The sequence below is a fragment of the Haloleucobacter ellipsoideus genome (assembly GCF_052491725.1).
In genome coordinates this window covers 541,851-584,190 of record NZ_JBQWAR010000020.1, presented here as the reverse complement: position 1 = coordinate 584,190, position 42,340 = coordinate 541,851, and the positions used below count along the sequence as shown (strand labels likewise).

At 62.5% G+C, this 42,340-nt stretch carries 42 protein-coding genes, 1 tRNA gene and 2 pseudogenes (1 of these 45 running past the window's edge); 26 read left to right on the top strand and 19 right to left on the bottom strand.

Annotation, left to right across the window (positions count from 1 at the left end):
• Window positions 1–175 (bottom strand): annotated as a pseudogene (locus tag ACT6QG_RS14530) (transposase); the annotation flags it as partial.
• A 228-nt stretch (window positions 176–403) separates the two neighbouring features.
• On the opposite strand from ACT6QG_RS14530, the gene ACT6QG_RS14525 reads away from it, so the two are divergent.
• From ACT6QG_RS14525 to ACT6QG_RS14505, 5 genes are all read left to right on the top strand, one after another.
• Window positions 404–928: a hypothetical protein gene (locus ACT6QG_RS14525; RefSeq protein WP_444978273.1), complete on the top strand. Its 525-nt coding sequence runs from the start codon at window positions 404–406 to the stop codon at window positions 926–928.
• Between the two features lie 110 nt (window positions 929–1,038).
• Window positions 1,039–2,391, top strand: coding sequence for a serine/threonine-protein kinase (locus ACT6QG_RS14520; RefSeq protein ID WP_444978272.1), 1,353 nt, complete (start codon window positions 1,039–1,041; stop codon window positions 2,389–2,391).
• 41 nt (window positions 2,392–2,432) lie between these two features.
• Window positions 2,433–3,104: a PP2C family protein-serine/threonine phosphatase gene (locus tag ACT6QG_RS14515; protein WP_444978271.1), complete on the top strand. Its 672-nt coding sequence runs from the start codon at window positions 2,433–2,435 to the stop codon at window positions 3,102–3,104.
• A gap of 237 nt (window positions 3,105–3,341) precedes the next feature.
• Entirely contained in the window at window positions 3,342–3,578 is a 237-nt protein-coding gene (locus ACT6QG_RS14510) for a type II toxin-antitoxin system CcdA family antitoxin (protein ID WP_444978270.1), read from the top strand.
• Window positions 3,578–3,877, top strand: coding sequence for a CcdB family protein (locus ACT6QG_RS14505; RefSeq protein ID WP_444978269.1), 300 nt, complete (start codon window positions 3,578–3,580; stop codon window positions 3,875–3,877). The genes ACT6QG_RS14510 and ACT6QG_RS14505 overlap by 1 nt, the downstream gene beginning before the upstream one ends.
• A gap of 74 nt (window positions 3,878–3,951) precedes the next feature.
• Here ACT6QG_RS14505 and ACT6QG_RS14500 read toward each other — a convergent pair whose 3' ends face one another.
• Window positions 3,952–4,479 (bottom strand): hypothetical protein, encoded by a 528-nt coding sequence (locus tag ACT6QG_RS14500; protein WP_444978268.1) that lies wholly within the window; start codon window positions 4,477–4,479, stop codon window positions 3,952–3,954.
• A gap of 262 nt (window positions 4,480–4,741) precedes the next feature.
• On the opposite strand from ACT6QG_RS14500, the gene ACT6QG_RS14495 reads away from it, so the two are divergent.
• The 10 genes and pseudogenes from ACT6QG_RS14495 to ACT6QG_RS14450 form a co-directional block, all read left to right on the top strand.
• Complete coding sequence (locus tag ACT6QG_RS14495) at window positions 4,742–4,966, top strand: hypothetical protein (RefSeq protein WP_444978267.1); 225 nt, start codon at window positions 4,742–4,744, stop codon at window positions 4,964–4,966.
• Between the two features lie 13 nt (window positions 4,967–4,979).
• Window positions 4,980–6,104 (top strand): type IV secretory system conjugative DNA transfer family protein, encoded by a 1,125-nt coding sequence (locus tag ACT6QG_RS14490; RefSeq protein ID WP_444978266.1) that lies wholly within the window; start codon window positions 4,980–4,982, stop codon window positions 6,102–6,104.
• A gap of 222 nt (window positions 6,105–6,326) precedes the next feature.
• A complete protein-coding gene (locus ACT6QG_RS14485) occupies window positions 6,327–8,453 on the top strand; it encodes a DotA/TraY family protein (RefSeq protein ID WP_444978265.1) in 2,127 nt (708 codons plus the stop codon).
• Window positions 8,450–8,737 carry a hypothetical protein gene (locus tag ACT6QG_RS14480; protein WP_444978264.1) on the top strand — a complete coding sequence of 96 codons (288 nt, stop codon included), beginning with the start codon at window positions 8,450–8,452 and terminating at the stop codon, window positions 8,735–8,737. Before ACT6QG_RS14485 ends, ACT6QG_RS14480 begins: the two co-directional genes overlap by 4 nt.
• A 133-nt stretch (window positions 8,738–8,870) precedes the next feature.
• On the top strand, window positions 8,871–9,107 hold the full coding sequence (locus tag ACT6QG_RS14475) for a hypothetical protein (protein ID WP_444978263.1): 237 nt from the start codon (window positions 8,871–8,873) through the stop codon (window positions 9,105–9,107).
• Between the two features lie 401 nt (window positions 9,108–9,508).
• The gene (locus ACT6QG_RS14470) at window positions 9,509–9,697 is read left to right on the top strand and encodes a helix-turn-helix transcriptional regulator (protein ID WP_444978262.1); all 189 of its coding nucleotides are present in this window, start codon (window positions 9,509–9,511) and stop codon (window positions 9,695–9,697) included.
• Complete coding sequence (locus ACT6QG_RS14465; RefSeq protein WP_444978261.1) at window positions 9,694–9,921, top strand: hypothetical protein; 228 nt, start codon at window positions 9,694–9,696, stop codon at window positions 9,919–9,921. Before ACT6QG_RS14470 ends, ACT6QG_RS14465 begins: the two co-directional genes overlap by 4 nt.
• Before the next feature lie 144 nt (window positions 9,922–10,065).
• Complete coding sequence (locus tag ACT6QG_RS14460; protein WP_444978260.1) at window positions 10,066–10,212, top strand: hypothetical protein; 147 nt, start codon at window positions 10,066–10,068, stop codon at window positions 10,210–10,212.
• Between the two features lie 141 nt (window positions 10,213–10,353).
• Window positions 10,354–11,049 carry a hypothetical protein gene (locus ACT6QG_RS14455; protein ID WP_444978259.1) on the top strand — a complete coding sequence of 232 codons (696 nt, stop codon included), beginning with the start codon at window positions 10,354–10,356 and terminating at the stop codon, window positions 11,047–11,049.
• Window positions 10,965–11,318 (top strand): annotated as a pseudogene (locus ACT6QG_RS14450) (tyrosine-type recombinase/integrase); the annotation flags it as partial. The gene ACT6QG_RS14455 and the pseudogene ACT6QG_RS14450, both read left to right, overlap by 85 nt.
• A gap of 194 nt (window positions 11,319–11,512) precedes the next feature.
• Here ACT6QG_RS14450 and ACT6QG_RS14445 read toward each other — a convergent pair.
• The 7 genes from ACT6QG_RS14445 to ACT6QG_RS14415 form a co-directional block, all read right to left on the bottom strand.
• Window positions 11,513–11,589: transfer RNA gene (locus ACT6QG_RS14445), tRNA-Arg, on the bottom strand.
• Window positions 11,590–11,748: 159 nt separating this feature from the next.
• Entirely contained in the window at window positions 11,749–12,891 is a 1,143-nt protein-coding gene (locus tag ACT6QG_RS14440) for a sensor histidine kinase (protein ID WP_444978258.1), read from the bottom strand.
• A 548-nt stretch (window positions 12,892–13,439) separates the two neighbouring features.
• Window positions 13,440–13,778 carry an HPr family phosphocarrier protein gene (locus ACT6QG_RS14435; protein ID WP_444978257.1) on the bottom strand — a complete coding sequence of 113 codons (339 nt, stop codon included), beginning with the start codon at window positions 13,776–13,778 and terminating at the stop codon, window positions 13,440–13,442.
• Window positions 13,747–14,148, bottom strand: a complete 402-nt coding sequence (locus tag ACT6QG_RS14430) for a PTS sugar transporter subunit IIA (RefSeq protein WP_444978256.1) — start codon at window positions 14,146–14,148, stop codon at window positions 13,747–13,749. Before ACT6QG_RS14430 ends, ACT6QG_RS14435 begins: the two co-directional genes overlap by 32 nt.
• A gap of 106 nt (window positions 14,149–14,254) precedes the next feature.
• Window positions 14,255–14,710 carry an HPr kinase/phosphorylase gene (locus ACT6QG_RS14425; protein WP_444978255.1) on the bottom strand — a complete coding sequence of 152 codons (456 nt, stop codon included), beginning with the start codon at window positions 14,708–14,710 and terminating at the stop codon, window positions 14,255–14,257.
• A gap of 9 nt (window positions 14,711–14,719) precedes the next feature.
• Window positions 14,720–16,510: a sensor histidine kinase gene (locus ACT6QG_RS14420; protein WP_444978254.1), complete on the bottom strand. Its 1,791-nt coding sequence runs from the start codon at window positions 16,508–16,510 to the stop codon at window positions 14,720–14,722.
• A 27-nt stretch (window positions 16,511–16,537) separates the two neighbouring features.
• Entirely contained in the window at window positions 16,538–17,239 is a 702-nt protein-coding gene (locus ACT6QG_RS14415) for a response regulator transcription factor (protein ID WP_444978253.1), read from the bottom strand.
• 308 nt (window positions 17,240–17,547) lie between these two features.
• Between ACT6QG_RS14415 and ACT6QG_RS14410 the strand changes: the two genes are divergently transcribed.
• From ACT6QG_RS14410 to ACT6QG_RS14365, 10 genes are all read left to right on the top strand, one after another.
• Window positions 17,548–18,261: a HugZ family pyridoxamine 5'-phosphate oxidase gene (locus ACT6QG_RS14410; protein WP_444978252.1), complete on the top strand. Its 714-nt coding sequence runs from the start codon at window positions 17,548–17,550 to the stop codon at window positions 18,259–18,261.
• Between the two features lie 287 nt (window positions 18,262–18,548).
• Complete coding sequence (locus ACT6QG_RS14405; RefSeq protein ID WP_444978251.1) at window positions 18,549–21,062, top strand: sensor domain-containing diguanylate cyclase; 2,514 nt, start codon at window positions 18,549–18,551, stop codon at window positions 21,060–21,062.
• A gap of 223 nt (window positions 21,063–21,285) precedes the next feature.
• A complete protein-coding gene (locus ACT6QG_RS14400) occupies window positions 21,286–21,786 on the top strand; it encodes an RNA polymerase sigma factor (RefSeq protein ID WP_444978250.1) in 501 nt (166 codons plus the stop codon).
• A 139-nt stretch (window positions 21,787–21,925) separates the two neighbouring features.
• The gene (locus ACT6QG_RS14395) at window positions 21,926–22,912 is read left to right on the top strand and encodes a FecR family protein (protein WP_444978249.1); all 987 of its coding nucleotides are present in this window, start codon (window positions 21,926–21,928) and stop codon (window positions 22,910–22,912) included.
• 143 nt (window positions 22,913–23,055) lie between these two features.
• The gene (locus tag ACT6QG_RS14390) at window positions 23,056–25,482 is read left to right on the top strand and encodes a TonB-dependent siderophore receptor (protein WP_444978248.1); all 2,427 of its coding nucleotides are present in this window, start codon (window positions 23,056–23,058) and stop codon (window positions 25,480–25,482) included.
• Entirely contained in the window at window positions 25,476–26,420 is a 945-nt protein-coding gene (locus tag ACT6QG_RS14385) for an ABC transporter substrate-binding protein (RefSeq protein WP_444978247.1), read from the top strand. The genes ACT6QG_RS14390 and ACT6QG_RS14385 overlap by 7 nt, the downstream gene beginning before the upstream one ends.
• Complete coding sequence (fhuB, locus tag ACT6QG_RS14380; RefSeq protein ID WP_444978246.1) at window positions 26,413–28,437, top strand: Fe(3+)-hydroxamate ABC transporter permease FhuB; 2,025 nt, start codon at window positions 26,413–26,415, stop codon at window positions 28,435–28,437. The genes ACT6QG_RS14385 and fhuB overlap by 8 nt, the downstream gene beginning before the upstream one ends.
• On the top strand, window positions 28,434–29,300 hold the full coding sequence (locus tag ACT6QG_RS14375; protein ID WP_444978245.1) for an alpha/beta hydrolase: 867 nt from the start codon (window positions 28,434–28,436) through the stop codon (window positions 29,298–29,300). The genes fhuB and ACT6QG_RS14375 overlap by 4 nt, the downstream gene beginning before the upstream one ends.
• A 1-nt stretch (window position 29,301) precedes the next feature.
• A complete protein-coding gene (locus ACT6QG_RS14370; RefSeq protein WP_444978244.1) occupies window positions 29,302–30,084 on the top strand; it encodes an ATP-binding cassette domain-containing protein in 783 nt (260 codons plus the stop codon).
• A 139-nt stretch (window positions 30,085–30,223) separates the two neighbouring features.
• The gene (locus ACT6QG_RS14365) at window positions 30,224–30,523 is read left to right on the top strand and encodes an antibiotic biosynthesis monooxygenase family protein (protein WP_444978243.1); all 300 of its coding nucleotides are present in this window, start codon (window positions 30,224–30,226) and stop codon (window positions 30,521–30,523) included.
• A gap of 56 nt (window positions 30,524–30,579) precedes the next feature.
• Here ACT6QG_RS14365 and ACT6QG_RS14360 read toward each other — a convergent pair whose 3' ends face one another.
• From ACT6QG_RS14360 to ligA, 10 genes are all read right to left on the bottom strand, one after another.
• Entirely contained in the window at window positions 30,580–30,753 is a 174-nt protein-coding gene (locus ACT6QG_RS14360; RefSeq protein WP_444978242.1) for a hypothetical protein, read from the bottom strand.
• Window positions 30,754–30,781: 28 nt separating this feature from the next.
• Window positions 30,782–31,285 carry an NADH-quinone oxidoreductase subunit B family protein gene (locus ACT6QG_RS14355; protein WP_444978241.1) on the bottom strand — a complete coding sequence of 168 codons (504 nt, stop codon included), beginning with the start codon at window positions 31,283–31,285 and terminating at the stop codon, window positions 30,782–30,784.
• A 9-nt stretch (window positions 31,286–31,294) separates the two neighbouring features.
• Complete coding sequence (locus tag ACT6QG_RS14350) at window positions 31,295–32,824, bottom strand: hydrogenase large subunit (protein ID WP_444978240.1); 1,530 nt, start codon at window positions 32,822–32,824, stop codon at window positions 31,295–31,297.
• 9 nt (window positions 32,825–32,833) lie between these two features.
• Window positions 32,834–34,303, bottom strand: coding sequence for a hydrogenase 4 subunit F (locus ACT6QG_RS14345; RefSeq protein ID WP_444978239.1), 1,470 nt, complete (start codon window positions 34,301–34,303; stop codon window positions 32,834–32,836).
• Entirely contained in the window at window positions 34,300–34,968 is a 669-nt protein-coding gene (locus ACT6QG_RS14340) for an NADH-quinone oxidoreductase subunit K (protein ID WP_444978306.1), read from the bottom strand. The genes ACT6QG_RS14345 and ACT6QG_RS14340 overlap by 4 nt, the downstream gene beginning before the upstream one ends.
• Window positions 34,969–34,993: 25 nt before the next feature.
• Window positions 34,994–35,947 (bottom strand): respiratory chain complex I subunit 1 family protein, encoded by a 954-nt coding sequence (locus ACT6QG_RS14335; RefSeq protein WP_444978238.1) that lies wholly within the window; start codon window positions 35,945–35,947, stop codon window positions 34,994–34,996.
• Window positions 35,938–37,926: a hydrogenase 4 subunit B gene (hyfB, locus tag ACT6QG_RS14330; protein WP_444978305.1), complete on the bottom strand. Its 1,989-nt coding sequence runs from the start codon at window positions 37,924–37,926 to the stop codon at window positions 35,938–35,940. Before hyfB ends, ACT6QG_RS14335 begins: the two co-directional genes overlap by 10 nt.
• 83 nt (window positions 37,927–38,009) lie before the next feature.
• Complete coding sequence (locus ACT6QG_RS14325) at window positions 38,010–38,291, bottom strand: helix-turn-helix domain-containing protein (RefSeq protein ID WP_444978237.1); 282 nt, start codon at window positions 38,289–38,291, stop codon at window positions 38,010–38,012.
• 131 nt (window positions 38,292–38,422) lie between these two features.
• Window positions 38,423–39,079 (bottom strand): uracil-DNA glycosylase family protein, encoded by a 657-nt coding sequence (locus tag ACT6QG_RS14320; RefSeq protein ID WP_444978236.1) that lies wholly within the window; start codon window positions 39,077–39,079, stop codon window positions 38,423–38,425.
• Between the two features lie 27 nt (window positions 39,080–39,106).
• Complete coding sequence (gene ligA, locus ACT6QG_RS14315; protein ID WP_444978235.1) at window positions 39,107–41,374, bottom strand: NAD-dependent DNA ligase LigA; 2,268 nt, start codon at window positions 41,372–41,374, stop codon at window positions 39,107–39,109.
• Between the two features lie 192 nt (window positions 41,375–41,566).
• Here ligA and ACT6QG_RS14310 point away from each other — a divergent pair, with 192 nt between their 5' ends.
• Window positions 41,567–42,340 carry the 5' portion of a c-type cytochrome gene (locus tag ACT6QG_RS14310; RefSeq protein WP_444978234.1) on the top strand. Its footprint extends 387 nt past the window's final position, so only the first 774 of its 1,161 coding nucleotides appear in the window; its start codon is at window positions 41,567–41,569; the stop codon falls past the right edge of the window.

Sequence of the window (42,340 nt, the reverse complement as noted above, 5' to 3'; positions counted from 1 at the left end):
TCGAACTGTCGATCATCAGATACTCATTGTCTCGGTCGCGCGCGAGCAAGGTAAAGATGCGTTCCCACACGCCCGCACGCGCCCAGCGGGTGAAGCGCTTGTGGACGGTCTTGTATTTGCCGTAGCGCTCGGGCAGGTCCGGCCATCGCGCACCCGAGCGCAAGACCCATAGGACAAAGAGTATAATCTAACTCTTTGATTTAAATGGCGCACCGGGGAAGATTCGAACTCCCGACCCCCAGATTCGTAGTCTGCGTGAGCCCTTTGATAAATCAGGGTTTTCCTGCAAAACACCCTTAGCACCCCTTGAGGAAAATCAAGGGGTTATGGCCCTTCTTCGGAAGATGTCTGGCTGGAGATCGCTGGCCTGGAGTGGTCCCCTCGCAGAGGCGGCCACTGGATCATGTCCGTGCCCGGCGGAAAGTTGCGCGTCAGAGCTGGTCACTGCGAAATCAAGACACTTCAGCAGGCACGCAGTGCATTGTCACATCTCATTCGCGCGGCCGAATCGGAGCCAGATCAGGCTCGGGTGGAAGTATCTCGTGTTGGGAAGGGTCCTACCGACAAAAGTCTCAAGGTGCGCGTGCGGGCGCGCTGGCCAGGGGCTCACCAGCTAGACGGGTTCGACAGTGGGCCGCAATGGCGGGATCATGTCCTCACGCTGCCACAATCCCTCATCGAGGAGGTTGGAGCCGGGAGGCTGACAGCGCCAGTCTGGATCATCTCGAAAAAACTGGAGGAAATCCATCGCTACAAGCCGTATCTCGAAGCCAACTGGCCATGCCAGGGCATCGAGGAAATGTTCGCACCCGTCCTTGAAAAGGCCGCCCATAGAGAGGTCGCGGCGAATGCGCTTCGCGAGCTGATCCGACTGGAGGATATTGGGAGCACACGCAACGGTACCGACATTAAGCGTGAAATGCGCTAGTTTCCTCCTCGCTTGGACTGGAGATTGCTATCATCTCTTTGGCTTGCAATCTGGCTGCCCGGTAAATGCTAGCGGGCAGTAGGGCTGTTGTTCGCAACCATGATGCTCTAATGGAGCCGGTTGCAGAGAAACTGCTGGGGTGGGAAATGAAATTTGTGAAGAGAATAGGCCAAGGTGGGTTTGGAAATGTCGACCTAGTTGAATTGGATAACGGGAATCAATGTGCTCGAAAAGAGTTTGCACAAAATCAGATCTTGACTCCTACGCTTCTAGATAACGTTGTTAAGAGATTTGAAAAAGAAATCAAGGTTCAATCTGCTATAAGTCATCCAAATATAGTACCTATAATTGACAGTGATTTGAGTGCTAATCCTCCTTATTATTTGATGCCGTTGGCTGAAAATAGTCTGGACGCCGATATATCTATTGATCCCACTCTCGGAGGAGCTTTTGTTTCAGCGATCAGCGACATCGTTTCGGCACTTGAAGAAATACACTCGATGGAGATTTACCACCGGGACCTGAAACCTCAGAATGTACTAAGGTACACGAAAGATGGGAATATCACATATTCCATCAGTGATTTCGGGCTTATTTCTATGAAAGAGTCTAATCTTTCCGAGCTTACGAAGTCGGGTATGGGGAAGGGCTCAGATTACTACACAGCGCCAGAAATCTCCAATGACCTAAGGAATGCATCCGCTCGATCGGATGTATATTCGTTAGGCTGTATTCTGCACGACATGGTAGGAAAAGAGCCTCGTGTGCCTTTCCGTGAAATCAAGGAAGATGGTGATTTTGGTCCGATTCTTTCTGCCTGCACAAAGGATGATCCCAGCAAACGCTTCGCATCAGCAAAGGCGGTTTTGGACGCTATCTTGACGGTAGAGTATGAGCCAGACGGAACGCTTAGTGATGCCTCGGAAGACTTCCTTACGATGCTCGGTGCATCCGATGCTCCAGATGGAGATGTCTGGAGTCGCCTGGCTGATTACTTGGAGGAAAAGGCAACGAAAGCTGATATAGCTGCCATCTGCGGCCAGCTTACAGCAGAAAAAATTGAACGAGCCTGCCAAGATGCCCCAGATTGCTCAAAACGACTTTCTTTAGTATTTTCTGAATGGGTTTCCGGGACAAATTTCAACTTTGATCTTGCGGATGCAATAGCAAATCGCGTGGAGGTTTTCTTCCAAAATTGTGACTTAGAAGCGAAAGTCGAGTGTTTGATGGCTTTGCTTGAATTGGGAACGAGCCACAATCGTTGGTATGTGGAGCGAAAGTTTGCTCGGCTTTGCGGCGCGGACATGGACGAAAATCTCGCTAAGCGCCTTGTCGTGAAATTCCATATTGACGGAAAGTCTGCTGTTTGCCGAAAGATATCCCATCTTGAAAAGTCTATCGATTTTAATCGCGCAAATCTCCACCCCAAATTGGTCGGCGCGTTAAGGGGTCTATGTGCATGAGAGTGAGGCATTCAGTTTTCACTGGCAGCGGTCCCAGGTCAGTGAACGAAGATACCGTTGACTGCTGGCTTTCGGAAGCCGGCACTACGATCGCATGCGTTGCGGACGGCTTGGGCGGAATGGGGGGGGGAGATATTGCCTCTAAGCTCGCAGTGTCGACCTTTCGCAAGTATCTTGAGAAGCGCGAGGCTACCGATGCGGCATTGGCTGCGGCGGCCAAAGAGGCTCACCTCGAAATTCACGCTGCGCAACAGTCAGGCGAGAAACAAAATAGAATGGCAACAACTTTGACAGCGATAGCAATCTCGAACGCTGGGATGGTTGGTGTTCATTGCGGTGATACAAGAGCGGTTATCGCTAGAGGGAATGGTATAAAAAAACTAACTAAGGATCATTCTGAGGGACAAAGGCTGTTTGAAGCAGGAAAACTCACTAAGGACGAGCTCGCCACATATCAGAGAAAACATATATTGGATAGCGCTTTAGGGGATAAGGGCGATCCACGAATTGAAACTTTCCAATTTGATGTTCAGTCCGGCGATCGCCTCTTTCTCACTTCAGATGGAGTTCACAATCTAATCTTGTTAAGAGAGCTACAGCGGATGGCAATATTGTCGCCAACTCCTGCGGAATTGGTCGACAAGGTTCGCGAAGAAGTCGAAGAGCGTGGCCCTATGGATAATTTCTCGATAGTAGCGCTTTATATCGACTAGTCAGAGTGACTTCGCCCCCTCACACATGCCGCAATCATTTCCTCTGGAAATGCCGAGTTGCACGAGGCATCTTTGGGGCGACTGATCCCATTCACGAAGTCAGCTACTGGTGGCAGCTCTCACCATATTCGCAGTTGATGGTCCGAAAGCACCTCCCTTCCGGTCCCATTCCAGCCATGCCCCAAGCCTCTTGCTGCTCAACCTCATGCGCATATATAATGCGCATGAGGTGATCAAATGCAACCGCAAGTACTGGCCAAAAAGCCAACCAATCTCACGCTGGATCCATCCTTGCTGAAGGAAGCCAGAGACCTTGGCGTCAACCTTTCTCAGGCCGCCGAAGCTGGTCTGCGCCGTGCCGTTGCGGATGCAAAGGCCGAAGCCTGGAAGAGGGAAAACGCTGAAGCTCTTGCCAGTTCGAATGCATGGGCAGACAAGCATGGCCTTCCTCTGGACCAGTACCGGCAATTCTGATGCCGCGCTTTGATGTTTATGCCAATCCCGGTGGGATGAGCTATGTACTCGATATTCAGGCTGATGTGCTGGATGCATTGAATACGCGGATTGTTGTCCCGCTGATGCCGGTCAACGCTGCACCTTCGCCAGCAAAGCGTCTCAACCCGGTCTTCAGGATCGAAGCTGAACCCCATGTCATGGTCACGCAATTCATGGCCGCGATCCCCCGTACCCACTTGCGCAGCCCGGTTACGAGCCTCGCTCAGCATGACACCGAGATCATGGCCGCCATTGACCTTGCTCTCGTGGGCTTCTGATCTGCACAGGTCGGCCGCGCCTCACCTCTCACAAACGACCGTTGATGAGAGATAATGGCTCATTGCCTGAGACCCTATGCCAGCGTTTCAACCAGAGACCAGACGGTGGCTGTGCAGGCTTGACTCCTACAGGCGACAGGCTGCTCCCGCGTGTTTGAGGAAACCGCCTCTGGTGCAAGTTGCTGGCTTGCCCGGCATTGCGAGCATCTAAAAAAGCAATCGAATGCCACCTTCTCGAAACCGGCAAGGCGCGGGTCCACGCCCTTGGTCGCCAGCACATAGGAGCGATCCACGCTGATGCCCTGGCTCTTGTGAACCGTCACCGCATAGCCGTGGCTGATGTCCTCATAGGTCTGCGCGTCCACCACAATGGTGCGCGCCGCCTCGCCGTCCAGCCGCACCTTCAGCCGGCCTTTTTCGGCTTCCAGCACGGTGCCAAGGGTGCCGTTCATCACGCCCAGAGCGCTGTCATTCTGGCGGAACAGGATCCGGTCACCGGCTGCAAAGGTTTTCACGCCTGCGGAGGTGCGGAAGCTGGCCTCGCCTTGCAGCTCGCCGCGCGCCTGGCGCAGGTTGCGCACCAGGGCATTGAGGCGCAGCACCTCGGCATTTGTCTGGGTGAGGATGATCTGCCCTTGCCCACGCCGGCAATGGCGGCGGTGACAATCTGTTCCCGCACGCCCCGGCCGGAGCTGTCGGCCATGTGCTGCGCGGTGGCAACCATGTGGTTCTCAACCGCGAGCATCTCACGGGTGGTATTTTGCGCACACTTTTACGGGCCGGCCTGCGGCCAGCTGATCGGGAGCTTTTCGCGGACATTCTGCCGCCCACAGCGCCGGCCCAGCCGAATGGGGAGGCGTTCTGATGGGCGATGCAGCGGAAAAGCGCCGGCTCGATACGCGCCGCAAAGCCGTAGCAGGGGCGCTGTTCCTGCGCCTGATTGAACAGGATTCCGGCCCCGATGGGGATGCGGCGCGCGCGCTCTTGCGCAAGCGACTGCCGGGCTATCTCACGCGCGAAATTGACCACACCCTTTTCGCGGATGTGCTGCGGCAGATTGAGGCGCGGGAGGCGCGGGAAACATGCTGAATGCACCGCCCACATGGGCACTCTGGTTGCTGACTGTGCCGGTTCTCCTGGGTGTCGTCGGCCTCATCCTCGCTGCGGTTTTCCCCTCGCGGCGCACCGTGCGAAGTTCGGCAGGGTCCATATTCTTGATCCGTTCGGAATAACGGGCCAGCCCACTGCGACCTACAATCCATTCGAAGGGCTGGCGGGCTCGCCGCAGTGGATCGAAGACGGGTTCGAACAAGCGGAAGCCGTTTGCCCGGTTGATGCGAGCGGCGGGGCAAGTGAGCACTTTTCCGCCAGCGCACGAACGCTGATCCGCGCGCTCATTTTGTACATTGTGGCCGAGCGTCCTGTGGCCGAGCAGAACCTTGTCACCCTGCGGCAGCTACTGTCGCAGAAGGAGGCGGATTTTCGCGCCACGCTCACACTCATGGCGGACCATGAGTGTGAGGCGATCCACGGGCCAGCCCGTCAACAGCTCGCCCGCGACGCGCGCGAAGCAGCGGGCATTTTGTCCACGGCCGCCACCAACACAGAATGGCTGGACTCACCGGCCGTCGCCGGTTCAGTGAAATCCTCTTCCTTCAGGTTTTCCGACCTGAAGGAAGAGGTGGCGACGGTCTTTATCGTGCTGCCGCCTGCCAAGATCGACACTTTTTCCCGCTGGCTTCGCGTGCTGGCGGTTTCCGTTCTGCGCGAATTCACCGAGGATCCGTTGCCCGGTGGCGGCTGTCTCTTCGTGGTGGACGAATGCGCCGCGCTGGGGCGGCTGAAGGCGCTGGAAACGGCGCTTTCCGTTGCGCTAGGTTATGGCCTGCGAAGCTGGTACTTTTTCCAGAGCGCCGCGCAGATCGAGGACATCTACAATCGCAAATCGCGCGAGTTTTTCGCCTCGACGGGCACGCAAATTTTCGCCGATGTCAGCGATGACACAACCGCGAAACTGGTCTCGGCGACGCTGGGTGATGAGACGGTTCTGATCGGTCAAAAGCCAAATATCCAGCGCGTTTCGCGCCCCCTTCTGGCTCCCGAACTGGTTCGCCAGGAACGCGACCTGATCGTGTTCCAGCGAGGCAAACCGCCGCTGCGCGCCCGCAAAATCCGCTGGTGGAAAGACAAAGACATGGCCGCGCTCGGCCGGAATGAAAGGTCGTGAATATGGCTGCGGCGCGCGCCACAATGCGCGGCTCTCGCGGCATGCGCCGCGTTCTCGATTTCGCGAAAGCCAATGGGTTTGAGGTGACGCGCACAGCGCGCGGACACCTCAAATTCAGCGGCCGCGGCGTGGTGGTGGTTGCCTCAGGCACACCCGGCGACTGGCGCAGTATCCCGAATGCAATTTCACGCTTGAAACGCGCACAACGCGAAAGGGCCAAGCATGGCCGGTGAAACCTTCTCTGACATTTTCACACCCGTCGAAACTGATTTCGGCCTGGGCCTGCTGCGCCGGGTCCTCGGCTGTACCGTCGATGCCATATGGCAGGGTGAAAGCTGCGCCAATGCAGATTTGATCGGCACGATTGCCGGAGTGTTCAACGTGGGCGTGGCTATCGTGGCGGCGGTTATCGTCACTTACTCGCTATACAAATGGGTATTCGACAGCGCCCGCACCGGCCAGGCCAGCGGTGAAGGCGTGTCTGGCTCATATTCTATCGTGAAGATCGGGGCCGGTGCAGTGCTCCTGCTGCCGGTGGCAGGCGGGTTCACCATAGCGCAGATCATCGTGGTGCAGCTTCTGATCTGGGGGAGCGGCTTTGGCGATACGCTTTGGCAGCGGGCCTCCGCTGCCATCCAGCAAGGAGCATACGCGCAAACCGCCGTCCCTGCCGTCGAAGTGGATCCAGAGCAGCGCGGGCAATTTGCCCTAGCGCTGTACGCGCGGACAGCCGGCTGGCTCTGCGCATATGGGCTGGCAGATCTTGGGAAAATGTTTGACGCCAGCGGTGGCACTGTCAGCTCTATTCCCCTCTCCGGGGATGGCGGCTGGTTCTCATCCGCACAGGTGCGGGGGCTCGGATTCAAAGGCGGAAGCTGGTTCAGCAATTCGGATGCCCTTTGCGGCTCCGTCTCCTATCGCCTAGCTGCGCCTGCCGAAGTGAGCGGGCCGGATGCGGCAATTTACACCAAGCTGGACAGCCTTGCGGAAGGCTCTGTCGGGAAGGGCATGGCGGCTGCATTTACGCAGATCGACACCCACGCCGCCGCTATTGCGCGCGGTATGCTGACCGATGAGCCGAACGTGGAGACGCTGAAACGGCAGATCGACGCCGGCGTAAAGGCCGCCGCCGAAGGCTTTGCGCAGGGCGTGGCTGGCGGGCTTCAAAGCGCGGATCTGAAGGCGGTGGCGGAAGATGTGCTGAAGGACTCGGCCGAGGCCGGCTGGGTTATGGCTCCTGCCTGGCAACGCGCAATGGTCAACACCAACAGCAAATTGCAGACGCTCGCACGCGGTGCCACCATTGAGTTTGCCTTCCCTGAAAGCCTGTCCAGCTATGTGCTGAACTCCACCAGCGGCATGGATGGGGCGATGCGGACCATCACGGCGAAATACACAGCCGAGGAAAACCGGCTGCGCAATATAGCCGGATATGTCATGGATTATAGCAAGACGAACCCGTCGGGTGCGGCCGGATCCACGCCCCAGGCGGATGCCTCGGCGGGCATGGTCGCGCGCTCCTTCCGCGCCATGCTCTCCCAAATCAAGATTGAGGGCTCCGATGGCCGGTTCGTCGATCCGTTCGCCTCGCTGGCGGCAACCGGCGCAGCGCTGGCCTATACGGCTGGCGGAACCGCGATCACTGGCGCATTGCTGGACTGGCTTCCGGCAACGCGCGTGGCGTCGGCCGTGACCGGCGCGGGCTCTTTCGTGTCCGGTTTGTCCGGCGCATTGATTTTCGCCGGCTTCATCATCGGCGGCCTGCTGCCGCTGGTGCCATTGGCCTATTTCTTCGCGGCCGTTCTGGGCTGGCTGATCGCGGCGGTGGAAGCGATGCTCGCCGTCCCGGTCGCGGTGTTGAGTTTCTTTGTCCCCCGCGAAGGCGCGCGCACCTTCGCGGGGTTCGAGGGGGCATTGTCCATGGCTCTTGGTCTGCTGATCCGCCCGGCCCTGATCGTGGCTGGCCTGGTCATCAGCCTGCTGGTGGCATCTGCGGGCATTCTGCTACTAAATGCTTTTGCAGAAAGCATTTTTGCTATCATGATCCCGCTGGATGGCGGGCCGGCGACCAGCGGTCTTCTGGGTGCAGGGGCGATTGCCTTCTACGGGATTTCGGCAGCCATCATCGTGATTTACTCCAGCTCGTTGATCAGCGAACTGCCTGACGCGGCTCTGCGTTTCGTCGGCGGCCAGGTCGATGCGCGATCGGGCGCGATCGGCGGGGCTCTGGCTGGGGCGATTGCCGCGCCTGCATTGTTGTCCCGCTCTGCCGGCCGGGCGTTTTCCGGCCTGCGCCGTGGTGGGGGTGGCCTGCGTGCGGCGACGAAGCCCGCAGGGGGTGAGAAATGATCCGCAAGATCCCGCGCGTAGCGTGGGAAGTAGCGGGGGCGAGCTGGCTCGCCCTCTCTGCTCTGCCGCTGGCGCATTATGGCTGGAACGAAAACGGCATCATCAGCAGCTTTTGTGTATTCATTGGAATACCAACTGCAATTTTCATGATCTACGTGCTTCTGAACGCCATATTGTCAGCATTAGGACCGCCAGCGCTCGCCATTTTACATCTGATAATTCTTGTTTATGAGTTTTGTCGTGATACAATAAGCGCAATATCAAAGATGTTTCGGGGGCGATAATGCCAATTATTGGCGCACTCATTGGCGGTATATTCTATCTGACATTTGGTGCGATATTCGCGATTATCCGGATGATCGTCATCATGCACGCGGATCATCGAGACAAGCGCGCACAACAGGAAAGGGCAAGGCGATGAGCTGGGGTCTGGATTTGGAAAAAATGGCCCGCGATGACGAGGCTTATTACGAAAAGCACCGGCAAAATTTGCTGACGGCCGAGCCGTTGCCGCCGCTGGGCCAGGAGCAATACGCGGAAGCGGATGCATTCATCTCGCAAGTCAACGCCGAGGCGCGCGGCTGGCGAATGACGCCACTCGACGAACTTGGCTCGGGTGTTCCGCCTGTTACAATTATATTTGATGAAATTTGATTGCATTTAATTCAATCAAATTTCATTTAATATCAGAGAAATGCAAAAGGCCGCCAAATTGGCGGCCTTTTTTAATGCCACCCCAAGAACTCTATTTCTTTAAATAAAACAACACCTTAAAATGGTTCTAGACGTTCTTAGGTCGGCACTAATCAGAACTGATCAGGTTATTCTCTTGCGATCTGATCAGGTAAAAATTGCCGGTCCCAATTTTAATGTTATCCACAAGAACTCTAATTCTTAAAATAAAACAACATATTGCAGGGAATTGAGGTATTTTTAGACCGCATACTGATCATGACTGATCATGACATTGTAAACGTTTCCAAAAATGACGCTTGCACCACGCATATCGTGCGAATGATACTTCGTGGAGTTCCTCATGTGGAGCGTCGCCACGGATGACAGAAAATATAACAAAGTACATCTGCACTGAAGAATTGCTGGATAGACTGTCTATCTCGCGGCCCACGCTTCGTAGATACCGCGCTCGTGGACTGGAACCTGCATTTTTTATTGGCCGAACTATGCGATGGAATTACGAAGACGTTATCAAATGGCTTGAAAATAATCAGGAGGCAACAAAATGATTGAGAAAGTTTTCGCCGTTGGTTCCCGTCAATACATCGCAAATGTATTGGTCTATGAAGACATTCTGACCGTACATTGGAGTGTTTTCTTCGTCACAACAGATGGGAGCCGGTTTTTACTCGCCGACGGCCGGGCGCTCGACGAAGAAACTGGGATATGGCTTGCGGCCGTCGTTGCGAACGACGACGGGGCCGATCCGTTCGACCACCTGCCAGTCGCGTGATTGCCATGAAAATTATCGCAATGACACTCGCAGCCGCGCTGCTGCCAGCCCCCGCCTTGGCTGCGACCTGCTTCTCACACTCAACCCATGAGCGCGCAGGTGAAGCCGTTTCGTCACCATGCGGGGCAGAGCAGACATGGAGTGATGGTGGATCTCGCACGCGTCATAGCGGCAGAGCAGATGGCAAATTCAGCCGCTGCCGACTTTGAGAACCAAGCCCGACTTGAAATTGCGATGGCCCATCTGCTCGCATTGAAGGCAGAAAGAATCGGGAAAGAGAACAAGAAGTGACGAAGCCACGCCAAAAACGCCCCCCTCTGCTCGGTTTTGCTGATGCAAAACGCCTCTTTGGTGCAGCCAAAAAGTCAGGCTGGGCGCGGGCTCAACTATCTATAGTGACACCAGACAACGTAAGAATTGAGGTATTGGCAGATGATGGAGTCAGTGGAACAGTCGCAGGCCGCAGTGATAGTGAATCAGCTTTCGAGAGTTGGAAAGCGGATCATGCGCGTAAAGCTAAAAGGAATAAACCAGATCAAGCGTAAACTCGCCTCTGGAGAAGAAGCCACATATTACTACCATAGGGCGACTGGAATTCGTCTATCAGGACAGCCGAACAGTCCTGATTTTCTAGCCTCATATGCACAGGCTGAGGCAAGTCTCCAGGCCCGTCATAGCGATGGCACGCTTTCGGGCCTCATTCGAAAGTATGAGCAAAGCGTACGATGGCGTGAAAAGACCGCAGATTCCACGAAGGCTGAATATCGCCGCATCCACAAATTCTGGGAAGAGCTGTATGGGAGCTGCCCACTCGAGGCACTCGAAGATGACGAGTTTCTCCATGATGTCATGGACTGGCATGCTGATTATTCGGCAGACCATCCCCGTGAAGTCGACAATCGCGTGACGGTACTGGCTTCCGCGCTCTCATGGGCGGCAAAAAACAGGCGTGGGATCAAGGTCAATGTGCTGGCAGGCTTCGAGCGTGCATATAAAAACAACCGGGTTGATTTATCTGGCTGCCGGAGCATGTTGATGCATTCATGGCCGTGGCAAGCCCGGAGATGCGTCTGGCGCTTATTCTGGCTCTTCACACCGGCCAGCGGCAAGCGGATCTGCTCAAGCTGACCTGGGACAGATATGACGGCAGCCGGTTTCGCCTTCGGCAAGGCAAGGCGGCACGTGGGGGAGCGCAAGCACCACTCATCTCCATTCCCTGCACCAAGGCACTCAAGGAAACTCTGGACTCAATCAAGCCTGGCCGTTCGCCCCTGATTCTATCCACTTCAACAGGGCGTCCGTTCTCGAAACGGTATTTTTCGAAGCACTGGAAAGAAGCCTGCCAAAATGCGGGAATCACGGATTTGCATTTCCACGATCTGCGTGGAACCACTGTGACATTGTTATTTCAGGCGGGATGCAATCTCGGTGAGATTGTTTCGGTCACAGGGCATACGCTGAAGCGGGCGCAGGACATTCTGGACAAGTATCTTGCCCGCACCAACACCATGGCAGAAAACGCCATTGCCAAGTTTGAAGGCGTGTGGGAAACAGCCTGCAAAAACCGAGGAGCAAAACTGATGCTAAGTAATGGCGCACCGGGGAAGATTCGAACTCCCGACCCCCAGATTCGTAGTCTGGTGCTCTATCCAGCTGAGCTACCGGTGCGTTGCCTGAGTGCACTCTTTTCAGAGTGCTGAGGTTTCCCTCTCAGGTGCCGGCTGTTTCTGCCGGCGAGGACCGTGTGCTACCGGGTTTCTGGCGGGCATGCAAGAGCCATCTCGTTTTTTGCCTCAAAAGCTGTGTCGATCTGTGGAAAAGTCGGCTTCATACCGCCTGGGATTCTGCCGGCTTTTCTGCGGATTGATCCTTCGGGTCGGGCAGGAAGATGCGGAAGGTGGTGCCTGTCTCGGTTTCGGCCAGATCTATTTCTCCGCCATGGGCGCGCACGAGCTCTTCGGCTATGGGCAGGCCAAGACCGGCGCCGCCGCGGCGGGCAGAGGCGGTGAAGGCCTCGAACAGGTGCGCCTTCTGCTCCCTGCTGATGCCCGGTCCCGTGTCGCTGAACAGGATCTCGACCCCGTTTTCCATATGACGCGCACGGATGCGGATCTGGTCGCTGTCCGGGCTCAGCGGCCCGCGCGCCTCCAGCGCCTCGACAGCGTTGCGGGCGAGATTCAGCATCACGCGATACAGATGGTCCGGGTCCGCATAAATCCGAGCGTCCGGCGGTACATCCACAATCCATGCAATGCCACGCGTGAGGCGCAGCTCAAGCGTTTCGCGCACCTCATCCAGCAGGGGCGCCAGCCTCACCTCCCGCGGGCGGGGCGGGGCATCCACCGCGCGGCCATAGGCCAGGGTCTGCTCGCAATAGGTGATCGCCCTGTCCAGAGAGGCCAGAAGCTTGGGGGCAAAGCGCTGGACAGTCGGGTCCGGCACAAGGGCCAGCCGGTCTGACAGAAGCTGGGCCGAGGTGAGGAGGTTGCGCAGGTCGTGGTTGATCTTCGCCACCGCCATGCCGACAGAGGCCAGATGACTCTTCTGCTGGAGGGTCTGGGACAGGCCGCGTTGCAGGTCCTCCAGCGTTTCCTCCACCAAACCGATTTCATCCGTGCGGCCGCTGGGCACCAGAATGCGCTCCTCATCCTCCGGGTTCTTCCGGAAGGCCTCCATCCGCTCGGCCAGGAGACACATGGGGCGTACGAACATCCAGTTGAAGCTGACATAGACGATCGCACCCGCCAGAAGGGCGATCATCATCGAAACGGAAAGCGCCAGCGCCGCGAATTGCTGCAGGGCATGGCGCAGCGGGGTGCCGGAAATGACGATTTCAACATATTCATCCCTGGCATGGGGCGGGTCTCCCACCACACGCAGGATGCGCCCATCCTCGGCAACCAGTGTGTCGATGGCGCCGCGCACCGCGCCCCACATGGTGATGTTGCGGGTATCGATATGGACATCCACCCGCAGGGGCGGGTCTGAGACGGCCAGAAGGCGGCGTGTGTCGGCTGGTCTGCACCACGATGATCTGGGCGCCCACGCTGCCCAGCAGGTCCTGTGTCAGCGCCTGGGGAATGGCGGAATCGGGGGTGGCGTCCAGCACCATGGCGGCGGTGCGGGCGGCGGAGAGGCGCTCCAGCAGCCAGTCTATGCGGTAGCTTGCGACAGTGGGAATGAGCAGGCCCAGTTGCACCGCAACAACCACGAGCGCCGTCATCAGCAAAAGCTTGAACGACAGGCTGAAACGCCAGCGCTTCGTTCTTGCCCGCGCATCAGGCGGCGGATGGGCTGAACCGGTGATGGCCATGCGCAGTGGTCGCCCTTCCCCCCTTGCTGTTCCACGTGATCGCTCACATGAAGCAGGGCTTTCACCTTGGTGGCCAGATGTGCCGAAACGTGATTCCACGATTTGCTTCTCTGGCATACAATCATCATATCACGAAAGTGGGCATAGTCCGCTTTTGAGACAGACTTTCGCACCTTCGAAATCTTCAGAAAAAGCAGGGGTGGAATTATTCCTCTTCGCCGAAACGATTGGCGACAAGGTCTGAGAGGGCGGATATGGCGGCTTCAGCCTCTGGCCCGCGGGCGGTGACGGTGACGCTGGTGCCGGTGGATGCGGCCAGCATCATCAGGCCCATGATGGAGGTGCCGCACACTTCCTCCCCGTTGCGACACACGCAGATACGGGCATCGAAGCGTTCTACGGTCTGCACGAATTTGGCGGAGGCGCGCGCATGGAGGCCGCGTTTGTTGATGATGGGCAGTTCCCGCACCACGGGGGCCTGCGCGGCATCATGCGGTGCCGGATCGGATGATCTATTTGCCAGCGAGGACACGGCTTGCGACATTGATATATTTCCTGCCCGCTTCCTGGGCCAGATCGACAGCCTCGGCCAGTGGCAGCTCGCCACGCACCTTGGCAAGCTTGACCAGCATGGGCAGGTTGATCCCGGCCACGACTTCGACATCCGGGGTGTTCATCACCGAAATGGCGAGGTTCGAGGGCGTGCCGCCAAACATGTCGGTGAGGATGACCACACCATTGCCGGCGCGCACCCGCTCCACCGCCTCAATGATATCCTGCCGCCGTCTTTCCATATCGTCCTCAGGACCGATGGTGACGGTTGCGAGCTGGGGTTGCGGACCCATGACATGCTCGAGCGCCGAACAGAATTCGTCGGCGAGACGACCATGTGTGACGAGGACAAGACCGATCATGCTTCCTCCGCCCCCACAGACAGGTGAAGGCCACCCCTAAATTGGGAACAGACATATTCAGAGCGGCTCAAAAATTAAGCAAGGGGTGCAGCGCACAAAAACACACTCAATCGCCGTAATCTGCACCTGAAAGTGCCGCGGCGAGCATCAGCGCGGCCCGTTCCGGGCAGGCGGAAACGATGTGCTGTAATTTGATACCGCTGAGCATGATCTGCCCTGTCTGCTCATCCGGCAGGCGGGGGCCGTCATGCCCGAGATCGATGAGGTGAGTCAGCGCCACCTCGGCCTGAAAGGGGAAGCGCCGCAGCCCCAGCCCACGCACTTCCAGCAGGCCGGAGAGGATGGGCGGGGCACTGGCCATGAGGAGCGGACCGTGCGTTTTCAGGTGCACACGGTCATCCGCCACCAGTCGTGCCAGGGGCAGGGCGCGGGGGGCATCCAGCATCAGTTGCAGGGCAAGGGCGGACTTGCCCGTGCCGGACGAGCCGCGAATCAGCACGCCGGCCGTGCCGATGGCGACACAGCTGGCATGAATGGTGGGGGGCTGTGCATCATCTTGCATCAGTGGCCCTCAGTTTGCGGGCAGGCGCACCACGAAGCGCGCTCCGTCCACCTCGTCATCCCCGTCCTCGTCCTTGATGATCCGGTTCTCGGCCCAGATCCGCCCGCCATGGGCTTCCACGATCTGGCGCGAGATGGACAGGCCGAGGCCGGAATTCTGGCCAAAGCCCTGATGCGGACGATCAGTATAAAACCGCTCGAAGATGCGCTGGAGCGCATCCTCGCGAATGCCCGGGCCCTGATCATCGACGATGATCTCGACCTCGCTCTTCAGCCGCCGGCAGGTGACGGTGACGGTGCAGCCATCGGGCGAGAAGGAGCGGGCATTGGAGACCAGATTGTCCACCACCTGGCCCAGACGGGTGGCGTGGCCGGAAATGCTGTAGCCGGCCGGGGCGCCCGGCTCGCGCTCGAACTTCAGGGCCACCTTGACCCCGTCATCCTTGCGCACATCCTGGGCAAGGCCCACCACCATTTCGAGAAGCTGACGCAGGTCCACCACCGCCGCCTCCTGCCGCTGCAGCTCGGCATCCAGCCGCGAGGCGTCGGAGATGTCCGAGATCAGCCGGTCCAGCCGCTTCACATCATGCTGGATGACCTCCATCAAGCGGGCGCGGGAGGTATCGGTCTTGGCCAGAGGCAGGGTTTCCACCGCGCTGCGGAGCGAGGTGAGGGGGTTCTTCAGTTCGTGCGAGACATCGGCGGCAAAGCTCTCGATCGCCTCGATGCGGTTATAGAGCGCGCCGGTCATGTCGCGCAGCGCACCGGAGAGATGGCCGATTTCATCCGAGCGATTGGTGAAGTCGGGAATCTCGACGCGGGTCTTGATGCGGCGGCGCACACGTTCGGCGGCATCGGCGAGCTTGCGCACCGGATCGGCAATGGTCCCGGCCAGCAGGATGGACAGCAGCACCATCACGACCGCGGCCACCAGAAACACCCGCACGATGACGAACCGTTCCGCCCGGACGGCCTCATCAATCTCGCCGCCCTGGGTGGAGAGCATCAGCTCTCCCAGAATGGCCCGGAAGCGCTGGATGGGCACGGCGACAGACACCACCACCCGGCCGCGCTCATCCACCCGCACCTCGCTGGCCTTTCCGCCCAGAGCGGCAATCGCCACCTCCGGATAGTTCTTGCCGGCCTGCGGGCCATATTCCTTGTAGAGCGGCAGATCCCCGCGCCCGAGCCACAACTGCACCCCCTGCCAGAAGCGTTCGGCAAGGCCGGGGCGGGGGGCGTTGGGGGAGGGCAGGTCGAAGCGCAGAATCTCGCCGCGCGAATAGAGGGAGCGGGAATCGAGCAGGAGCTGCCCGTCGCGGTCATAGATGCGGGCGCGGGTGCGGGTAGGGCCGATCAGGCGGCGCAGCACCGGGGCGACCCGTTCGGGATTGATGGGGAACTCCAGCGCGGAGAGGCTGTCTTCCCCCGGCCCGTAGGTTTCGCCCGCCTGCAGTTCCATCAGCCGTTCCGGGTCGATGGTGATGGAGTTGGTCTCCACCTGCGCGGAAGAGGCGATGGCGGCGGCGATGATCTCGCCCTGGACCATCAGGCTCTGCACCCGTGCATCAATCAGCCCGGCGCGAAACTCCGACAGATAGAGGATGCCGGACACCAGCGCGCACAGGCCCGCCAGATTGAGCAGGACGATGCGCTGGGTGAGCGAGGAAAAACTGCGGAACACCACGAAGCGGCGTAGCCACCGGAAAGCCGCCATGAAGGTCCAGCGCCCCCCGCGTTCAGGACGCGCGGGGGCGGGCTTTCCGGGGCCGGCGGATGCGGCTTCGTCTTGTGCTGTCATGTCGAAACAGGTTCGCGCAGCGGCCGGTCACTCCTTGAAGCGGTAACCGACACCGTAGAGCGTCTCGATCATCTCGAAATTGTCATCCACGACCTTGAACTTCTTGCGCAGGCGCTTGATGTGGCTGTCGATGGTGCGGTCATCCACATAGACCTGGTCATCATAGGCCGCATCCATCAGCGCGTTGCGGCTCTTCACCACACCGGGGCGCTGGGCCAGCGCCTGAAGGATGAGGAACTCGGTGACGGTCAGCGTCACCGGTGCGCCATTCCATGTGCAGGTGTGGCGTTCCGGGTCCATCCGCAGATTGCCGCGCTCCAGCACCTTGGCGCTGTCGGTCTCGCGCACGGGGGTGGTGCCGTCGCGCACGCCGGAGCGGCGCAGGACCGCCTTCACCCGCTCCACCAGCAGGCGCTGGGAGAAGGGCTTCTTGATGAAATCGTCCGCGCCCATCTTCAGGCCGAACAGCTCGTCGATCTCCTCATCCTTCGAGGTGAGGAAGATGACCGGCATGTCGGTCTTCTGGCGCACGCGGCGCAGCAGCTCCATGCCATCCATGCGCGGCATCTTGATATCGAAGATGGCCATGTCCGGCGGATTGGTCTTGAAACCCTCGAGCGCGGACGCCCCATCAGTATAGGTTTCGATGCGATAGCCTTCCGCCTCCAGCGCGATGGAGACCGAGGTGAGAATATTGCGATCGTCGTCGACGAGAGCGATGGTGGGCATGACACCTCTTTCAGGCCAGTAATCAACCAGCGGGCAGGAGAACTGCCAGCGAACTTCACGGACTCTTTCCCCCTGAAGCCGTTTCGCGTGGCCGAAATGTGACACTCAAGCTGGAAGCATATCAGAATAACGCGATTTTCCACCATCTCTACACCGGAGAATGTGTTTTTGTCCCGTCTGTCCCCGGTTCAGGTGCGGATGGGCCGTGTTCTGGCTTGAATGGTTCCAACCTGACGGGGTCGGGCGGGCGGCATCTTGCGAATGGCCTGCGCGGGCGGCATCTTCCCCTGCGAATGGAGGAGGTTCCCATGCCCAAGAATGCCGCCATCGTGCGCCGCCTGACCCGTGAAGCCCGCTTCGGCTCGCTTGCGACGCTGGATGAGACCGGTGCGCCCTATGCCTCTCTGGTGGCGGTGGCCACAGACCCGGCCGGCCAGCCGACCCTGCTGATCTCGAAGCTTGCCCTGCACACGCAGTTCATCGCGCGTGATCCGCGCGTGACCCTGCTGGTCTCCACCCGCCTTGGCGCGGACCCGATGAACTCCGCGCGCGCCAGCCTGCGCGGGCGGGCCGAGCTGGTGGATGAGCCGCAGGTGCGCCAGCGCTTCCTGGCCCGTCATGTCGATGCCGCCGGCTATGTCGATTTTCCGGATTTCGCCTTCTATCGCGTCATCACCGACAGCGCGCATCTGGTGGAGGGTTTCGGCCGCATCGTCGATGTGCCCGGTTCCGCACTGGTGACCGACTGGGCCGATGCCGATGAACTCGACAAGGCCGCGGACGGCATCATCTCGCACATGAACGAGGATCATGCCGATGCCGTCTCCCTTTACGCCACCCGTCTGGCCGGGGCGGGAGAGGGGGAGTGGCGGATGATCGGCATCGACCCGGAGGGTTTTGAAATCGCGGCCGGTGGCGATGTCCGCCGTATCCCGTTCCCGGCCCGTGTCACCCATGCGATGGGCGCACGCAAGGCGCTGGTGGCACTGGTGGAGGAAGCCCGAAAGACAGATGCCGCCTGAAGCGGACAGGTGAAAGACATGAGGGGCGACGTTGAACAGACGTCGCCCTTTTCATCTGCATCATCCATTCCGTCCCCTCACATCCACGCATTCACATATGTGATCCACAGCAAGGGACTGGTCTATCGGAATGACGTAACCTATGCTGGGCACCAGATTTTGAAGACTGTGGTCGCCTGCGCCAGCGCGCGAAAAGTCTTTCTCCAGTGACCTCCGCTCAAGATGGGGGCATCCTGCGGGGGCAGGTAATGGTGCGTAGCGTGTGGAGGCGGATTGGGGTTTTTGTCATGGCCGGCCTCATCATGGCCGGATGCAGCGGCGCTTACCTCGTCTTTCTCAATGCGTCCTTCGACCGGCGCGAGAAGCAGGCGCTGGAGGCCGGCACGGTTTCCGCCAACCAGCTCGCCTATGCCATGGCCGAGAATGCGGCGGCGACCATTCGCCAGGTGGATTTTGCCCTGCGGGGGCTGACCCAGCAATATATCGATAATAACGAGGCCTTCCTTCCCGCTGTCAATTCTGCCATTGCCAGCTTTCCTGCCCTCATGAACATGCAGGTCACGGTTGTCAGTGAGGATGGTACGGTTCTGTATTCATCCCATCCCAACTGGAAATCTGTTTCGATAAGGGACAGGAAATACTTCACCACGCTGAAGGATGGTGATGACATACTTTTTGTTGGAGAGCCGCTTATCGGGCGGTTCAGTGGTGTGTGGTATCTCCAGTTTGCCCGGCGCATGGAAAGGGATGGGCGCTTTGCCGGCGTCATCGTGCTGAGTCTTGATCCGCATTATCTCTCACGGGTCATGGGCGGGCTGGAACTGGGGCCGGAGGACAGCGCCGGTCTGGTTCTGGCATCCGACGGGTCCTATCTGGCGCGCAACCGCGATATTGATAAGCTTCTGGGCAAGAAGGTGAAAGTGAACCGCCCCTATCTGGCGCCGGGTTCAGGTGAGAGCGGGATCTTTATCGACGAGGCCACCTATGAACATGTCGACAGGATTTATGCCTGGCGCCGGCTGCCCAATCTGCCGCTGGTGATTTTTGTCGGCCTTGCCGCCAATGATATCCTTCAGCCCATCCGGCAGGCGCGCTTCAACAGCATGGTCCAGAGCGGCATCATGCTGGGCATTCTGGTGCCCGCCGGCTTTGCGCTCATCATTCTGGAAATGCGTGTGCGCGGCGCCCGCCGCCGTCTGGCCGAGAGCGAGAAGCTCTATCGCAATCTCTTCGAGCACAATATCGCGATCAAGATGCTGATCGACCCGGAGGACGGGCAGATCGTCGAGGTCAATCCCGCCGCCTGCGCCTTCTATGGCTATGACCGGGACCAGATGATCCACATGAACATCATGCAGATCAACCGCTTGCCCGAGCCGGAGGTTCTGCGGAACCTGGAGCAGGTGAAGAACGGGGTGCAGGGCCATTTCCAGTTCTCGCACCGCCTGGCCTCCGGCGAGATCCGGGAGGTGGAGATCTATGCCGGGCGCGTCCATATCGAGGGCCGCCTCCTGCTGTATACGATCATCCATGACATCACCGAGCAGAAGACTCTGGCGGCGCGGCTGCAGGAAAGCGAGATCCGCTATCGCATGCTCTTTACCGCCATGCCGGACGGGCTCATCGTCACCCGCGCGGATGGCTCGATCTCCGAGTGGAATGCCGCGGCGCTGACCATCCTGCACGTCGACGAGGAGGGCCTGAAAGAGCGCATCCCGCAGTTTCTGCCCACGGATGAGTCGCGGCCCTGTTCCATTCCCTATCTGCCGGCGAACAAGGCCTCCAGCGACCTGTATGCGATGGAAACCCCGGATGGCAAAAGGCGCTGGATCTATATCAACAGCCGCCGCCTGCCGCCGCTGGGGGAGACGGGCGAGATCGGCGCGATCACCATTCTTTCCGACATGACCCATGTGGTGGCGCTGGAGGAATCCGCGCTCATCAGCCAGTCCGTCTTCGATGTGGTGCAGGAGGCGCTGCTGGTCGCCGGGCCTGATTTCGATATCATTCTGGTCAATCCCGCCTTTCAGGTGCTCACCGGCCATGGGCGCAACGAGGCGCTGGATTGCAGCCTCTGGGCCCTGGAGCCGCCGCTGTTCCCCGCACAGATGGAGAGGGTGATCACGGAAAGCCTTCAGGTGCGCAACAGCTGGTCGGGGGACATCAGGCTGTGCCGCAAGAATGGCACCCAGTTCACCGGTGCGCTACATATCACCGCGGTCTACAACCCGGATGGGCGGTTGCTGCGCTATGTCTGCCTGTTTCTGGATGTGACGGAAAAGAAGCGGCAGGAAAAGGAGATGTGGCAGCAGGCCAATTTCGATGCCCTCACCGGCCTGCCGAACCGGACCCTGCTGAATGACCGCGTCCGCCAGGCGCTGGCGCAGGCCATCCGCCTCAACCAGATAGCCGGCCTTCTGTTCATTGATCTCGACCGCTTCAAGCCGGTAAACGACACCTATGGCCATGCTGCCGGAGACCTGCTGCTGAAGCAGGTGGGCCAGCGCATTCAGGACTGTGTGCGGGTGGGTGATACGGTGGCGCGCGTGGGTGGCGATGAGTTCGTCATTCTCCTGCCCATGGTCGAGAGCGAGCAGAAGGTGCATGCCATTGCCAAGCGCATTCTGGATGCGCTCAATCGCCCCTTCCGTATCGAGGGGGCCGATGTCGATATTTCAGCCAGTATCGGCATCGCCCTTTCCCGGGAGGGGGATCAGGTGGATGGCCTGGTCAAGCGCGCAGACGATGCCATGTATCAGGCCAAGAAGTCCGGAAGCGGAATGGTATATATCGTGAATTGATGTTCGCGTCTGAAGTGTTTCCGGTGGCATGTATTTATATGTTGCTTCCCTGCTTCCCGTTGTTCGGGAGTGCGGGGTGTTTCTCCCGCTCTCCGTGTATCCGGGCTGTGCGGGCAGTAAACAAGAATGATTATAAGGTTGAATTGCAGAGCTTACCCGCCTGTCAGCCTCATGCTAGAGGAATGCGCTGACTTTATTGCTGCGGAGTGTGGGCGCTTACTTCATGTCGTCAAACCTGTCGCTTGTCTTCATGACACATGGCGCACAACTCAGACGCTATCTGCAGCGCAGGACCGGTGACACCCACACGGCCAATGATCTCGTGCAGGATACATTCGTCAGTCTGCTGGAGCGTCCGGAAGGTCCGGGGCCGGTGCAGGATCTGCGCGCCTATCTGTTCGCCATGGGCCGCAATCTTCTGGTCAATCACCTCCGGCAGGAGGCGCGGCGCAAGACCGATCCTGTCGCGCCTGAAACACTCGCCGCCTTCGCCGCCGACCAGCCAAGTCCTGAGGATGCGGTGGATGCGCGCCTCCAGCTGGAGCGCCTGCACATGATCGTTCGGGAGATGCCCCGGCGCACGCGGGAGATTTTTGTGCTCAGCCGGGTCTGTGGTCTGCGGCAGGCAGAGGTGGCCGCGCGTCTGGGGGTTTCCGAGAGCACGGTGCAGAAACATCTGGCCATGGCCATTGCGCATCTCACCTGCCGTTTGCGCGGGCATTGAAGTGCATTTGCCGCACGCCTTCTTTGGTGCCGCGTCCTGCGGTGTGCATCGGCGCAGGCCGTCTGCTTGCGATATGGAGCCGGAGCGGCCATAGGCTGTGTGCGTGCGCGAGCATGGAAAAAGGGATCAGGTCTGGCAGATGAAGCGGGCCAATGATGCGCGGGGACACGCGCCGGACAAGACCGGGCTGCAAGCCGCCCAATGGGTTGCCCGCATTGATGCCGGCCCGCTGGATGAGGCCGGGCGCACCGCTTTCCGCCTCTGGCTGGAGGAGGACGCGGATCATCGCGCGGCTTTCGAGGAAGCCAGCGCCACATGGCGACAGCTGGCGGGCCTGCGCCATTCTCCAGGCGCCCTTGAGGCCCTGATGCCGGCCTCTCGTCCTTCCATCGCCCGCAAGGCCGTGCGCATCGGGGCGCTGGTCGGCTTCCTGCTGGTTGCCGGCGGCGGCCTCATCTGGAACCAGTTCGGCGATCCCGTCATGCTGATGACATCGGACTACCGCACCGGGCCGGGTGAACTGCGCACGGTGCATCTGCCCGATGGCAGCGTGGTGGAGCTTGGCCCCTCCAGTGCCCTGGCGCTGGATTATGATGCGCGCGAGCGCCGTGTCTCGCTTCTGGCCGGGGAAGCCTTTTTCGTCGCAACGCCGATGCAGGCAGACGAGGTGCGCCCCTTCATCGCCGATGCCGCTGGCGGGCAGACCCGGGCCCTTGGCACCCGTTTCGTGGTGGAGCTGACGGATGATGGCGCGCAGGTGCTGGCTGTCGAGCACCAGATCGAGGTCTCGCTGGGAGATGAGCCGGGCGTGGTGCTGTCTCCGGGCGAGGAGGTGACCTATGAGACGGATGGCGGGATCGGCGAGGTGCAGGCCCGCGATGTCGAGGGAGCCACGGCCTGGCGGCGCGGCATGCTGGTGTTTGATGATGTGCCGCTGCGCGTGGTCGTCAACACGCTCAACCGGTATCGGCGCGGGCGCATCGTCATTCTGGATGGTGCGCTGGCCAGTCGCCGGGTGAGCGGGGTCTTCACCGCCGGCGAGCTGGACGATGCCATCAGCACCATCACCGATGAGCTGGGGGTGCGCTCCCGGTCGGTTCCGCCTTTCATCACAGTGCTTTACTGAAAAAACAGCGATCGCGGCCGGATTTTTTTACGGGTTTGGTCGCCTGACTTGTCTTCCTCACAGGGGCCGGCGTCTTGCCGGCATGCTGTTTTGCCGGCGCAGTGCTGAAATCGCGCGCCCGGCAGGGATGAGGGATGGCGTCGATGACCAGTGGGGCTGAGGACAAGGTGCGGCGCGGGCGGCGCACAGGCGGTGGTGTTGCAGGGCAGGCCATCATGCTGGCGCTGCTTGCCGGTGTCGCCTCGGCGCCTCTGGCGCTCGCGTCTCCGGTTCAGGCCGCGCCGGGCCAGATGGCGTTCAACATCCCCGCCCAGAATCTCAACAGCGCCATTCTGGCCTTTGCCCAGAAGGCGGGTGTGCGGGTGCTGTTTGATACGGGCCGTTTCCGCGGCATGCGCTCGGCACCTGTTTCGGGAACCATGACCCCGTCCGAGGCCCTGGGCCGCCTGCTGGCGGGCACGGGCCTGTCCTACAGCTTCAATGGCCCCGGCCGCGTCACCATCAGCGCTCCGCAGGCCGGGGCGGGCGGGCCCGTGGGGGCGGATGGCGCCATTGCGCTTGCGCCCGTGACGGTGGAGACGGACGGGACGGTGGGCTATGTCGCGACAGCAACCGTCGCGGGCACCAAGACCGATACACCGCTGATCGAGGTGCCGCAGTCCATTTCGGTGGTGACGCGTGATGAGCTGGACAATCGCAATGTCCAGACCCTGCTTCAGGCGGTGGACTACACGCCCGGCGTGCGTACCGGCCAGGCCGGTTTCGATCCGCGCTATGACGCCTTCGCCATTCGCGGTTTCGATGTCACCTATACCGGCATCTATCGCGATGGCCTGCGCCTGCCCGGCGCGAACATGTCCGTTTTCAAGATCGAGCCTTATGGCGTGGAGAGCGTGACCATTCTGCGTGGTCCGGTTTCCGCTCTCTATGGCCTCGGCTCGCCCGGCGGTCTTGTCGATGTCATCTCCAAGCGCCCGGTGGAACAGCCGTTTGGCGAGGTGGAGGTGCAGGCCGGCAATTTCGACCTGTGGCAGGGGCAGGCCGATATTGGCGGCAAGCTGGATGAGGAGGGCAAGTGGCTCTACCGCATCACCGGCCTTCTGCGCGATGCCGGCTCCGCCAACACCCATGGGGGTGGCGTCAACAACATGAATTTCATCGCGCCGGCCCTGACATGGCAGCCGGGCGCGGATACACGCATCACCTTTCTGGGGGAATATCAGGATTCCGAAACCCCCGCGGCGCTGCCCTTCTATGCCTGGACAGGGAATGCGAACACCCAGTTCAGCAGCGCCTATGGTGATTACAACAGCCTGAAGCAGCACCAGTACCGGGTTGGTTACAGCGCCGAGCATGACTTCAACGAGGTCATCACCGTGCGGCAGAACCTGCGTTATGGCGAGATCGACACCAAGGTGCGCTACAACAGCGTGCTCGGCACGGATCCGGTGACCCAGATCGCCAGCCGCTCGGCCACCTATCTGCATGACAAGGTGAAGTCTTTCGTGGTGGACAACCAGATCCAGGCCAATTTCGACACCGGCCCGGTGGAGCATACGGTTCTGGTCGGGCTGGATTATTCCTATCTGTGGCTGGACGGGGTTTACAATTACGGCTCCGCGCCGGGCTACAATCCCATCTTCAACATCCCGCTCGGGCCGGTCATCGATCCCAGCTCGCCCGTTTCCAGCTATCAGCAGCGCCAGGCGCAGACGGGCGTCTATGTGCAGGAGCAGGCGAAATTCGACAAATGGGTGCTCACCCTCACCGGGCGCTATGACTGGGTGTCGATGGATGATCGCAACCGCCTGAAGGCCACAACCGACCATACCAGCGACACCAGCTTCACCTATCGCACCGGCCTGACCTATCTGTTCGATAACGGCCTTGCGCCCTATGTGAGCTATGCCACCTCCTTCGTGCCCAATCTGGGGGTGGACCAGTATGGCAACCCCTTCTCGCCCACCACCGCCCGGCAGGTGGAGGGGGGCGTGAAATATGTGCCACCCGGCTTTGACGGCTATTTCACCGCCTCCGTTTTCCAGATCAACCAGGATAACGGTCTGGTGACGGATGAGCTCAATCCCTTCTTCCAGGTGCAGCGGGGCGAGGTGCGCGGGCGCGGTCTTGAGCTTTCGGCCGTGGCCAATCTGGGCCGGGGCCTCAAGATCCGTGGCGCCTATACTTATCTTGACCTGCGCAACATGTCGGGCGTGAGTGAAACCATCGGCCTCATGCCGTCGGGAATGCCCTATCACACCTTCACCTTCTGGGCCGATTACCAGTTTGACGAGGCCACACTGCTGGCCGGTCTCGGGGTTGGCGCGGGCGTGCGCTATACGGGCGCGACATGGGGCAATTCGCTCAACAGCTTCCAGAACAGCGCCTATACGCTGGTGGATGCGAAGCTGAGCTATGATTTCGCCTATATGGACCCGCGCATGAAGGGCTGGAGCGCGCAGGTCAATGCCCAGAACCTGTTCGATGAGAGCTACATCACCTGCGATGCCGGATATTGCTACAAGGGCAATCCGCGCACCGTGCTGGGCGGGCTGAAATACAAATGGTGAAACGGCTGCCGCACCTGTCCCGCCGGGCCCTGATGCTGGGCGGGCTGGCTGGCCTTGCAGCGCCGGTTCTGGCCGGCGCCGGGGCAGGGGGGGCACGGTCCGCGCCCGCCCCGCTGCGGCGCATCGTGTCCATGGATTTCGGGCTGGCGGAAACCCTGATCGAAATGGGCATGGCGCCCATCGCCGTGCCCAATCCCGGCATATGGGACACATGGGTGGTGGAACCGGCCTTGCCGCCCGGCATCATCAATCTGGGCACGGACCGCGAGCCGAATCTCGAACTGCTTTCGGCGCTGAGACCGGAGATGATCGTCTCGTCGCCCTATCTGGAAGGGCTGCGCCCCTTGCTGGAGCAGATTGCCCCGGTGCGCACCTTCACCATCTATGCGCCGCCCGGTGGGCAACCCTACAGGGCCAGCATCGCCGCCACCCGCGATCTGGCGCGCGATATCGGTGCGCCGGCGCAGGGGGAGGAGCTGATCACCCGCGCCGGGGCGGAAATGGACCTTGCCCGCCGGCGGCTGGCGCAGGCCGGCGTCAACACCATGCCTGTTCTGGCTCTCACCTTCTTCGATGCCCGCCATGTCCGCGTCTATGGTGCAGGCAGCCTGTTCGGGGATGTGATGGCCCGTTGCGGGCTCACCAATGGCTGGCCGGAAACGAGCAATTACTGGGGCTTCAATACCATCGGCCTGGAACAGCTCGCCACTCTCGGTTCGGCGCGCCTGTTGTGTCTTGAACCCATTCCGGCGGAAACGAAGGCGGAGCTGGCGGCCAGCCCCTTGTGGAACAGCCTGCCGGCGGTGCGGCAGGGCCATGTGCAGGTGGTGCCGCCTGTCCTGATGTTCGGCATGCTGCCATCGGCCATGCGGTTTGCCCGCCAGCTTGTGCTGCAACTGGCGGATGGCCGGCCGGGGAGCGGGCGTATCGATGGCTGAGAGCGCAGCCTCCTCCGCCCGGCTCCCCCTGGCATGGCCGGGGCAGCCGGTGGTTTTCCTGCTGGTGCTGTGGGGGCTGGGGCTTGGGGCCGCAGTCTGGAATTTCTCCGCCCATGTGCCGGTGGCGCAATGGCCCGGCGTGACGGGGGGTGCTGAAGGACAAGCGCCGCAACAGATCATTCTTGCCTACAGCCTCGCCCCGCGCCTTGTGGTGAGCCTTCTGGCCGGGGCGGCGCTCGGCCTTTCCGGCGCATTGCTCCAGCAGGTGCTGCGCAATCCCATTGCTTCCCCGACCACTCTCGGGATCGAGTCCGGTGCGGGCCTCGCTTTGTCCGTGGCGATGATCTGGCTGCCGGTGGCGCTGGCTTTCGGGCGGGAGTGGGTTGCGCTGGGCGGGGGTGCCCTGTCTGTCGCCGTGGTGCTGCTGCTGTCATGGCGCAGCCGCTTCTCGCCGCTGGTGGTGGTGCTTTCCGGCATGGTGACAAGCCTGTTCTGTGCGGCGCTGGCCGCGCTGCTCACCCTGCTGAACACCCATTATCTCAGCGGGCTGTTTCTGTGGGGGGCCGGCGCGCTCAGCCAGAATGGATGGGCGGGGGTGACCTTTCTGGCCCCGCGCATTGCCCTTGCCGGCCTTGCCGCCCTGCTTCTGGTGCGCGCGCTCACCCTGCTGGGGCTGGAGGATGCCAGCGCCCGCAGCCTCGGGCTTTCTCTCATGGCGGCGCGTCTTGCCGCCCTGGGGGTTGCCATTGCGCTGGCGGCTTTCGTCGTGGCAACCGTGGGCAGTATCGGTTTCATCGGCCTTGCCGCTCCGGTGCTGGCCCGGCTTTTCGGCGCGCGCCGCGTGGGCACGCGCCTTCTGGTGGCAAGCCTTGCCGGTGCGGGCCTGCTGCTGCTGACAGACCAGTGCGTCCAGCTCATTTCGGGGGCCTTTGCCGATACACTGCCGACAGGCGCGGTCACGGCCATGCTGGGCGCGCCGCTCCTGCTCTGGATGATCCCGCGCCTGAAGCTGCCGCCCGCCGTCACGACGGGGCTCATCCGCGCTTCAGGCCGGCGGCTGGCGCATCCGGTGGTGATGCTTGCGGTTCTGGCCGGGCTGCTGGCGGGGGCGGTGCTCTTCTCCTGCATGGCCGGGCCGGGGCTTGAGGGATGGTCCTTCGTCTGGACGGCGGATGCGGCATCCTTCTGGCCCCTGCGCCTGCCGCGGGCGCTGGCGGCATTGGCCGGCGGGGCCTTGCTCGCCGTTTCCGGCTGCATCCTGCAACGCATGACAGGAAATCCGCTGGCGAGCCCGGAAGTGCTGGGGGTGAGCGCCGGCGCCGCCTGCGGCCTTGCCCTGCTCCTGCTGCTGGCGGCTGGTTTCGGAACACTGGAGCAGACGGTTGCGGCCTCAGGCGGGGCCTTTGTCGCCCTTCTCGTCATCCTGTTTCTGGGGCGCAGCAGCCAGGGCAGCCCGGAAAGGGTCATTCTGGTGGGCATTGCGGTTGGCGCGCTTCTGGATGCCCTTGTCAGCATTCTGATGGCGAGCGGTGATCCGCGTGCCATTTTGCTGTTCAACTGGATGACGGGTTCCACCTATGGCATGCAGATGCAGCCCGCCCTCTTCAGCCTGTGTGCCGCACTGGTGCTGATGGCGCTGCTGCCGCTCATCGCGCGCTGGCTCGATATTCTTCCGCTCGGGGCCGGTGCCGCACAGGCGCTGGGGCTTTCGCCACGGTTGAGCGGCACGCTGCTGCTTGTCATGTGTGCTGTGGCGACAGCCATTGCCACCCTGCTGGTGGGGCCGCTTTCATTCGTCGGTCTGTTCGCGCCCCATCTGGCGCGCCTGCTGGGCTTTCGCCGGCCGCTTCCGGAGCTTTGCGGCGCGGCCCTGCTGGGGGCGCTGGTGATGGTGGGGGCGGATTTTGCCGGCCGGGCGCTGGCATTCCCCTGGCAGCTTCCCGCCGGGCTTCTGGCCGCCATGATCGGCGCGCCGGCTTTTCTCTGGCTTCTCTCGCGCAAACAGGCTGGCTCATGATGCCCTTATCTGCCGCTGCAACCATTCCCGATACGGTTGTTTTCGATCTGGAGTCCGCCTCGGGTGGCGCGCCATGGCGCATCTTTCTCTATCGCCCGCCCACAGAGGCGCCGGAAGAGGGCTGGCCCGTGCTCTATTATACGGATGCCAATGCGGTGGCCGGAATGGCGGCCGATATTATGCGCGTGCAGGCCGCCTATCCGCTTGGCACCGGTATTGGCCCGGGGGTGATGGTGGGGATCGGCTATCCGGTGGATGGCGCATATGATCCGCTGCGCCGGTCATGGGATCTGGGCCCGCCGCCCGGCCAGTCCTATCCGCCCTTCACGCCTGATGGGCCGGAGGTGCGCACCGGCGGGGCGGATGCGTTTCTGGCCTTCATCGAGAATGAGCTGAAGCCGCGCATCGCGCAGATGGCCCGCATCAATCCCGCGCGGCAGGCGCTTCTGGGGCATTCCTTCGGGGGGCTGTTCGTGCTGCACACGCTGTTTCGCAAGCCGGATGCCTTTTCCGGCTGGATCGCCTCCAGCCCCGCCGTCTGGTGGGAGAATGAGGGTATTGTGAAGGCTGCGGAAGCCTTCATCGCCTCGGGCCGACCCGGTGCGGGGCGGGTGCTCACGCTGGTGGGGGAATATGAGCAGAAGCTCGCCCCCTTTCAGGAGGGGGCCGAGGATGAGGAGAAGCGTCGCGAGGGCTTTGTCCAGAGCCGGATGGTCGATCTGTCCCGAGAGATGGCCGAACGCCTTGCCGCAGTGCCGGGCCTGACATCCGAATATGTGTTCCTGCCGGGGGAGACGCACATGTCCGTGCTGCCGGCGACACTGAATCTGGCCATCCGCCACGCCTTCGCGCTGGAGCGTTGAGGTGCGCGCGGGGGATGCGCTTTTCACCCTTGAGGGGGTGAGCGTCACGGTGGAGGGGCGTACGCTGCTCCACACGCTGGACCTTGAGCTGCCGCGCGGGCGGGTGGTGGGGCTGATCGGCCATAATGGCTCCGGCAAATCCACACTGGTGAAGGTGCTGGCCGGCCAGCTTGCACCCGGCAGCGGGCTGGTGCGGCTGGGGGGCAGGCCCCTTTCGGCATGGAACAGCCGGGCCTTTGCGCGCGAGGTGGCCTATCTGCCCCAGACACCGCCGGCGACAGGCGGGCTGAATGTGCGTGAGCTGGTGGCGCTGGGCCGCTACCCCTGGCATGGCGCGCTGGGCCGTATCACCGCGCAGGACCGGGACAAGGTGGAGGAGGCGATCGCCCTGACCGATATCACCGCCTTCGCCGACCGTCTGGTGGATACGCTTTCAGGCGGGGAGAGGCAGCGCGTATGGCTGGCCATGCTGGTGGCGCAGAATGCACCCTGCCTGCTGCTGGATGAACCCACATCCGCGCTTGATATCGCCCATCAGCTCGAAGTGCTGCGTCTGGTGCGCCGTCTGTGTCATGAAAGGGGCATCGGCGTCATCATCGTGCTGCATGATGTGAACATGGCGGCGCGTTTCTGTGATGAGCTTCTGGCGCTGCATTCGGGCCGGCTGGTGGCCCGTGGCACACCGGAGGAACTGCTGAACCCGGATACGCTCGCGCGCATTTATGGCGTGCCCATGGAAGTGTTGCGCCGGGCGAATGGGGAGCTCTATGCGCTGCCCCTGTAATGCCGGGACGGGACTTCCGCAATGGTGAGGAGCCGCCGCGATAATCATGGGAAGAACGCTTGATGCACCGCCCCGAGGGGGTGAGGGGAGGGCGCTGGCGCGATATGCTCTCCTCCCGATCAGGCTGGAAGAGAGAAGCATGATATTCGAAATCGCGGAAATTGAAGTGAAGCCCGGTGCCGAATCCGCGCTGGAAGCTGCCGTGGCGCAGGCCGCGCCCCTGTTCCGGCGGGCGAAGGGATGCCTGAGCTTCCGTCTGGAGCGCACCATCGAGCGGCCGCAGATCTACCGTCTGGTGGTGGGGTGGCAGACCCTGGAGGACCATATGGTCCATTTCCGGGAATCGGAGGATTTCCAGACATGGCGTGGTCTGGCCGGGCCTCATTTCGCAAGGCCGCCGCATGTGGAGCATGTGCAGGTGGCGGTAGAGGGGTTCTAGCCGGCGGTGGTGGCGGGGTTCTGGCCGCCCGGCTCCGGCCGGACCGCCGGAGCCGGCTAGAGAATATCCACCACCCGGCCCTGCCGGTCCACCGCCCGCACCCGGCAGCCGGGATTGGCCCGCGCCGTGGATGTCATGGCGATGAGGATATTGGCGGACAGGTTCTGGACCACCATCACGGTGGTCCAGTTGCCCGTTCTGTTCTGATACTGGATTTCAACCTGATCCATGATGCATTCCTCTCCTGACGGGATGCGGCTACCGTGTCAGCAAGGCCAGAATGCCGGTGAGCAGCGCCATGGGCGTGGGTGGGCAGCCGGGGATGCGCAGATCCACCGGCACCACATCCGCCACCCCGTTGAGGCAGGCATAGGTGCCGCCGAACGGGCCACCGGTGCAGGCGCAGTCTCCAGCCGCGATCACCCATTTCGGGTTGGGCGTGGCATCATGGGTGCGCTTCAGCGCTTCCGCCATGTTCTTTGTCACCGGCCCTGTCACCAGCAGCACATCGGCATGGCGCGGGGAGGCGACGAAATGAACGCCGAAGCGCTCGATGTCATAATAGGCATTGTTCAGAGCGTGGATTTCCAGCTCGCATGCATTGCAGGAGCCGGCATCCACCTGCCGGATCGACAGGCTGCCGCCCAGTTTTTCCCGCACCGCGCCGCGCACCTTCGCGCCAATGGCCGTCAGGGCTGCATCCTCGGGGCCGGGTTCGGTCAGCGGGCCTTTCAGCAGCCCGCCCAGCAGAAGCTTGCGCATGTTCAGGCCCTACAGGTCGTGCCCCGAATAAGAGCAGTTGAAGGATTTGTTGCAGAGCGGAAAATCCGCCACGATATTGCCCTCGATCGCCGCCTCCAGCAGCGGCCACTGGAACCATGAGGCATCGCGCAGATGGGCGCGGGCGATGCGGCCTTCCCCATCCAGGCGGATATAGGCCAGAAGATCGCCCCGGAAGCTTTCCACCAGGGCCACGCCCTCCGCGCCTTCCGGCGGTGTGGGGGGAAGGGGGGCTTCAACCGGGCCTTGCGGCAGGCTCTCCAGCAGGCGGGTGATGAGCGCAAGGCTTTCATCCACCTCCAGCACCCGGATACGCAGGCGCGCATCCACATCTCCCGCCTCCAGAACCGGCACCTCGAAGGAGAACTGGTCATAGGGCGCATAGGGCAAGGCGCGGCGGGCGTCGAAAGCCCGCCCGGAAGCCCGGCCGACAAAGCCGCCGGCCCCGAACTTGCGCACCAGCGTGGCGCGCACATGGCCGGTGGTGACGGTGCGGTCCAGAATCGAGCTGGTCTTGCCATAGAGGGCCACAAGGGCGGGGAATGTCTCGCGCGCGGTGCGCACCAGATCCCGCAGCACGGCGATGCCCTCATCGGACAGATCCGCCCGCACGCCGCCGGGCTTGATGCGATCCATCATCAGGCGGTGGCCGAAGCAGGCATCGGCTGCCCGCAGCACCTGCTCACGCAGCACCCCGCAATGGGCCAGCATGATGGCGAAGGCGGCATCATTGCAGATGGCGCCGATATCACCGAAATGATTGGCCAGCCGCTCCAGCTCCGCCATGACCGCGCGCAGGAGGATGGCGCGGGCCGGCACCTCAACCCCCAGCGCGGATTCCACCGCCTGCGAGAAGGCCAGCGTGGCGGCAACCGTGCTGTCGCCCGAAAGGCGTCCGGCAAGGCGGGCGGCCTTTTCCGGCAGGGCGCCGCGCATGCGCGCTTCCAGCCCCTTGTGCACATAGCCCAGCCGCTCCTCCAGCCGCACCACCGTTTCCCCAAGGGCATGGAAGCGGAAATGCCCCGGCTCGATGATCCCGGCATGTACCGGGCCGACGGGGATCTGATGCAGGTGCGCGCCCTCCGCCGCCAGAAAGGCATAGGGCTCACCATCGCTGGGGCCATCCGTGGCCGCGCCCAGAGGCGCGCGCAGGCCCCAGCGGCCATGGTCCAGCCAGGGGCGCTCATCGGCACCTTCAGCGGTGGTGCAGGTGGCTTTCAGGCCAAACAGGTCATGAATCGTGCGTTCCAGCCGGGCCGCGGGTACATGCACCTGTGCGACGGAAGGAAAGGTGCCATCCGGGCACAGGCAGGTGGCGATACCCGCGCAGCTCTCGGTTTCATCGAAGAGCGCCATATGCACGGCCCCCTCGTCTCCCCACAGGCCGAGCAGGGTGAAACGGTCCTGCATCAGATGCGCCGCCAGCGCCGACCATTGCTGCGGGGAAACCACCGCGCGCGGCCATGGCCGGCAGGCGGGAACCGGCGTGCCCGCGCCCAGAAGTGCCATGAGGCTCTGCATCTGCGCCTCCTATCCCAGCATGCCCGCCACCTGCTGAAGCCAGAGCGCCAGCGTGGCAGGCAGATACAGCCCTGCAAGCAGGACCAGAACGAGATGAACCACCATGGGCAGCCATGAGGCACGGAACGGACCGGCGGGCGCATTGGGCGCACCGAAAGCCATGCCGGAAAGCTTCATCACCAGCGCCCCGAAGGCCAGCAATATTCCCGCCACCAGCGGCAGGGCCAGCAGCGCCATCCATCCCGGCCGGGCAGCGGTGGAGGTGACCAGCAGGAACTCGCTCATGAACACACCGGCAGGCGGCATGCCGGCAATGGCCAGCACCCCCGCCACCAGCCCCCAGCCCAGCACCGGGTGGGAGGTGGTGAGGCCGCGGATCTGGCTGATCTTCTGCGTGCCATAGATCTGGGTGATCTGGCCGACAGAAAAGAAGATGGCGGATTTGGTGAGCGAGTGCATCACCATGTGCAGCAGGCCGGCGAAATTGGCGAGCGGCCCGCCAATGCCGAAGGCAAACATCATGATGCCCATATGCTCGATGGAGGAATAGCCGAACAGGCGCTTGATGTCGTGCCGGCGATACAGCATCACCCCGGTCAGCAGCAGCGAGAGCAGCCCCATCGCCATGAACAGCGGCCCGGGCGACATCGCGCCCGCATTGGCATCCATCAGCATCTTGAAGCGCAGCAGGGCATAAAGCGCCACATTCAGCAGCAGGCCGGAGAGCACGGCGGCAATCGGGGTGGGGCCTTCGGCATGGGCATCGGGCAGCCAGGCATTGAGCGGGGAAAGGCCCGCCTTGGTGCCATAGCCCAGCAGCAGGAACACGAAGGCGAGATTCAGCAGGGCCGGATCAAAATCCGCCACATGCCGGATCAGCACGCTCCACACCATGCCATCCTGCCCCTCGCCCACCACGGGCTGGGCCGCCATATAGACAAGGATGGTGCCGAACAGCGCCAGCGCGATGCCGACAGAGCCGAGCATGAAATATTTCCAGGCCGCCTCTATGGCTTCCGGCGTGCGGTAGAGCCCCACCATGAGAACGGTGGCCAGCGTCGCCAGTTCTATCGCCACCCACATCACCCCCAGATTGTTGGAGATGAGCCCCAGATTCATCGAGAAGACCAGGGTCTGGAACATGGCGTGATAGATGCGCAGGCGGTAGGGCGTGAAGCGCCCGCTTTCCACCTCATGGCGCACATAGGTGGCGCTGTAGAGCGCGGTGGTGAAGGCGACGAACCCGTTCACCACGATGAAGATGATGTTGAGATCATCCGCCAGAATATAGGCGCCCGTCCCGGGCCGGACCGCCAGCAAGGAGAGGGCGGCGAGGAAGGTGAGAAAGCTGGCCAGCACATTCAGCGCGCAGGCGGCGCGCCATGCGGGCACCAGCGCCAGCAGGCCGGCGGCGGCGGCCGGCAGCACCAGAAGCCAGAATGCGCCCGCCCCGGGCACGGCGGTCAGAAGCGCGTTCATGAGCGGCCTCCGCGAAACTGGTCGAGCGCATCCACATCCACCGTGTCGAAGCTTTCACGGATGCGGGACAGCACCACGCCAATGACGATGAAGGCGATGAGAACCGAAAAGGCGACCGAAATCTCCACCACCAGCGGCATGCCGCTGGCCCCGGCCGCCGCCAGGATGAGGCCGTTCTCCATCGACATGAAGCCGACGATCTGGCTCACCGCGTTGCGCCGTGTCACCATCATCAGAAAGCCCAGCAGCACCACCGAGAGCGCGAAGGCGAGATCCTCCCGCGCCAGCGGGTTGGAGCCGACAGTCACGGGCAGCATCACCACCAGCGAAAGCGCCACAAGGCCGATGCCAACCAGCATGGTCGGCCCGAGCGAGAGGGATGTTTCCACCTGCCGGTGCAGGCCAAGGCGCGTCACCATCTGGTGCAGGGCATAGGGAATGATGAGCACCTTGAACACGAAGGCCACGGCCGCCGTGATGTAGAGATGCTCCGAATGCTGGATATGCGCCTGCCAGCCCACGCTGAGCGCCAGCGCCACCGCCTGCAGGGCAAACACCGTGATGAGCGCATTCAGCCGGCCCTGATAGAGCATCAGGAAGGAGATGAGCACCATGCCGCCCGCCAGCAGATGGGCGATATCGAAAGAGAGCTGGCCGATTTCCATTCCGCCCGTTTCCAGCGCGCCCATGTCACAGCCCCCTTGAGACGAACAGCAGCAGCGTGCCGAGCAGGCCCAGCATCAGCGCCGCGCCCATGAAATCCGGCACGCGGAACACGCGCATCTTGGCGATGGAAACCTCGAATGTGGCCAGCAGCCCGCCGCCCACGGCCAGCTTGAGGCCATAGGTGAGCAGACCGATCACGGCCGCCCCCGGCCCTGTATGTGCCGGCGCCAGCCCCCAGGGCACGAACAGGCAGGCAATGAGCGAGATATAGAGCAGCAGCTTGAGCTGGGCGGAAAGCTCGATCAGGGCGAGGTGGCGGCCGGAATATTCCAGCACCATCGCCTCATGCACCATGGTCAGTTCGAGATGGGTGGTCGGGTTGTCGACCGGAATGCGGGCATTTTCCGCCAGCGCCACGATCATCAGCGCCAGCAGGGCCAGCGCCAGGGTGATGCGCAGGCCCACCCCGTTCAGCATCACGCCGGCCATGGTGGAAAGCTGGGTGGACCCGGCCACCAGCGCGATCGCGAACACGATCATGATCATGGCCGGCTCGGCCAGCGAGGCGATCATCACCTCGCGGCTGGAGCCCAGCCCGCCAAAGCTGGTGCCCACATCCATGCCTGCAAGGGTGAGGAAAAAGCGCGAGGCCGCCAGCAGCGAGGCAATGGCGATGAGATCCGCCGACCAGGAGAACATCAGCCCCGTGGCGAAGGTGGGCACCAGCGCCGCCGCCACCCATGTGGCCGCAAAGATGACATAGGGCGCGACACGGAACAGCCAGGATGAACCTTCGGCGACCACCGCCTCCTTCCGGCACAGGCGGATGAGATCCCGATAGGGCTGGAAGATGGAGGCGCCGCGCTTGCGCATCAGCCGCGCCTTGATCTTGCGCACCACTCCGGTGAGCAGGGGGGCGAGCGCCAGCACCAGCAGCATCTGGCCGCACTGGATGAGGAGACCTTCGATCACGGCCATATCGCCAGCACCCCCAGCAGAAGCACGAGCAGCACGAACACCACGGCCAGATACTGGCGGATGGTGAGGAAGGGCAGGCGGTTGGAGCGCTCCACCATCCATGTCACGCGGCGCATCAGCGGATCATAAAGCCAGACCCAGGCCGGATCGTTCTCGGTAAGGGTGATGCGGGCCGGGCGCATGTCGCCGGGGCGCGGCATGTCCACCTGCTCACGGGCGGAGAAGAGCGGCGCGCCGAAGACCCGGCGCAGCGGCTGGGCGAAGCTGGCGGCGCTGTACTGGGTTGCCGGGTCGGCATTGGGGAAGCCACAATCCCACGGCGGCGCCCGGCGCAGGGCGCGCGAGGCGAAGCGGTGGATGAGCGAGACGGCCAGCAGCATGGCAATGGCCATGAAGACCAGCACCAGCAGGCCATTATAGGAGCTGCGGCTTTCGCCGATGGGGATGATGGACAGCCAGGAGACCGAGCTTTGCACCGGCATGCGCGCGCCGGCCAGCGGCCCCACCGCCGCCTGGAGGGCATCCATCACCGGGCCGGGCAGAATGCCGATGAGCAGGCACAGCGCGGCCAGAACCCCCATGGAAGCGCGCGACCAGTGGTCCACCTCATGGGCATCCCGCGCGGCATCCGTGCGCGGCCGGCCGAGAAAGGCGATGCCATAGAGCCGCACGAAGCAGGCCAGCGCCAGCGCCGCGGCCAGCGCCACCAGCGCCCCCACGGCCGGCACCAGCAGCTTCAGCCCCCAGGAGGGCAGGGCCGGGCTGAGCAGAATGGCCTGGAAGGTGAGCCATTCGGAGACGAAACCATTCAGCGGCGGCAGGGCGGAGATGGAGGCCGCCCCGACCAGCACCATGAAGGCGGTGACAGGCATGCGATGAATGAGGCCGCCCAGCTTCTCCAGATCCTTCGTGCCGGTTGCGGTCAGCACGGCTCCGGCCCCGAAGAACAGGAGGTTCTTGAACACCGCATGGTTCAGCGCATGCAGAAGGGCGGCGGTGAGCGCCAGCGCGGCGGCGGCGGGCATTCCGGCCCCCTCGAACGCCAGCGCCAGCCCGAGGCCGACAAAGATGATGCCGATATTCTCGATGGTGCTGTAGGCCAGCACGCGCTTCATATCCACCTGCATCATGGCATAGAGAATGCCCAGCGCCGCCGAGAGCCCCCCCGCGGCCAGAACCGGCATGCCCCACCACCAGGCCGGATCGCCCGCCAGATCGAACACGATGCGGATGAACCCATAGACCGCGACCTTGGTCATCACCCCGCTCATCAGGGCGGAGACATGGCTGGGCGCTGCCGGGTGGGCCAGTGGCAGCCACACATGGAGAGGCACGAGCCCGGCTTTCGACCCCGCGCCCAGCAGGGCGAGAAACAGCACGATGCCGGCGGTGAGCGCTCCCATCTCATGGGTGCGCATGGCCTCGAAGCTGTAGCCGCCGCCGGCGCTGGCCATCAGGCCAAGGGCCAGCATCAGCGCCAGTGTGCCGAACGAGGCCATGGCAAGATAGATCAGTCCCGCGCGGACATTCTCGGGCGACTTGTCCTGTGAAATGACCAGCGCCCATGAGGCCAGCGACATGAACTCCCAGGCCAGCAGGAAGCTGTAGGCATCGCCGGCCAGCAGCACCAGGTTCATGCCGGCGATGAAGGCCGGGAAAAAGGGCAGGACGCGCTGGGGGGCATGTTCATGCCGGCCATAGCCCATGCCGTAAATGCTGGCCGCCGCGCCGCCCAGATTGATGACGGTGATGAAAAAGGCGGAGAGCGCATCGATGCGCAGATGCGCGCCCATTCCCGGAAGGCCCAGCGGCAGGACCAGCGCCGAGGGCAGGCCGAAAAGGCCGCACACTCCCGTGCCAAAGGCCAGTGCCGTGGCCAGAAAGGAGAGGAGATACACAAATGGCCGGGCAATGGCATGCCGGGCCAGAATGACCGCACCGGCAGAGCCGGCCAGCAGCATGGCAATGGCCACGAGCATGAGCGTGACGGACGTGCCGCCGCCGGCGCTCAGGAGGGGCTGGGCCGGGCCCTGTGCCCAGTTTTGCGCAAGGTCGATCCCGTTCATGGGCGCACCTTCGCATCCGCAGTCGCGGGAGCTGGCGCCTTCAGGCGCACCCCGCGCCCGCCGCTGTCGCTCACACTGCCTTCATTGATCAGGCTGATGCCGGCCTGATCGAGCGCGGCCGTGAGCTTCATCAGCGAGTCGACATTGCCGCGGATCACATCCTCGCTGCCCTCCATGCGCTGAATGGTGGGCACGGAGAGGCCGGACAGGGCGGCAAGGCCACGCTGATCCAGCCCGAGAAGTGCACGGGCGGCACGAAGCTGGGCGGCGGTGATCATGCGCGCGACCCCCGGAAAGAGCTGTAGACTCCTTCAGGCTACACCCGCACTTTTATGATCTCAAGCCTTATTTATGATGTTTCATACATCAGTTTGCCCGGAATATATAAGGCCCGCCCGGCGGTGCCGGATCATGGCCGCCAGTCCGGGGCGAAGAGGCTTTTCAGCCCGTCCCGGCTTTCAGCCCTTGTGATGATGCGGAAGCGGGAAAGGTGCGGCAGGCGGATGATGGTCCCCCTCCCGAACCGCGCCCGCGCACCCTGGATCTTCCCCCAGCCGAGGCTGATGGCGCATGGCTCACCGGCTTCCAGAAGCTGGCCCACAGATCCGAAAACCTCCGCGCCCATGCAGATGACAAGGCGGGGCCGGGCGCGGGCGAGAATGTCTTTCCAGAGCGTCTCGCCAAATGTGCGGGCCGCCTTGCGGTGGGGCAGCTCTGCCCAGCTCGGGGAGCGGAAGGGGACGAGATTGCCGGCCAGAACCTGTTCCGGCCGCACGCCGAGATGGTGAAACAATGTGCGTGCCTGCTTTTGCAGCGGGCTTTCACCCGGTGCATGTCCCGCCCAGCTTTCGGTGCTGTAGGCGCTGCCCTGTGCGGGCGCGAGATCGGGGTGGTCCGGCGGGCGCACCTGCCCGGCCGGGTTCAGCCCAATAAAGGCAATATCGGCCTTCTCCAGAACCGCGGCGGGGCTGGCCAGCAGTCGCCAGCCGAGCCCGTATCCGTGTTCCCTTTCAAAGGTCTCGATCCGCGCCCGCAGGCCTGAGCAGAAGAGTGTGGGGTCCTGCACGGCTTTCTCCTTCCCGGAAGGCGCGGATCAGGCCTCTGCGTCAGCCTCGCCCACAAGGGCGAACCAGTCATCCTCGCTGATCACCTCAACGCCAAGGCTCTGCGCCTTTTCCAGCTTGGAGCCCGCGCCGGGGCCGGCCACCACCAGGCTGGTCTTGGCGGAAACCGAGCCGGAAACCTTGGCCCCCAGCCGTTCGGCCATGGCCTTGGCCTCGTCCCGGGTCATTTTTTCGAGCGTACCGGTGAACACCACGGTCTTGCCCGAAACCGGGCTTTCGCGCGCCACCGCCTCCATCGGGGCGGGGGTGACATGGGACAGCAGCGCGGCCACCACCTCACGGTTACGCGGCTCCTGGAAGAAATCCACCACCCCTTCGGCGACAACAGCGCCGATGCCGTCAATATTGGTCATCTCCTGCCATGCCTCATTGCCCTTCAGGCGTCTGGGACGGGCGGCGGTGTCCGCCAGGCCGGGCAGAAGCGCGTCATCTCCTGCGCTGGCCTGCGCGGCAAGCTGCTCCTGTGCGGGTGTCACCGCCGTGAGGGCGGCCTGTTCCAGCGCCTCCACGGTGCCATAATGGCGCATCAGCCGTTTGGCATTGGTTTCCCCCACATGGCGGATGCCAAGGGCGAAGATGAACCGGTCCACCGCCACATTGCGCCGGCCCTCAATGGCCGCGAACAGCTTTTTCACCGAGGTCTTGCCCCAGCCCTCGCGGTTCTCCAGACGCTGGAGCGAGGCGGCGTTCCGGTCTTCCAGAGTGAAGATGTCGGCGGGGGAGGCCAGCAGGCCCCAGTCGAACAGGGCCTGAACCTGCTTTTCACCCAGCCCCTCAATGTCAAAGGCATTGCGCGACACGAAATGGCGCAGCCGCTCCACCATCTGCGCCGGACAGATGAGCCCGCCGGTGCAGCGGCGCACGGCATCGAGCTTGCCGGTTTTCGGATCTTCCTCGCGCACGGCATGGGAGCCGCAGGCGGGACAGGTGGTGGGAAAGGCGAAAGGGTGGGCCTGCGGCGGGCGCTTGTCCGCCAGCACACGCACCACCTGCGGGATGACATCGCCGGCGCGCTGCACCACCACCGTGTCGCCCACGCGAATATCCTTGCGGGCGATCTCGTCCTCATTGTGCAGGGTGGCGGAAGAGACCACCACGCCGCCCACCGTGATGGGCACCAGCCTGGCCACCGGGGTGAGCGCGCCGGTGCGCCCCACCTGTATGTCTATGCCTTCCACGATGGTGATGGCCTGTTCGGCGGGAAACTTGTGGGCGATGGCCCAGCGCGGGGAGCGCGAGACGAAACCAAGGCGGCGCTGCAGATCCAGCCGGTTGACCTTGCACACCACCCCGTCAATGTCATAGCCCAGCCGCGCGCGCTGTTCCTCGATGCGGTGAAAATGCTGCGTCAGTTCCTGCGCGGAGCGGGCGATGATGGTGAGCGGGTTGACAGAAAACCCCCAGCGGCCGAAGGCCTCCACCATGGCGAACTGGGTTTCCGCCGGCAGGGCGGAGGCTTCACCCCAGGCATAGGCGAAGAATTTCAGCGGGCGTGATGCGGTGACCTTCGGATCCAGCTGGCGCAGGGAACCGGCGGCGGCATTGCGCGGATTGGCGAACAGCTTCTCCCCCGCCGCCGCCTGCCGTGCATTCAGCGCCTCGAAATCGGCCCCGGCCATATAGACCTCGCCCCGCACCTCGATGATGTCCGGCACATCATCGCCCTTCAGCTCCTGTGGAATATCGGCAATGGTGCGCACATTGGCGGTGACATCCTCGCCCTGCGCCCCATCGCCGCGCGTGGCGGCAACGGTGAGGCGGCCCTGCTCATAGCGCAGCGAGCAGGACAGGCCGTCGATCTTCGGCTCCGAGGTGAATTCCAGCACCTCGTCATCAAAGGCCAGAAACCGCCGCACCCGGGCGACGAATTCGGCAATCTCCTCATCGGAGAACGCATTGGAGAGGGAGAGCATGGGCACCGCATGGGTGACCTTGCCGAACTTTTCCACCGGGGCCGCGCCCACGCGGTTTGAAAGGCTCTCCGTGCCCTTCAAGGCGGGGAAGCGGGCCTCTATCTCCTCATAGCGCCGGCGCAGGGCATCATATTCGCCATCGGAGACGTCAGGCGCGTCCTCCTGATAATAGGCCTCATCCAGCGCGCGGATCCTGTCGGTCAGCGCTGCATGCTCGCGCGCGGCCTCGTCGGGGGAAAGGCTGTTGACCGGCAAGGGGCGCAGCGAATCCGTGTCGGGGGTCTTCTGTGGCGCGGGGGTCTGGGGAGCCTTGGGGGCGGTCATGCTGTGTCCTCTGTGCCCAAGCGGGGCCGTCTTCACCTCATGGCTATAGAGGCAGAGGTTAAAGCCGCATTTTTTCGGGCCGCGTCTGGCATGAAAAAGGGCTGATATTGGCCTTCGTCATTTGTAAGATGTCCAGACCAAGGGTATGAGCAGGCGCAGAAGCCGTGCATCGGCAGGCCCATGCTGGGGGATATGATGCGGACGATTTTGAAGAATGCAGGACTTGCGGTTGCTTTTTCCGGCGCCGTTTTCACAGCCGGTTCCGCGCTGGCGGATGAAGCCGCCAAGGCCGCCTATATTGATCGCGCCGAGAAGCTGATCGTCGAGACCTGTGACGGCTGCGACAAGGACAAGGGGCCGGACCAGCTGGCGCAGAACCTGTTGAAGGGGGTTGCCGCCTCCATCTCGCCCAGCTCTGCCGAGCCCTATGAGCTGATCACCGTCCTTCTGGCGGGTGCGCCTGCCCATGGTGAGGCGCCCGCCGTGCCGGCTTTCGCCGGCCGCCTGAACGACCAGCAGATCGCCGATCTCGCCAATTATCTGCGCGGCGCGCTGAAGGCCAGCGCCATGCAGCCCGTGACCGCCGAGATGGTGGGCACGCTGCGTTCGGCCCGCAATGTGCCGGATTATGGCTCGCAGGCCGCCTCCACCTTTGATTGCCCGGTGGTGGGTGGCGAGCCCGGCTCCTATGGCGCGCCGGACCCGAAGGCAGTGGCCAGCCTCTCGGCCATGCTGGCCGGTGGCGAGCGCTCCATCCCGGTTCTGGTGGATGCCTATCGCAATGATGACCCGAAGGCCGGCCCCGCCGTGGTGGTGGATGCGCTGGCGGCGGCCTATTGCCCGGTGGTGGCCAAGAGCGATGCGCCCTACTACACCCGCGTGGGTGAGCTGCGCCGCTTCATCCTGCAGGCCGCTGATGACGTGTTCCCGCGGACCCTGCGCGGCAAGGTGAGCGCCCAGCCGATC

What these genes read in the sequence shown, in the direction of transcription:
- hyfB (WP_444978305.1), bottom strand. Translation starts at nt 37,926, where the DNA reads ATGCTCGTGGCCATTGCCATGCTGCTGGCCGGCTCTGCCGGTGCGGTC.
- ACT6QG_RS14335 (WP_444978238.1), bottom strand. Translation starts at nt 35,947, where the DNA reads ATGGCCGTGATCGAAGGTCTCCTCATCCAGTGCGGCCAGATGCTGCTG.
- ACT6QG_RS14490 (WP_444978266.1), top strand. Translation starts at nt 4,980, where the DNA reads ATGGGCACTCTGGTTGCTGACTGTGCCGGTTCTCCTGGGTGTCGTCGG.
- ACT6QG_RS14460 (WP_444978260.1), top strand. Translation starts at nt 10,066, where the DNA reads ATGGTGGATCTCGCACGCGTCATAGCGGCAGAGCAGATGGCAAATTCA.
- ACT6QG_RS14510 (WP_444978270.1), top strand. Translation starts at nt 3,342, where the DNA reads ATGCAACCGCAAGTACTGGCCAAAAAGCCAACCAATCTCACGCTGGAT.
- ACT6QG_RS14415 (WP_444978253.1), bottom strand. Translation starts at nt 17,239, where the DNA reads ATGCCCACCATCGCTCTCGTCGACGACGATCGCAATATTCTCACCTCG.
- ACT6QG_RS14480 (WP_444978264.1), top strand. Translation starts at nt 8,450, where the DNA reads ATGATCCGCAAGATCCCGCGCGTAGCGTGGGAAGTAGCGGGGGCGAGC.
- ACT6QG_RS14455 (WP_444978259.1), top strand. Translation starts at nt 10,354, where the DNA reads ATGATGGAGTCAGTGGAACAGTCGCAGGCCGCAGTGATAGTGAATCAG.
- ACT6QG_RS14345 (WP_444978239.1), bottom strand. Translation starts at nt 34,303, where the DNA reads ATGAACGCGCTTCTGACCGCCGTGCCCGGGGCGGGCGCATTCTGGCTT.
- ACT6QG_RS14525 (WP_444978273.1), top strand. Translation starts at nt 404, where the DNA reads ATGTCCGTGCCCGGCGGAAAGTTGCGCGTCAGAGCTGGTCACTGCGAA.
- ACT6QG_RS14520 (WP_444978272.1), top strand. Translation starts at nt 1,039, where the DNA reads ATGGAGCCGGTTGCAGAGAAACTGCTGGGGTGGGAAATGAAATTTGTG.
- ACT6QG_RS14425 (WP_444978255.1), bottom strand. Translation starts at nt 14,710, where the DNA reads ATGCAAGATGATGCACAGCCCCCCACCATTCATGCCAGCTGTGTCGCC.
- ACT6QG_RS14375 (WP_444978245.1), top strand. Translation starts at nt 28,434, where the DNA reads ATGATGCCCTTATCTGCCGCTGCAACCATTCCCGATACGGTTGTTTTC.
- ACT6QG_RS14465 (WP_444978261.1), top strand. Translation starts at nt 9,694, where the DNA reads ATGATTGAGAAAGTTTTCGCCGTTGGTTCCCGTCAATACATCGCAAAT.
- ACT6QG_RS14505 (WP_444978269.1), top strand. Translation starts at nt 3,578, where the DNA reads ATGCCGCGCTTTGATGTTTATGCCAATCCCGGTGGGATGAGCTATGTA.
- ACT6QG_RS14495 (WP_444978267.1), top strand. Translation starts at nt 4,742, where the DNA reads ATGGGCGATGCAGCGGAAAAGCGCCGGCTCGATACGCGCCGCAAAGCC.
- ACT6QG_RS14360 (WP_444978242.1), bottom strand. Translation starts at nt 30,753, where the DNA reads ATGGATCAGGTTGAAATCCAGTATCAGAACAGAACGGGCAACTGGACC.
- ACT6QG_RS14390 (WP_444978248.1), top strand. Translation starts at nt 23,056, where the DNA reads ATGACCAGTGGGGCTGAGGACAAGGTGCGGCGCGGGCGGCGCACAGGC.
- ACT6QG_RS14475 (WP_444978263.1), top strand. Translation starts at nt 8,871, where the DNA reads ATGAGCTGGGGTCTGGATTTGGAAAAAATGGCCCGCGATGACGAGGCT.
- fhuB (WP_444978246.1), top strand. Translation starts at nt 26,413, where the DNA reads ATGGCTGAGAGCGCAGCCTCCTCCGCCCGGCTCCCCCTGGCATGGCCG.
- ACT6QG_RS14350 (WP_444978240.1), bottom strand. Translation starts at nt 32,824, where the DNA reads ATGCAGAGCCTCATGGCACTTCTGGGCGCGGGCACGCCGGTTCCCGCC.
- ligA (WP_444978235.1), bottom strand. Translation starts at nt 41,374, where the DNA reads ATGACCGCCCCCAAGGCTCCCCAGACCCCCGCGCCACAGAAGACCCCC.
- ACT6QG_RS14400 (WP_444978250.1), top strand. Translation starts at nt 21,286, where the DNA reads ATGTCGTCAAACCTGTCGCTTGTCTTCATGACACATGGCGCACAACTC.
- ACT6QG_RS14405 (WP_444978251.1), top strand. Translation starts at nt 18,549, where the DNA reads ATGGCCGGCCTCATCATGGCCGGATGCAGCGGCGCTTACCTCGTCTTT.
- ACT6QG_RS14420 (WP_444978254.1), bottom strand. Translation starts at nt 16,510, where the DNA reads ATGACAGCACAAGACGAAGCCGCATCCGCCGGCCCCGGAAAGCCCGCC.
- ACT6QG_RS14470 (WP_444978262.1), top strand. Translation starts at nt 9,509, where the DNA reads ATGACAGAAAATATAACAAAGTACATCTGCACTGAAGAATTGCTGGAT.
- ACT6QG_RS14325 (WP_444978237.1), bottom strand. Translation starts at nt 38,291, where the DNA reads ATGATCACCGCCGCCCAGCTTCGTGCCGCCCGTGCACTTCTCGGGCTG.
- ACT6QG_RS14435 (WP_444978257.1), bottom strand. Translation starts at nt 13,778, where the DNA reads ATGTCGCAAGCCGTGTCCTCGCTGGCAAATAGATCATCCGATCCGGCA.
- ACT6QG_RS14395 (WP_444978249.1), top strand. Translation starts at nt 21,926, where the DNA reads ATGAAGCGGGCCAATGATGCGCGGGGACACGCGCCGGACAAGACCGGG.
- ACT6QG_RS14385 (WP_444978247.1), top strand. Translation starts at nt 25,476, where the DNA reads ATGGTGAAACGGCTGCCGCACCTGTCCCGCCGGGCCCTGATGCTGGGC.
- ACT6QG_RS14340 (WP_444978306.1), bottom strand. Translation starts at nt 34,968, where the DNA reads ATGGAAATCGGCCAGCTCTCTTTCGATATCGCCCATCTGCTGGCGGGC.
- ACT6QG_RS14430 (WP_444978256.1), bottom strand. Translation starts at nt 14,148, where the DNA reads ATGATCGGTCTTGTCCTCGTCACACATGGTCGTCTCGCCGACGAATTC.
- ACT6QG_RS14355 (WP_444978241.1), bottom strand. Translation starts at nt 31,285, where the DNA reads ATGCGCAAGCTTCTGCTGGGCGGGCTGCTGAAAGGCCCGCTGACCGAA.
- ACT6QG_RS14410 (WP_444978252.1), top strand. Translation starts at nt 17,548, where the DNA reads ATGCCCAAGAATGCCGCCATCGTGCGCCGCCTGACCCGTGAAGCCCGC.
- ACT6QG_RS14485 (WP_444978265.1), top strand. Translation starts at nt 6,327, where the DNA reads ATGGCCGGTGAAACCTTCTCTGACATTTTCACACCCGTCGAAACTGAT.
- ACT6QG_RS14365 (WP_444978243.1), top strand. Translation starts at nt 30,224, where the DNA reads ATGATATTCGAAATCGCGGAAATTGAAGTGAAGCCCGGTGCCGAATCC.